Raw genomic sequence first — 57,290 nt, 5'->3', positions numbered from 1 at the left:
GATGCCGACGAGTTCGCCACCGTAGACGGCGGCCATGACGACCTTGCCCTGCTCCAGGTCGTGCGGGATGAACACGCAGGAGCGGAAACCCGCCCGGGCGGCGGCGGCACCGACCGCGCCGGCGAGGTTGCCGGTGGAGGAGCAGGACAGGGTGGTGAAGCCGAAGGCGCGGGCGGCCTCGATGGCCTGGGCGACGACGCGGTCCTTGAAGGAGTGCGTGGGGTTGCCGGAGTCGTCCTTGATGAACAGCTTGCCGGCGTCGACGCCGAGCTCACGCGCGAGGTTGTCGGCCTGGACGAGCTTGGTCCAGCCGGGGTTCAGGTTCGGCTTGCCGGCCACGTCCGCCGGGACGGGCAGCAGGGGCGCGTAGCGCCAGATGTTCGCGGGTCCCGCTTCGATCCGCTTGCGCAGCTCCTCGGCGTCGTAGGCCGAGAAGTCGTAGGCGATCTCCAGCGGGCCGAAACACTCCTCGCAGGCGAAGACCGGGCCGAGGGGCACACGGTGGCCGCATTCGCGGCAGGAGAGCGCGGCGGCGGGGCCCAGATCGACGGCGTTCGCGGCGGCGGATTCGGTGGTGCTTGCAACAGTCTGCACAGCCATGTGAGGCGAGGCCCTTTCTCCTCATCTTCCTCACGGCGCATCTCGCCGTGAGACGGATTTGGCACCTTCACTAGCCGGGAGCCTCGCCACGTCCGCGTGACAGGAACCGACTGGAGGGTTGCCGGGGCTTCATCGGGCCGTATCCCTCTGCCCCTCTGGATGAGCGGTGTTCAGTTGTCGGCGCGGCGACCCCGGCGTGCGAGGGTCATCGGCGTTGTTCAAGACTGTAACCGAGGCCTGGAAGGTCGAGACAGTCCGTCCGAACCGCGAGATGGATCACAGGCCAGTGAGGAGCCGGGGACCGTGCTGGAAGAAGTCGAGCGCTGGCTGACCGACCGCTCCTGGTCCGTGGCCGACCGCCCGCTCCACCGGATCCTGGCGGCGAAACGCGCCACGGGGCAGACGGTGAGCGTGGTGCTGCCCGCGCTGAACGAGGAGGCGACGGTCGGCGAGATCGTGTCGGTCGTCCGCCACGATCTGGTGCACCGTGTCCCGCTGGTCGACGAGGTCGTGGTGGTCGACTCGGGTTCGACCGACCGCACGGCCGAGGCGGCGGCGGCAGCGGGCGCGACGGTGGTGCACCGGGACGCGATCCTGCCCCGCATACCGGCGGTGCCCGGCAAGGGCGAGGTTCTGTGGCGGTCGCTGCTGGTCACCCGGGGCGACATCGTGTGCTTCGTCGACGCGGACCTCAGGGAGTTCTCCTCCGACTTCGTCTCCGGCATCGTCGGCCCGCTGCTCACCGAGCCGGACGTGCAGCTGGTCAAGGCCATGTACGACCGTCCCCTCGGCCCGGCGGCCGGTCAGGGCGGCCGGGTCACGGAGCTGATGGCCCGCCCGCTGCTGAACATGCACTGGCCGCAGCTGGCCGGCTTCGTGCAGCCGCTGGGCGGCGAGTACGCGGCCCGCCGGAGCCTGCTCGAGCGGCTCCCGTTCCCGGTCGGGTACGGCGTCGAGCTCGGCATGCTGGTCGACGCCCTGCACCTGGTGGGTCTGGACGCCCTGGCCCAGGTCGACGTCGGGGTGCGCAAGCACCGGCACCAGGACGGCCAGGCCCTCGGCCGGATGGCCGCCGCGATCTACCGCACCGCCCAGCTGCGGCTGGCCCGCGGCCATCTCATCCGGCCGTCGCTGACCCAGTTCGAGCGCACGGGCGACGCCTTCGAACCCCGCACCTACTCCGTCGACACGGAGGAACGGCAACCGATGACGGACATCGCGGAATACCAGGCACGCAGGGTGGCCTGACCCGGGACGCGTGACCGAATCGGCGCCGAGGTGGCGCGGGGGCACGTTTGAGGTTCCGGGGGCCGGGCTAGGTTGAGGCGTATGGCTTCAAGCTTCGGTGCTGCTCAGGTGCTGGTCGCCTCCAATCGGGGACCGGTCTCGTACGAGGTTGCGGATGACGGGTCGCTGCGGGCCAAACGGGGCGGTGGGGGGCTGGTGTCCGGGCTGTCGGCGATCGGGCCGGAGGCGGGCGCGCTGTGGGTGTGCTCGGCGCTGTCCGACGGCGACCGCGAGGCCGTACGGCGCGGGGCCGGCGAGGACGGCGTGCGGATGCTGGACATCCCGGCGGACGTCCACGCGGACGCGTACAACGGGATCGCCAACTCGGTGCTGTGGTTCGTGCACCACATGCTGTACCAGACCCCCGTGGAGCCGGTCTTCGACGCCGGGTTCCGCCGCCAGTGGGCGTCGTACGAGAGCTACAACCGCACGTTCGCCGGGGCGCTGGCCGAGGAGGCGGCGCGGGGCGCGGCGGTACTGGTCCAGGACTACCACCTGACCCTCGTCCCCGGAATGCTCCGGGAACTCCGCCCCGACCTGCGCATCAGCCACTTCTCGCACACGCCGTGGGCGCCGCCGGAGTACTTCGCGATGCTGCCCGACGACATCGCGCGGCAGGTGCTGCGCGGGATGCTCGGCGCCGACCGGCTCGGCTTCCTCACCCACCGCTGGGCGGACGCGTTCACCGCGTGCTGCGAGCGCTTCACGGACGGCCTCGGGGACACGCGGATCGGCGTGCACGGGCTGGGGGCCGACGCGGACTTCCTGCGCGCCCGCGCCCATGAGGCGGACGTCGGGGAGCGGATGGCCGCGCTGCGGGAGGAGATCGGCGCGGCGCCCGACGGCGGTGCGCGCCGGACGATCGTCCGGGTCGACCGCACCGAGCTGTCGAAGAACATCGTGCGGGGCCTGCTGGCGTACCGGCAGCTCCTGGACGACCGTCCCGAGTGGCGCGAACGCGTGGTGCACGTCGCCTTCGCCTACCCCTCCCGGCAGGATCTCGCCGTCTACCGCGACTACACCGCCGAGGTGCGGCGGGTCGCGGAGGAGATCAACGAGCAGTACGGCACACCCGGCTGGCAGCCGGTCGTCCTCCACGTCAAGGACGACTTCGCACGCTCGCTCGCCGCCTACCGGCTGGCGGACGTGGCCCTGGTCAACCCCATCCGCGACGGCATGAACCTGGTCGCCAAGGAGGTCCCGGTCGTCTCCGACGCGGGCTGCGCGCTGGTGCTGTCGCGGGAGGCGGGCGCCCACGAGGAGCTGGGCGAGGACGCGATCACGGTCAACCCGTACGACGTCGTCGAGACGGCCCACGCCCTGCACGAGGCGCTGACGATGAACCGGGCCGACCGCACCGACCGCACCAAGCGCCTGGCGGCATCGGCCACCGCGCTCCCTCCGGCGCGCTGGTTCCTGAACCAGCTGGACGCGCTGCGGACCGGGCAGGCACCCGACCGACCGGAATGACCGGCCGCACGGGCCCGGCGGCGAACACCACAGAGACGCACCGACCCGGCGGCGAACACCACAGAGACGCACCGACCCGGCGGCGAACACCACGGAGTCCCACCGGCCGGGCAGCGAACACCACGGACAGGCGAGCCCGTGGGTAACCACACGCCCAACCGACCACCCACCCGGCGCAACACCCCCCGCACCCCGCCGACCGGGAGCCGGCCGCACGGCCCCGGCGGCACAGACCCGGCGGCACAGACCCACGGACAGACAGGCTTCGCGGGCGACCACACGCCCAGCCGGTCGCAGGCGCGGCGGGACAGCCGGGCACCCGGCCGACCGGTATGGCCGGTCGGGCAGGCGTGGGCCGGGCCAACCGTGGATAGGTTGGGCGGTATGGCCAGCCATACGGATTCCACGGACCCGAATGCCACGCCGACGCCCGCCACGCAGGCCGGACGGGAAGGGCTGGAGGCGCTTCTCACCCACCCGGACAAGGCGCTGATCGGGCTCGACTTCGACGGGACGCTCGCGCCGATCGTGGCCGACCCCGAGCAGGCCCGCGCGCACCCCGACGCGGTGCCCGCACTCGCCGAGCTCGCCCCGAAGGTGGCCGCGGTCGCGGTCGTCACGGGCCGGCCGGCGGGTGTCGCGGTCCGCAACGGCGGCTTCGCCGGCGTCCCCGGTCTGGAGCACCTGGTCGTTCTCGGCCACTACGGGGCCGAGCGCTGGGACGCCGTCACCGGTACCGTCACCGCGCCCGCGCCGCATCCCGGTGTCGCCGCGGCCCGCGAGGAGCTGCCCGGGCTGCTCGACCGGGCCGGCGCGTGGCAGGGCACGTGGATCGAGGAGAAGGGCGGCCGGGCGGTGGCCGTCCACACCCGCAGGGCCGCCGATCCCGAGGCCGCCTTCGAGGCCCTGCGCGAGCCGCTCAGCGACCTCGCCACCCGGCACGGCCTCGTCGTCGAGCCCGGCCGCATGGTCCTGGAGCTGCGCCCGCCCGGCATGGACAAAGGGGTGGCCCTGATGGAGTACGCCCGTGAGATCGGCGCAGGTTCGGTCCTCTACGCCGGCGACGACCTCGGCGACCTGGCCGCCTACACGGCCGTCGACAAACTCCGCTCCGCCGGCACCCCCGGCCTCCTCGTCTGCAGCGGCAGCAACGAGGTCACGGAGCTGCGGGAGCGCGCCGATGTGGTGACGGACGGCCCGGCCGGCGTCGTACGGCTGCTGCGGGCGCTGGCGGACAGCATGCCCTGACCCCGCCTCCGCTCAGCGTTCCGCGCGGCGCGACTCCCGCACCCGGCGCAGGCGGTTGACCGTCACCGGGTCGTGGGCGAGGGCCCGGGGGTCGTCCAGGAGGGCGTTGAGGAGCTGGTAGTAGCGGACCGGGGCCAGCCCCAGCTCCTCGCGGATCGCGCGCTCCTTCACGCCGGGGCCGGTGAAACCCCGGCGCTCCAGCGCGAGGACGTCCCGCTCGCGCCGGGCCAGCCCGCCGCCGGTCTCGTGTTGCTCGTCCCCCTGGTCCATGCGCCGCAGGCTACTCCGCGCTCTGTGCGCGCGTGGCCGTGGCCTGGAGGACGCCGAGGACGCCGGCGGGGCTGCCGCCCGGGGCGACCGCCTTGCCGATCTCCTTCTTGACCGCCGCGTTGACCGCCGCCCAGGACATGTTCCCGACCGGGTAGAGCTCCGAGGTCGGCAGCTGGTCGAGGAACGGCTTGAGGTCCTTGTCCTGTTCGGAGGCGGCCATCGCGCGGGACGCGGATCCCGTGACCGGCAGCAGGTTGTACTCGCGGGAGAAGTCGAGGACGTTCTTCTCGCTGTAGACGAAGTCGAGGAACTCGCCGACCTGGTCGCGGTGGCCGGGCTCCTTGAAGGCCATCATCCAGTCGGCGACACCGAGCGTGGAGTCGCTCGTCCCGTCGGCACCCGGCGTCGGCACCATGCCGTACGTCACGCCCTCCTTCCCGGCCATCTCCATCAGCGAGGGATGCCCGTTGAGCATGCCGACGTCCCCGGCGGCGAACGCCTCGAACGCCTTGGCACGGTCGAGCTTGCCCGGCGCGACGGGACCGGTGAGCCCCTTGCCGACCAGCTCGTCGCGCAGCCAGCCGAAGGTCGCGACGTTCTCCGTGGAGTCGATTCCGTACGTGCCCGCGAGGTCGGTGTAGCCGCCGTCGCCGCTGAGCAGCCACTGCATGGTCTCGGCCTGCGCCTCCTCCGGGCCCAGCGGCAGCGCGTACGGGTACTTCACGCCCCGTGCCTTGAGCGTCTCGGCGTTCCCGGCGAGTTCGTCCCAGGTCGTCGGCGGGGTGAGGCCGGCCTCGGTGAACAGGTCCTTGTTGTAGAACAGCACGCGCGTGGACGCGGCGAACGGCATGCCGTACTGCACGCTGCCCACCTCCCCCGCGGCGGAGAGCTGCGAGAGGAAGTCCGCCTGGACGGGGATGGACAGCAGGTCGCCGGCCTTGTAGAGCTTGCCCTCGGCCGCGTAGTCGGCGTACGCGCCGATCTGCGCGATGTCCGGCGGGTCGCCGGCGTCGACCATCTCCCTGACCTCACGGTCGACGTCGTTCCAGGAGTACACGCTGACGTCGATCTTCACACCGGGGTGGGCGGACTCGTACCGCTCGACCAGTTCGGACCAGTACTTCTCGGAGCTGTCGGCCGCGCCGGTGCCGTAGTCGGCGGCGACCAGGCGCAGGGTCACGTCGGACGATCCGCCGCCGGCCCCGCATCCGCCGAGGACTCCCGTCAGTCCCAGTGCGGACACCACCGCGATCGTCCGTGTCCTGACCCGCCGCTGCACGTGCCTCGCTCCTGCCCGGCGCCTCACGCGCCATCCGAAATTTTTCGATAGTCGGAATAAGGTCTACACCACGTGAGTGGACTAGACCTCTCATGGGTCCGGGGGCCACACTGTTCCACGTGAAACACGTCATCGCCCTCGATGTGGGCGGCACCGGGATGAAAGCCGCCCTGGTCGGGGCGGACGGCGCGCTGCTGCACCAGGCCCGCCGGCCCACCGGCCGCGAACGCGGACCGGACGCGGTCGTCGCGGACATCCTCGGCTTCGCGGCGGAACTACGCGCCCACGGCGTCGACCGGCACGGCGAGGCCGCGTCCGCCGCCGGTGTCGCCGTCCCCGGCATCGTCGCCGAGGCGAAGGGCGTCGCCGTCTACGCGGCCAATCTCGGCTGGCGCGACGTCCCGCTGCGCGCGCTGCTCACCGAGCGACTCGGCGTCCCCGTCGCTCTCGGCCACGACGTGCGCACCGGCGGCCTCGCCGAGGGCCGCATCGGAGCGGGACAGGGTGCCGACCGCTTCCTGTTCGTGCCGCTGGGCACCGGTATCGCGGGCGCCATCGGCATCGACGGCCGGGTGGAGGCGGGCGCGCACGGCTTCGCGGGCGAGATCGGCCACATCGTCGTACGGCCCGGAGGCGCTCCCTGTCCGTGCGGACAGCGCGGCTGTCTGGAGCGGTACGCGTCCGCCTCCGCGGTGAGCGAGGCGTGGGCGGCCGCCTGCGGCGACCCGGGCGCGGACGCGGCGGACTGCGCGAAGGCCGTCGAGTCCGGGGACGTACGGGCCCGTCAGGTGTGGCAGGAGGCGGTGGACGCGCTCGCCGACGGGCTGGTCACCGCGCTCACCCTGCTGGACCCCCGGGCGCTGATCATCGGTGGCGGGCTCGCCGGGGCGGGGGAAACCTTGTTCGCACCTCTGCGGGAGGCCGTCCGGCGGCGGGTCACCTTCCAGAAGCTCCCGGCCCTCGTCCCCGCAGCCCTCGGGGACACCGCCGGATGCCTGGGCGCGGGACTCCTCGCCTGGGACCTGATCAACGACACCACTGACCCCTCGTACCCTTCGGAGGTAACCACCTGATGGCCCCCACCAAGGTTCTCGCCGGTGCCCGGGTGGTACTGCCCACCGGGACCGTGGACGACGGCCGCGTGATCGTCGAGGGCACGCGGATCGCGGACACCGCGCCCGGCACCGCCGGGACGACCGACCTGAGCGGCCACTGGCTGGTCCCCGGCTTCGTCGACCTCCACAACCACGGCGGCGGCGGGGCGTCCTTCGCCGGCGGCACCGCCGAGGACGTCCTCAAGGGCGTCCACACCCACCGTGTGCACGGCACCACCACGGTGGTCGCCTCCGCCGTCACCGGCGACCTGCACTTCCTCGCCCGGCACGCCGGGATGCTGGCGGAACTGGCCCAGCAGGGCGACATCGCCGGCATCCACTTCGAGGGGCCGTTCATCTCCCCCTGCCGCAAGGGCGCACACGACGAGCAGTTGCTGCGCGACCCCGACCCGGCCGAGGTGCGCAAGCTGATCGACGCCGCGCACGGGCACGCGAGGATGATGACGCTGGCCACCGAGCTGCCGGGCGGCCTGGACTCCGTACGGCTGCTCGCCGAGCACGGCGTGATCGCGGCCGTCGGGCACACGGACGCCACGTACGAGCAGACGCTCCGGGCCATCGACGCGGGAGCGACCGTCGCCACCCACCTCTTCAACGCGATGCCGCCGCTCGGCCACCGCGCACCGGGCCCCATCACCGCCCTCCTCGAGGACGAACGGGTCACCGTCGAGCTGATCAACGACGGTACGCATCTGCATCCGGCCGCGCTCCAGCTCGCCTTCCACCACGCGGGCCGGGAACGGGTCGCCTTCATCACCGACGCGATGGACGCGGCCGGCTTCGGTGACGGCCACTACATGCTGGGCACGTTGGAGGTCGAGGTCGCGGACGGTGTGGCCCGGCTGGTGGAGGGCGGCTCGATCGCCGGATCCACGCTCACCCTGGACCGTGCCTTCAAACGGGCGGTGACGGTGGACGGGCTGCCCGTCGGGGACGTCGTCGCGGCGATCTCCGCCAATCCGGCGCGGCTCCTCGGCCTGGACGACCGGATCGGCTCCCTGGAGCCCGGAAAGGACGCCGACCTGGTGGTTCTGGACGCCGGATTCGATCTGGTGGGCGTGATGCGCCGGGGAGAATGGGTGGTCGATCCCCAACTGGGCTGATCCGTCCCGCGGTCACAGCGGACGGTGGCCGGTCCTGGGGTGGGCCGACCGCCGTCCGTTTGGCATGATCGTGCCCCCGGAACAGACAAACACGCAGGCACACAGGGGGAGGTCGGTCCGGTGATTCTCACGGTCACGCTGAACACCGCTCTCGACATCACCTATCGCATACCGTCCTTGCGGCCAGGCTCCTCCCACCGGGTGTCCGAGGTGACGGAACGCCCCGGAGGCAAGGGCGTCAACGTGGCGCGGGTCCTCGCGGCCCTCGGCCATGAGGTGACGGTCACCGGCTTCTCGGGCGGCACGACGGGACGCGTCCTGCGCGACCGGCTGGCCGAGGTCCCGAAGCTGACAGACGCGCTGGTCCCGGTCTCCGGCACGACCCGGCGCACCATCGCCGTCGTCGACACACGCTCCGGCGACACCACCCAGCTCAACGAGCCCGGCCCGGCCGTCAGCCACGCCGAGTGGTCCGCGTTCCAGGAGGTGTACGAGGATCTGCTGGCCTCCGCCTCGGCGGTGGCCCTGTGCGGCAGCCTCCCTCCGGGCGTCCCGGTGGGCGCGTACGCGAGCCTGATCCGCACCGCCCGCGCGGCCGGGGTGCCGGCCCTCCTCGACACCAACGGCGCGGCGCTGCGCCGCGGGGTGGCGGGCCGCCCCGACATCCTCAAGCCCAACGCCGACGAACTCGCCGAACTCACCGGCTCCCACGAGCCGCTGCGCGCCACCCAGGACGCCCGCCGCCGGGGCGCCACCACGGTGGTCGCTTCCCTGGGCCCGCAGGGCCTGCTCGCGGTCACCCCGGATGCCCGCTGGCGCGCCACCCCACCCACCGGCCTCCACGGCAACCCGACCGGCGCCGGCGACTCGGCGGTCGCGGGACTGCTGTCCGCGTGGGTCGAACACCTGCCCTGGCCGGAAGGCCTGTCCCGAGCGGTCGCGTTGTCAGCGGCAACAGTCCTCTCCCCGGTGGCCGGCGAATTCGACCGTACGGCCTATGAGGAACTACTCACCGGCACCACGGTGACCAGGGAAACGAACGCGGCCTAGGCGTCCGGCTCCTCTTCCAGCCAGAACTGGTCGAGGATGGCGTTGCACTGGTTGCCCTCGTTGCAGGCGAGCTCGATGGTGTTCGTGCCGTCGGTCAGGTTCACGTTGGCCCAGGTGGTCTGCCAGCCCTTTTCCCAGTCGCCCTTGGGTGTTCCGCCGAAGTTCTTCATGTTCAAGGGACGGGTCGCGGGCTTGCCGTTGACCACTACGGTCGCGTTGGCGTCCTCACCCGGGATGCCGTAGCCCACATAGAAGCGGTAGGTGCCTTTCTTGATGCCGTCGACGGTCCAGGTGACCTTCGCGCCCACCTTGTTGAAGCCCGTCACATAGACGCCACCGTCGGCCTTCGCGCCCTTGATGTCGGAGGCCGTGGCCGCTTCCCCGTCCAAGCGGAGCGCCTTCGCGTCGATGGTCGGGAGTTCGGTCTTCTCCTCGTCCGCCCCGTCCTTGCTCGCCGACGCGCTCGGCTCCCCCTGGCCCTGGGTCTGGGTCGGGCCGGCGCCCGCCTGGTCGCCGCCCTTCTCGTCGTCGTCGCCGCCGATCATGGCGATGCCAATGCCGATGACGACCGCGGCGACGACCGCGATCGCGCCGATGAGGAGGCCCTTGGTGTTGGGACCGCGGCCCCGGCCACCGCCTCCGCCGTGCGACGGCTGGTGCGACGAGGTCGTGGTGGCGCCGCCGGGCAGTGTCTCCGGGGCGGCATAGTTGGCGCTCGGCTGGGCGTAGGCGCCCTGCTGCGGCGGTGCCTGGGGAGCGGGGCCCTGCTGGCCGTACTGCCGGCTTCCCACCGGCCGCACCCGGTTGACCGAGTTCGGGTAGCCGTAGCCGCCGGACGGCGGCTGTGCCCCGTTGGCCTGCCCGTCGGCGTAGAGGTAGCCGAACGGGTCGTCGTCCTCGGGCGTGCTCGCGCCGTTGCTGCCGGGCGTCATCCCTTGGTGCTCCTAGCTGCGGATCGGGTGTGGTACGTGTGCGGAGAAGGCGAGCCTACCCGGTCCCCCTGAGCCGAATGGGTGACCCGGATCGCATCAACTCGCTGACCTGCGCATCATCCCGCACGTCGGTGCTGTTTGGGACGAGATCGTTTCTCGACGTACATCCGCTCGTCGGCTGACTTCAGCACTTCGTCCGCGGTCATCCCGCAATGTGCCCAGCCGATACCGAAGCTGGCACCGACCCGTACGGCCCGGCCCTCGGCCCGGATGGGCTGGATGATCTCGTTGCGCAGCCGTACGGCCAGGTCCTGGGCGTCGGCCCGGCCGAGCCCGTCGGCGAGGATCACGAACTCGTCGCCACCGAGCCGGGCGACGGTGTCGCCGTCCCGTACGCCGTTGCCGAGCCGGCGGGCGACCTCGATGAGTACCGCGTCACCCGCGTTGTGCCCGAACCGGTCGTTGATCGACTTGAAACCGTCGAGGTCGCAGAAGAGCACCGCGAGCCCCTTGGCGCCGTCGTCGAACTCCGCGGCCGGCGCGATCGTGTGCACATGACGGTCGAACCCGGCGTACCTCTCGGCGTCCGGCGGGAAGTCGAAGTCGTGCCCCCGGTCGAAGGCCGGCGGGCCGTAGGCGGCGTCGTGGGAGTCGAAGGACTCGAAGGGGTCCATGGACTCGACGTCGGCGGGCAGCGCGCTCTGCGGCTGCTGCCGGCACAGCCGGGAGGAGAGGCGCGCCCGCAGTTCGGCGGAGTTCGGCAGCCCGGTCAGGGAGTCGTGGGAGGCGCGGTGGGCGAGCTGGAGCTCGCGGCGCTTGCGCTCCTCGATGTCCTCGACGTGGGTGAGCAGGAAGCGCGGGCCGTCGGCGGCGTCGGCGACGACGGAGTTGCGCAGCGAGACCCAGACGAAGGTGTTGTCGCGGCGGCCCAGGCGCAGCTCGGCGCGGCCGCCCTCCGCGGAGGTGCGCAGCAGGGTGCCTATGTCCTCGGGGTGGACGAGATCGGAGAAGGAGTAGCGGCGCATCGCGGAGGCGGGCCGGCCGAGCAGCCGGCACAGGGCGTCGTTGGTGCGCAGGATCCGGCCGTGCTGGTCGCCGCCCATCTCGGCGATCGCCATGCCGGAGGGCGCGTACTCGAAGGCCTGCCGGAAGCTCTCCTCGCTGGCGCGCAGTGCCTGCTGCTCGCGTTCCAGGCGGACCAGGGCGCGCTGCATGTTGGCGCGCAGACGCGCGTTGCTGATCGCGATGGCGGCCTGGAAGGCGTACATCTGCAGGGCCTCGCGGCCCCAGGCGCCGGGCCGTCGGCCGTTGCGCGGGCGGTCCACGGAGAGCACGCCGACCAGTTCCCCGGAGGTGCCGCCGCCCTGCGGGCCGGGCGCGTACATCGGGGCGAAGAGCCGGTCGGAGGGGTGCCACTCGTCCTCGAAGCGGGGCGCGGGCCCGTCGGTGTACCACTGCGGGACGTCGTCGTCATCGAGGACCCAGCCCTCGGTGTGCGGTATGAAGACCAGGTCGCCCCAGCGTTCACCCATGGCCAGGCGGCGGTCCCAGGAGTCGCGGGACCCGGCCCGGCCGGTGATGAGGGCCTCGGCGGCGGAGTTCCCGGCCAGTGCGGCGACCACGAGATCGCCGTCGGGGCGTACGAGGTTGACGGCCGCCAGCTCGTACCCGAGGGCGCCCACGACGCCGTCCGCGACCGTCTGCAACGTGTCCGCCAGGCTGCGTGCCGTGTTCATGTCGGCCATGGCCTGGTGGAGTTGCCGCAGCGACGCAAGACGAACGTAGGGTTCCGACTCGGTCTCCATCCTCGCCCTCCCCCCGAGACCTCGGAGCGAATCAAGGGTTCTCTTCGGCGTATCGTCGTACCAGCTTCCCCGCCACTGAATCACAGCGCGCTGCTCACTCGGTACACAGGGTCAACAATTCCCACCCCTTGTGACTCAAGTCACAGCCAAAGGTGAACAACTGCGTGGTCTTTCCGTAGTTGCCCCGCGCTTTTCCCGAACGCGTTCTTTGCGGCGGTTGCGCGGGGCCTGTGCCCGGATCGGACGTTGGTCCTAGGTCCCGGCTCGGGCCACGGCCCGATGCGGCGCGCCCGGAGCGGAGATTAGCGTTCCCGTGTGCTGAACACTCCCGCCGCCCCGGCCACGATCACCGCTCCGTCCGCCGCCCGGCATGCTGAGGGGGTGAGCAACGACGAGTTCCGCGCCGCCCTGTCCCGCCTGGCCGCCGGCGTGGTCCTGGTGACCGCACAGGAGCCGCCGCTGGACCCGGACGACCCCGGGGCGCCGGCCGGCGAGGAGGTCGGCATGACCGCGACCGCGTTCCTGTCGGTCTCCCTGGACCCGCCGCTGGTGCTGGTCAGCCTGCGCAACGGCTCCCGCATGGACGACCTGCTCGACGAACAGCCGCTGTGGGCGGTGTCCGTGCTCTCCGAGAGCCAGCGGCACATCGCGGGCCGCTTCGCGATGAAGGGCCGGGTCAGCGACCGCCTGCTGTTCGCGGACATTCCGTACCGTCGCGGCGAGTACAGCGGCGCCCCGCTCGTGGGCGGTGCGCTGGCGACCCTGGAGTGCCGCACGGAACAGCGGGTGCCGGCGGGGGACCACACCCTGGTGATCGGACACGTCCTGACCGCGCGCGTGCCGAGTGCGGAAGCCGGTCCGCTGACGTATTTCCGGGGCCGTTACCGGCAGTTGGGCTGAACGCCTGGTCCGCGCGGCCGAAATCCCTTTGAACGGGACGGAATGTGCGCCCCTCGAGTGCCCGGGTGACGACGACTACGGCAGTCCGTCCCGACGGGATCACCCCGAAGAACCTCAAGGCCGCCCTCACCCTACGGGTCCGCCCCGATCAGGAGCAGGGCGAGACGCGCCCCGAAGGAGCGCGGGGAACCGCGCGACCGGCCACAACGGACCCGCGGGAACCACACGACGGACACCCCCGGAACTCCCGGTCACCCACCTCCGCAACTGCCGCCAGGGCGGCGCCCCCGGGGGCCGGGATCACCCCCAGGGCGCGAACCACGCCCTGGGGAGACACAACCTCACCCCCAGTCCCGCGCGGAGCGCCCCCGCTTCGTCTCGGACCGCTGCTTCTTCTCCCGCAACCGCCGTTCGTTGATGCCGCGCGGAATGCGGGTCGGCCTGCGCGGCTTGGGCGGAGGCGCGGTCGCCTCCGCGAGCAGCGCGGCCAGCCGTACGGCAGCGGTCTCACGGTTGCGCCACTGCGAGCGGTGCTCCGAAGCGCGAACAGTGATCACCCCACCCGTCAGCCGCCCCTCCAGCCGCTCCAGCGCCCGCTGCTTCCACACCTCGGGCAGCGCCTCGGTACCGGCGAGATCGAAGCGCAGTTCGACCTGGGAGTCACTGGTGTTCACATGCTGCCCACCCGGTCCGGACGACCGCGAGAAACGCCACATGAGCTCCGCCTCGGGCAGGGAGACGGAGCCGCGGATGACATACGGACCGGACATGCCGTACAGGTTCCCGCGTCCGACAGGGTCACGTCACCCGAATATCGGTTCCGGTCCCGGGCGGATGCCGCACGGATCCCGACAGAACCGGGTAAAGAAAGTAAAGCGAGCTGGAACCTCGCGTACCCCTCTCCGCGTTCAAGGTGGTAGCTGTAGCTTCTAGCCGTACGTAAACGAGGGAAGGGACTCCCAACAATGGCTGTAAGCCTGTCCAAGGGTGGCAACGTCTCGCTCACCAAGGAGGCTCCGGGCCTGACCGCCGTCACCGTGGGCCTCGGCTGGGACGTCCGCACCACCACCGGCACGGACTTCGACCTCGACGCCTCGGCGATCGCGGTCAACACGCAGGGCAGGGTCTACTCGGACGGCCACTTCGTGTTCTTCAACAACAAGCAGACCCCGGACAACACCATCGTCCACACCGGTGACAACCGCACGGGCGAGGGCGCGGGCGACGACGAGGCGATCAACGTCAACCTGGCCGCGCTCCCGGCCGACATCGACAAGATCGTCTTCCCGGTGTCGATCTACGACGCCGAGAACCGCTCGCAGAACTTCGGCCAGGTGCGCAACGCCTACATCCGCATCCTCAACCAGGCCGGCGGCGCCGAGATCGCCCGCTACGACCTGTCGGAGGACGCGGCCACCGAGACCGCCATGGTCTTCGGCGAGCTGTACCGCAACGGCGCGGAGTGGAAGTTCCGCGCGGTCGGCCAGGGCTACGCCTCGGGTCTCGTGGGCATCGCCCAGGACTTCGGCGTCAGCGTCTGACGGACGCCGCCTCCATGCCGGAGCCCCGGCCCGGCTCCCAGCCGGGCCGGGGCTCCGGCATGCGGTGGAGCGGTCCGGGCCCTTCCGGCCCTCACCGGATCCTCCCCTCGGCCGGTGCGCCCCTCCCCCACACGGCGGAGACGGACCGGCACCGCGCATGACGACCGGCCGCCGGGCCCGCGAGCAGCATGGACACCATGACCACGGCGACCGTTCCGTTCCCCGCACCACGTCCCGCTCCGGCCTGGGCCCGTCGCACCGCCCACGCCATCGCGCTCTGCGCGCTCCCGTCCGGCCTGTGGCGCATCGCCATGGCATCCGGCGTCCACGTGGGCTACACCGACCAGGTGCTGCGCGACGTCTTCGCCATCCCGGGCTGGGGCATCGCCTACGTCGTCGGCCTGTCCGTCCTCACCGAACTGGCCGCCCTCTTTCCTCTGCTGCTCGTCAGCGACCGGTGGCGGCCCCTGCGGCCCCGGGCCCTCACCGCACTGTCCTGGACCGCCTCGGGCGCGCTGATCGTGGTGGCCCTGTGGCAGCTCGTGGTCGCCTTCACCGTCGAGAGCCGGACCTTCATGGCCGACGGCACCGCACAGACCGTCTGGGCCGCCGCCTTCGCCCCGCTGTTCGCCGTCCCGGCCCTGATGACCGCGGTGACCTGGTCCTACGCGAGGCGGCACCGGGCGGCACGGTCGCAGGCGTGACTCACGGCCGCGCCGGCCGCCCCTCCCCGTACAGCCACTGTTCCCAGATCCCCCCGAAGTCCTTGTCCGGCGCCGTCTCCTCCACGTACGCCGTGAACTCGCCGGTGTCCGCGATGCCATGACGGTGCTCCTCCGCCCAGCCCCGCAGAAGGGCGGCGAAGGCGTCGTCACCGACCGTCTGCCGGACCTTGTGCAGGACCATCGCACCGCGCCAGTACACGGGAGTGGCCGAGATGCGCGCCGCGTCCGGCGGCTCGGCCGGCGGGAAGGCCCAGAGCGCCTGATTGGTCTCCGCGTCCGGGAAGTACCCACCGGCGTACAGCGCGTCGAAGGTCTGCTGCGCGGTGCCACCGCCGTGATCCTCCTGCCAGAGCCACAGCGCGTACGTCGCGAAACCCTCGTTGAGCCACATGTCCCGCCAGGTCCGCGGGGTGACGGAGTTCCCGTACCACTGGTGGGCGATCTCGTGGACCAGCAACCCGATGTCGGGGGCGCCGGGGAACACGGGGCGGTTCTGCGTCTCCAGGGCGTATCCGGCGTCCTCGGGACGGTCGACGATCGCGCCCGTGGAGGAGAACGGGTACGGCCCGAAGGTCCGCTCCGCCCAGGCCACGACCTCCGGAATCCGTGCGAGGATCGCGCGGCTCGCCTCCGCCTGTTCCGGGTCGACGGCCGTGTACACGGGCAGACCGCCGTCGGTCTCGGCGCGGTCGGTCTCGTACCTGCCGATGGCGAGGGTGGCGAGATAGCTCGCCATCGGCTCGGTGGTGCGCCACCGGTACGTCGTACGGCCCTCCTTCGTCTCCTCGCCGTCCGGCTCCCCGTTGGACACCGCCCGCAGCCCTTTCGGCACGGTCACCGCGAGGCTGTACGTCGCCTTGTCGGACGGGTGGTGGTTGCCCGGGAACCACGTCATCGACCCCACCGGCTGCCCCAGCGCCAGCGCCCCGTCGGCGGTACGCAGCCAGCCCTCCTCGGAGCCGTCCGGGTCGGTGACGGTCTCCGGAGTGCCGGAATAGCGGACGGCGACACGGAAGCGCGCCTCCCGGTCGAGCTTCTCGCGCGGCCGGACGGTCAGCTCCTGACCGTCGCGGCTCCACCGGGCGCTCGCACCGCCGACGGTGACGGCCTCGACGTCGAGACCCTCGAGGTCGAGGTTGAGCGCGGTGAGGTCCCGCGTCGCGCGGGCGGTGATCGTCGCGGTCCCGGTGAGGTGGCGGGCGCGGGGGTCGTAGGAGAGGCCGAGGGCGTAGTGGACGACGTCATAGCCGCCGTTGCCGGACTGCGGGAAGTACGGGTCGCCGGCACCGGACCCGCCGGACCCGTCGGAACCGGCCCCCGAACCACTTCCGCACGCCGCCAGCGACACCGTGAGCAGGACGGCGACGACGGCGCGAGAGCCGGAGCGGGGGCGGTAGGAGCGCACTCCGGGATCCTATGAGGACGCCATGAGCGCTCCCCGGGATCCCACGAGGGCCGGTGCGCCGCGCCGTGACACCATCACCCACGTGCTCGACATCGGCTACGCCCTCTCCAACCGCTTCCCCGACCCCCCGCAGACCGACTACCGCCGCGCGGACGTCCACGCCCTGCGCCACGACCTGTTCTGCGGCGACGTCTACCTCGCCGACACCAGGACGGACCGTGAACTGTCCACAGCCTGGGGATGGGTGCCGGTGCTCGACTTCGCCTGGGCACTGTGCGACATCGTGGAGCACGTCGACCGGGACCCGGCCGGCTCCCGCGCCTCCCGGCCCCAGCACGCGGAACTGGACTTCACCGAGTCCACCGACCGCCTGCTCTTCGAGCGCCGCTTCGGCTGGGTGGACATCGAGGCGGAATGGCTGCCCGCCGCCGAGCCCCCCTTGACCTTCTCCCACGCCGAACTCCGCCGCGAGGCCCGCGACTTCCTCCACGATCTCCTCGCCGACCTGACCGACCTCCACGACGACCTCGCCGAAAACCCGGCCGTCTGGACCCTCCAGGCCCGCTTCCCCCGCCTGACGTAGCCCGGCGGCTCAGCCCTCCACCCTGATCCCCAGCTCCCCCGCCAGCACCGGCGCCAGATCCAGCAGCTGGGCCGTGCTGATCACCGCCCCCGACAGCCGGTCCACCCCCCTCGCGATCTCCAGCGAAGCGGCTCCCCTCAGATCCACGTCCTTCAGCGTGGCACCCGAGAGGTCCGCGCCCTTCAGCGCGCAGTCCACGAACTCCACGCGCTCCAGCCGCGCCCCGCCGAAGTCCGGCTCCACCAGGACACAGCCCTCGAAGACCACGTCCTTGAGCCGAGACCCGCGCAGGTTCAGAAAATCGATCTTGCCGCCGCGGATCAGGACCCGCTCCAGCCCCGCCCCGTGGAGCTGCGTCCCCCCGAGCCGCGCCTCGGTCAGCTCGACGTCGCGCAGGGTCGCCTCGGCGAGGTCCGTGCCCACCCCCCGGACACCGGCGAGCACCGAGTCCAGTACCCGCGCACGGGACAGTCGCGTCTCGTCCAGCGCGCACCCCGTCAGCACACAGTCCATGAAGCGCGCCCCGCCACCGTCCTGCCCGGCGAAGTCCGCCTCCCGGAACTCCAGCCCGTCGTAGTCCCCGTCCGGCTCCAGCTCACCCCCCGCGTACCGCTCCAGCGCCGGCAGCCGCAGCTCGGGGCGCCGCGCCGCCTTCACCACCGGACCACCGACCGCTCTCCTCGCCATGACCCCATGCTGCACCCCACCACTGACAATCCCCCCGACCTGCGAAAACCCACGCATGTCACATTCCGGCGCCCTCGCTCCGTCGTCTTCACGACGCCGGAAGGCGACCCCGACCAAGGGAGACCCCCAGCCATGCACCGCATCACCGTCATCGGCGGCGGCTTCGCCGGACTCACCGCAGCGATCGCCGCCGCGGAGGCGGGCGCCAAGGTCACCGTCCACGAGGCCCACCACACCCTCGGTGGCCGCGCCCGCACCGCCGATGGCCCTTACCGGACCAATGAAGGACCCCACGCCCTCTACAGCGGCGGCCCCCACTGGACCTGGCTCCGTCAGCGCGGCCTCATCGGGCCGCTCGCGCCCGTCCCACCCCTGGAAGCGACCCGGCTGCGACTCCGCCACCGGGGCACCCTGCGCCGCACCCCGCCCTTCGCGCTGCTGAAACTGCTGCGCCACACCGGCACGCAGGCCCCCGTCGACACCGACTTCCGCACCTGGGCCACCCGGATCGCCGGCGAGGAGGGCGCCCGTGCCGCCGCCCACTACGCGGCGGTCGCGCTCTTCCACCACGACCCGGGCTCCCTGTCCGCCTCGTTCGTACAAGAACGCCTGCGCCGCGCCACCAGGCTTCCCCCGGAGGCGCACTATCCGCGTGGCGGCTGGGGCGGCCTCATCGACCGGATGGCGGCCCGCGCGTGGGACCTGGGCGTACGGATGGAGACCCTCTCCCGCGTCGGCACCGTGCCCCACGGCGCCCCGGTCGTCGTCGCCACCTCGCTGGACTCCGCCCGCCGTCTCCTCGGCGACGCCGCACTGACCTGGCCGAGCGGCCGCACCGTCCTGGTCGACCTCGCCCTGCGCACCCGCCGCGGTGACGCGTTCGTCGTGTCCGACCTGGACGCGCCGGGCTGGCTGGAGCGCTTCACCGCGCAGGACCGCACCCTCGCCCCGGCCGGCGAACAGCTGATCCAGGGCCAGATCCCCATCGCCCCCCACGAGTCCAGGGCGGACGGCACCGCTCGCGCGGAGGAACTGCTGGACGTGGCCTTCCCGGGCTGGCGGGAGCGGGTCACCTGGCGGCGGCAGGCGGTGGCGAACGGCCGTACCGGCGCCGTCGACCCGCCCGGCACCAGCTGGCGCGACCGGCCCGCCGTCGACCGGGGCGACGGCGTCTACCTCGCGGGTGACCAGGTCGCCGCGCCCGGTGTGCTCTCGGAGGTCTCCTTCAACAGCGCCCTGACGGCCGTCTCCCTCGCCCTCGGCCGGAACGCGCTTGACCTCAAGCGAGCTTGAGGTCACACCGTGGGAGCCGTAACGGCGCACCACCCGGCGCCGCAACCCACTGGGAGACCCCGATGCACGCCATCCGCCTGCACGCCCACGGCCCGGCCGAGAACCTCATGTACGAGGAAGTCGAAGACCCCCGGCCGGGCCCGGGTCAGATCCGTATCGCCGTCCGCGCGGCCGGCGTCCACCTCCTCGACACGGCCCTGCGCGCAGGGATGCAGGGCCCGGCTCCGGCCCCCACCACCCTGCCGACCGTCCCCGGCCGCGAGGTCGCGGGAATCGTCGACGCGCTCGGCACGGGCGCCCCCGAGGACCTGCTCGGCCGCCGCGTGGTCGCCCACCTGGGGTTCGCGCCCGGCGGCTACGCCGAACTGGCGGTCACCGACACCGGCCGACTGCACGAGATCCCGGAGCGGCTGGACTTCGCCGAGGCCGTCGCCATGATCGGCACAGGACGTACGGCCATGGGAATCGTGCAGTTCGCCGAACCGGGCCCCACGGACGTGGTCGTCGTCCCGGCCGCGGCGGGCGGCATCGGCACACTCCTCGTCCAGTACGCCAGGAACGCCGGCGCCACCGTCATCGCCCTGGCCGGCGGCCCCACGAAGACCGCGCGGGCGAGGGCCAACGGCGCCGACCTCGCCGTCGACTACACGGCCCCGGACTGGCCCGAACACCTCGACGCCCACCGCGGCAGGATCACCATCCTGTACGACGGCGTGGGCGGGGACGTCGCCCGCGCGGTGGTCGGTCTCCTCTCCTCCGAGGGCCGGCACATCGTCTTCGGCTGGTCCTCCCAAGGCATCGACAGCGACAGCCCGTACCTCGTCGAAGGCCTCTCCAGCAACGTCCTCGGCCCCGAGATGATGCGCAGGGCCGGCGGCCCCAACCCCGTCCGCACCCTGGAACTCCGCGCCCTCACCGAAGCCGCCGCAGGCCGGCTCACCCCCACCGTGCACCGCTTCCCGCTCGTCGAGGCCGCCGCCGCCCACCGGGCCCTGGAGAGCAGGGGCACCATCGGGAAGGTCGTCCTGGAGCCGTGAGGACGCCCGGCAAAACCACGGGCCCCCGCTCCCGCACGCCACTACCGTGCGAGAAGTGATCGACATTCCCGCGGAACTCGCCGCCGCCCAGGAGAAGTACAACAAGGAAGCCGGCCGGGCCTTCATCGCCGCCCTTCCGGACCGCGCCGCCGCCTTCCTCGACCGCTGGGACCTGAGCGTCACCGGGGCGCCCATGCACGGCGTGAGCGCCCTGGTCCTCCCCGTCGACCGCGCGGACGGCACCCCCGCGGTACTGAAACTCCAGATCCGCGACCACGAGAGCGAGGGCGAACCGACCGCGCTGCGCCTGTGGAACGGCGTCGGGGCGGTCCGCCTGCTCGACCACGACGAACCCACCGGCACCCTGCTCCTGGAACGCCTCGACGCCACCCGGATGCTCGCCCACCACCCCGACGTCCACGAGGGCGTCCTGGTCATCGCCCGCCTCCTCGCCCGCCTCCACACCACCCCGGCCCCCGACGGCATGCGCCGTCTCGGCGACATCACCGCGTCCATGCTGGAGCGGACCCCTCCGGCACTCGGCCGCATCCCGGACCCCGCCGCCCGCCGCATCGTCGCCGACTGCGCCGCCGCGGTACGCGAGGTCGCCGACGAACCCGGTGACCGCCTCCTGCACTGGGACCTGCACGACGAGAACGTCCTCGCCGCCGACCGCGCCCCCTGGCTCGCCATCGACCCCAAGCCACTCGCCGGCGACCCCGGCTTCGACCTCTGGCCCGCCCTCGCCAACAACTTCGACCCCGACGACATCGTCTGGCGCTTCGACGCCATGACCGACGTCCTCGGCCTCGACCGCGCGCGTGCGCGCGCGTGGACGTACGGCCGCCTGCTGCAGAACTGCCTGTGGGAGACCGGGGACGGCCGCCCCCTCGACGAGAACGGCCTGGAGATCGCCCGCCGCCTGCGGGCCAGTGCTGCGTAGAAGCCGCATGACAGGGAAAATCCCGGGCCGGAGACGGACCGGCCCGGGACCGTGTACTGGAGCCCCCTGTCGGATTCGAACCGACGACCTACGCATTACAAGTGCGTTGCTCTGGCCAACTGAGCTAAGGAGGCGCCGCGCGGCGCGCGCGAAGGCTGGTCCACTGTACACAGTGCCGCTTTCGCCGAGCCACGCACTTGTGGGAGTGGGTCCGCCCCATCATCCCAGGCCGTACGCGCGCCGACCGGCCTCTCTCCCTCCTCCTGCTGCCGATGCGGCCCGGGGCGGCGGGAGCGCGGGCACCGCGGACGCGGGTCCGCCGGACGGGGAGCGCTGGGTGGGGGTACGCCCAGCCATCTCCGTGATCGAAAGTTTCCGCGAAATTCACAGCCCTGGAACTACTGACAGACCAGGTGAACGCCAGGTACCGTCCTGTGCCAGTTCACTCATGTGGACCACACCACAACGGAACACCGTCGTGGCATCACCTTCCTACTCGGATCGTCCGGCACGTTCCTGCCGGTAGAAGGGGACCATTCACCATGGCCACTGTCACGTTCGACAAGGCGACCCGGGTCTACCCCGGCTCCACCAAGCCCGCCGTCGACGCCCTGGACATCGAGATCGCGGACGGCGAATTCCTCGTCCTCGTCGGCCCGTCCGGCTGCGGCAAGTCCACCTCGCTCCGCATGCTCGCGGGGCTCGAGGACGTCAACGGCGGCGCCATCCGCATCGGCGACCGCGACGTCACCCACCTGCCGCCGAAGGACCGGGACATCGCCATGGTGTTCCAGAACTACGCGCTCTACCCGCACATGTCGGTCGCCGACAACATGGGCTTCGCGCTCAAGATCGCCGGCGTCAACAAGGCGGAGATCCGGAAGAAGGTCGAAGAGGCCGCGAAGATCCTCGACCTCACCGAGTACCTGGACCGCAAGCCGAAGGCGCTCTCCGGCGGTCAGCGCCAGCGTGTCGCCATGGGCCGCGCCATCGTGCGTGAGCCGCAGGTGTTCCTCATGGACGAGCCGCTGTCCAACCTGGACGCCAAGCTCCGTGTGTCCACCCGTACGCAGATCGCCTCGCTCCAGCGCCGTCTGGGAATCACCACCGTCTACGTCACGCACGACCAGGTCGAGGCCCTGACCATGGGCGACCGTGTCGCGGTCCTCAAGGACGGTCTGCTCCAGCAGATCGACACCCCGCGCAACATGTACGACAAGCCCGCCAACCTGTTCGTCGCCGGTTTCATCGGCTCCCCCGCCATGAACCTGATCGAGGTCCCGATCGCCGACGGCGGTGTGATGTTCGGCAACTCGGTGGTGCCGGTGCAGCGTGACGCGCTGGCCTCGGCCACGGACAGGACCGTCACCGTGGGCGTCCGTCCCGAGCACTTCGACGTGACCGGCGCCGACACCGGCAAGGGTCTCGCGGTCACCGTCAACGTCGTCGAGGAGCTGGGCTCCGACGCGTTCGTGTACGGCACCGCTCAGGTCGACGGCGAGGCCAAGGACGTCGTGGTCCGCGTCGGCGGCCGTGAGGTCCCGGAGAAGGGCAGCCTGCTGCACGTCGTACCGCGTGCGGGTGAGACCCACGTGTTCGCGACGTCGACGGGTGCGCGCCTGTCCGACTGAGGTCGACCGTACTGACGTGAAGGGGCCCCGCGGCGCGCTGCGGGGCCCCTTCACGTTGTCGACAAATACCCCGGCACAACGGTCATTTCGAGCAGTGTGCGTCAACACGCCGCGCGGAATCGGAGATTCCCCGTCCCCCGTAACGGTGACGGAATGTTTTCACGCGGCTACCGGGCGCTACCCTCACACGCGTGAAGCACTCCACTAACCCTCAGACGCGACGCGGCCGGGGCGGCCCTGCCCGTCGGATCGGCCGTTCCCTCGCCCTCGTCCTGCCCGTCGTCCTGGTCCTCTCCGGGACCCTCGCGGTCGCGGGGGTCAACTGGTCGGGCGCCCCCTCGAGCCCGGTGCTCGCCGCCGCGGACACCTCCGCCTCCGGCGCCTCGTCGCGGGCCGGTGCGCGTGCACCGCAGGATGTGCTGCGCGACAAGCTGCTCGTCGAGCTGCAGGAGGAGGACCCGGGTGTGGCGCTCACCCACCTCCAGCAGGCGGTGAACGACCGCCCGGCGCTGGCGAAGCACTGCACCTCGATCGCCCGCTCCCTGGGCAGGGCCGCGGTCCGCGTCTACGGCCCGACCAAGGCACAGTCCTACGCCCGCCCGGTCTGCGACACCTCCTTCGCCTCAGGAGTGGTCAAGGCCAACGGCTGACCCCGCGACCACAGGCAGCCTCCGCCCACCCGCACCACACCCCGCCGCCTCCGCGGGCAGCCGCACCGCGCCCGCCGGGCCCACCGCGGGCAGTCGTGCCGCATGGCGGCACGGGTGGGCGGTGGGGGTACCTCCCGCTCGGGCGACGTCGAGAGTGAGGAGGCACCCCGTGTGCGCCCGGCAACGCGAACACCCGCGCCGCCCCGCCCCGCCCCGCGCCGCGCCGCCCCGCCCCGCGCCGCGCCGCGCCAACGCGAGCACCGAGCACCGAGCACCGAGCACCGAGCACCGAGCACCGACCAGTGAACCGGCACGACTGCCCGCAGCCCCAAGCCGAGCTCCGCGTAAAGTGCGGGCATGACCGACCCGCGTGCCGCCTCCCGCCCCGTACAAGCCGTCATCCTGGCCGGCGGCCAGGGCTCCCGGCTCCGTCCGTACACCGACGACCGGCCCAAGCCGATGGTCGAGATCCCCGGCACGGGAACCCCGATCATCGGCCATCAGCTCACCTGGCTCGCCGAGGAGGGCGTCACCGACGTCGTCGTCTCCTGCGGCCATCTCGCCGAGGTGCTCCAGAAGTGGCTGGAGACCACCGATCTGCCCGTCTCCGTCACCACCGTCGTCGAGACGGAACCTCTCGGCCGCGGCGGCGGCCTGAAGTACGCCGCCGCCCATCTTCCGCACCCCGACCAGCCCTGGTACGCCACCAACGGCGACATCTGGACCCGGTTCTCGCTGCGCGACATGGCCGACTTCCACACCGAGCGGGACGCCGTCGCGACCCTCGCCCTGGCCCGCCCGCGCATCCCGTGGGGTGCGGTACGCACCGACGGTTTCGGTCACATCACCGACTTCATCGAGGCCCCGCCGTCGACCTCCGAGATCAACGCGGGTGTGTACGTCTTCTCCGCCGAATTCGCCGATCTGCTCCCGGAGCGCGGCGACCACGAACGCACCACGTTCCCGCGCCTCGCGCGTGAGCGCCGGCTCGCCGGGTTCCCGATCCCCCAGGGCTCCTACTGGCGGGCGATCGACACCGCGAAGGACCTGACGGAGGCGGCGAAGGAGCTGGCGGCGCAGGGCCGCTGAGACGACGTCACCGGCGTGGGACGACGTCACCCCCATACGACGCGACGTCACCCGCGTACGACAACGGGGTCCCGCACGGACGGAACGTGCGGGACCCCGTTGTCGTGGGCGCAGGGGGCGTCACCCGAGCAGGCCGCCCACCAGCCCCGGCTCCCCGGAGGAGCCGCCGTGGCCCCCACGCGGGGTGCCGTCGCTGCCGCCGGAGGCACCGCCGCCGCCCGAGGTCGGGCCGGAGGTGGTGCTCGGGGCCTGTCCTGCCGGGGAGGTCTGCTGGGGCGAGGCCTGCCCGGTGCTGCCCCGGGTCTGGCTGGGCGCGCCGGTGGCGGAGCCGGCGCCCTGGGTCGCCCCGGGGGCGGTGGTCCCGGCGGACGGGCTCGCCGCGCCCGAAGTGGCGCCCTGGGTGGGCGAGGTGGGGGCGGACGGGGTCCGCTTCTCCTTCTGCCGTTCGCCGGACTTCTCGGGCAGTGGTGACCCCGGAAGCTCGTTGCGCGGGGCCTCACCGGGCCCGGGAACGACCACCCGGTCGGCGTCGCGGACCGCGCTGCCGAGCAGTGAGCCGACGAGCATGGTCAGCCCGCACACCACGAAGGTGATGAGAACGCCGCGCCGCAGGACGTAGCCACGCAGGTCCCAGATGTCCGCGCGGGGACCGAGCCGGCGCCAGGCCGCCCCCGCGAGGCGGCCGTCGACGGAGTAGACGGGGGCGCCCGCGATGATCAGCGGCGACCAGGCGGCGAGGTAGATGATGTCGGGCGTCTCGTAGGCAGGGACGCTCTTCCAGCTGACGGTGACCAGCAGCGCCGCCGAGAGCGTCGCCCCGATGACGGCTGCCGCCCGCTGCCAGCAGCCGAGGATGGTCAGGACACCGACGACGACCTGGGCGAAGGCGATGGCCAGTCCGGAGCCGATGGGGTGTTCGAGGGCGAACTGGCGCAGTGGCTCGGCGGCTTCCCAGGGATGCAGGGTGTGCAGCCACGTGACCATGGAGCCGCGCGTGCCGCCCTCGAAGTAGAGCGGGTCGCAGAGCTTGCTCATCCCGGCGTAGATCGAGATGCCGCCGAGGAAGACGCGCAGCGGGAGCAGGACCATGCCGAGGTTCATCCGGCGGCCGGGGTAGTAGGCGTGCCGGCCCGGGTCGTCGCCGTGCCGCCTGCCGTGTCGGCCGGTGCTCTCGAACTCGTCGTCGTGGGCGGGTTCGTCGTGGTCCGGGGTGCCGTGGGCGTGGTCGTGGGCGGGTTCGTCGTAGGCGCTGCCGACGGTGCGCATCGGGGGCAGCAGGGGCCCGTCGCCGGGGCGGCGCTGGGCGCCGACGAACGGGGTTGCGAGGGGCTGGGTGTCCGGGCCGTCGCCGTAGTCGTACCCGGTGCCCGTGTGGGGCAGGACCTGGGTGGCTCCGGTGTCGGTGAACAGGTCGTCGGCGTGGCGGACGCCTTCGTGCTGCCGCACGGCCTGGAGCAGTCGGTGGGCGCCGGTGTCGTCGGGGGCGGACCGGCCGCTCCAGACAACGGGACGGCGGCGGGCGGCGGCCGGTACCGCCGTGCCCATGCTGGTGACGACGGGAATGCGGGCGGTGTCCTCGGCGGCACTTGCGTGCCGTGCGATCCGCGGCGACGATGCGCGCCGCGCCGAGACGCCCAGCTGAACGCGGAAGCTGGCGTGATTGACGATGACCTGCGCCGGATCGCTCGGCACCTTCACCATGCTCAGCGCGGGAGCGTCGTCGAGTCCCGACGAGCGGTCCCCCGTGGGTGTGCGGGGTGTTCTGGTGTCCACACTCATCTAACCGAGTGCCGGGGCGTTAGGACACTGCCTCGACCCGCCAGAAGTGTCCGGACCGCGTCAAGCCGGTCCGGACCCCCCGGAATCCTCCATGCGGGTGACATGGTCGAACGCCCGTTCAGACCCGCCGGCGCGCCGCCTCACCCGGCAACGACCCCGTCGGCACACCGGGCACACCCCGTCTGCCGCCCCTCGCACACCGCGCGGCGTCACACGGCTGCGGCCCCGGCCGGCGTGCTCCGCCGCCCCCGGCGTCAGCCCCGCCGGCGCGCCGCCTCGTACAGCACGATGCCCGCCGCCACACCGGCGTTCAGCGACTCGGCGCCTCCCGGCATCGGGATCCGCACCCGGTGGTCGCACGTTTCGCCGACGAGCCGGGACAGTCCCTTGCCCTCGCTGCCGACGACGATGACGACCGGGCCGTTCAGCGCGTCCAGCTCACCGATCTCGGCCTCGCCGTCGGCGGCCAGGCCGACGACCGCGATCCCGGCCTTCTTGTACGCCTCCAGCGCGCGCGTGAGGTTGGTGGCCCGGGCGACGGGCGTACGGGCGGCCGCCCCCGCGGACGTCTTCCATGCCCCGGCGGTCATCCCCGCGGCCCGCCGCTCGGGCACGACGACGCCGTGGCCGCCGAAGGCGGAGACGGAGCGGACGACCGCGCCGAGGTTGCGCGGGTCGGTGACCCCGTCGAGGGCGACGATCAACGGGTCCCGGCCCTCGTCGTGGGCGCCCGCGACGAGGTCCTCGGGGTGCGCGTACTCATAGGGCGGCACCTGGAGGACCAGACCCTGGTGGTTCAGTCCGTTGGTCATCCGGTCGAGCTCGGGACGCGGCGCCTCCATGAGGTTGATGCCGCCGCGCTCGGCCGCGAGCTGGAGCGCCTCGCGCACCCGCTCGTCGTTGTCGATGAACTGCTGGACATACAGCGTGGACGCGGGCACACCCTCGCGCAGCGCCTCGACGACCGGGTTGCGGCCGACGACGAGCTCGGAGGCCGAGCGGCCCCCGCCGCGCCGCTGCGGGGTGCGGCCCTGGGCGCGGCGCACCTTCGACTGGGCGGCGCGCTGCTTGGCGTGCCCCTTGCGCATCTCGGCGGGCGGCGTCGGCCCCTTGCCTTCCAGGCCCCGGCGTCGCTGGCCGCCACTGCCGACCTGCGCGCCCTTCTTGCCGGACATGCGGCGGTTGTTCGCGGCCATGAGGTATCCGTCTCCGTGAAGTCGTGGGTGGTACTGCTTACTGCTTCTGCTTCTGCTTCTGTGCGTACGTCTGTGAGGTGTGCCTATGAAGTGTGCCGCCCGGAGGCCCGGACGGCACAGTCGATCTTCAGGTGCCGGGGCCGACGGCGCCCGGCCCTCAGCGCGGGCCGAGGCTCCAGCGCGGCCCCTGCGGGCTGTCCTCGATCACCAGACCGGACTGGCCGAGCTGGTCGCGGATGGCGTCCGCGGTGGGCCAGTCCTTGCGCGCCCGCGCGGCCTCGCGCTGGTCGAGGACCATGCGGACCAGGGTGTCGACCGCGCCGTGCAGGTCCTCCCCGCGGTCGCTCTCGCCGGCCCAGTGCGGGTCCAGCGGGTCGAGGCCGAGCACTCCGAGCATGGCGCGGATCTCGGCGAGCCGGGCGACCGCCGCTTCCTTGTCGTCGGCGGCCAGCGCGCTGTTGCCCTGCCGGACGGTTGTGTGCACGACGGCGAGCGCCTGCGGGACGCCGAGGTCGTCGTCCATCGCCTCGGCGAACGCGAGCGGCACCTCGTCGGCCGGTTCGACGACGCCCCCGGCCTTCTCCACAACGCGCTGCACGAAGCCCTCGATCCGCGCGAAGGCGGACTCCGCCTCGCGCAGGGCCGCCTCGCTGTACTCGATCATCGACCGGTAGTGCGGGGTGCCGAGGTAGTAGCGCAGCACGATGGGCCGCCAGCGCTTGACCATCTCGCTGACCAGTACCGAGTTGCCGAGCGACTTCGACATCTTCTCGCCGCTCATGGTGACCCAGGCGTTGTGCACCCAGTACCGGGCGAACTCGTCGCCGTAGGCCTTGGCCTGGGCGATCTCGTTCTCGTGGTGCGGGAAGATCAGGTCGAGACCGCCGCCGTGGATGTCGAAGGCGCTGCCGAGGTACTTGTGCGCCATCGCCGAGCACTCCAGATGCCAGCCGGGGCGGCCGCGGCCCCACGGCGTCTCCCAGCTCGGCTCGCCGGGTTTGGCCGCCTTCCACATGGCGAAGTCGCGCGGGTCCCGCTTGCCGGTCTCACCCTCGCCCGACGGCTGGAGCAGGTTGTCGAGCTCCTGGTTGGACAGCCTGAGGTACTCGGGGAACGAGGCGACGGCGAAGTACACGTTGCCGTCGGCCTCGTAGGCGTGCCCGCGCTCGATGAGGCCGCGCATCATCTCGACCATCTCGGTGATGTGGCCGGTGGCGCGGGGCTCGTAGGTCGGCGGCAGGCAGCCCAGGGCCCGGTAGCCGTCGGTGAAGGCGCACTCGTTCGCGTAGCCGATGGACCACCAGGGGCGGTTCTGCTCGGCGGACTTGGCGATGATCTTGTCGTCGATGTCGGTGACGTTGCGGATGAACGTCACGTCCAGACCGCGGTACTCGAACCAGCGGCGCATGATGTCGAAGTTCAGGCCCGAGCGGATGTGCCCGATGTGTGGTGCCGCCTGCACGGTGGCACCACACAGGTAGATCGAGACACAACCCGGCTGGAGCGGGGTGAAGTCACGGATCTGCCGGGCGCTGGTGTCGTACAGGCGAATGGTCACGACACCAGGGTAGTAGGCGCGGGAAGGTGCGCGGTGCACGGTGCCGTCCTTGCGGTCGGGCGGATCTCGGGTGCCGGCCCGGTGGGGGCTGGTCGCGCCCGCGCGGCGGAGCCGCATGCCGACACAGGCCCGCGCCGCTTGGGGCCTGGCCGCTCACCCCTCGTGTATGACCAGCGCCGTCGCCACCGCCATGAGGCCCTCTCCCCTGCCCGGGAAACCCAATCCGTCCGTTGTGGCGCCCGAGACCGAGACCGGGGCGCCCGCCGCCTCCGACAGGAGCTTCTGTGCCTCCTGCCTGCGCTTGCCGATCTTCGGGCGGGGGCCGACGACCTGTACGGCGATGTTGCCGACGCGGAAGCCGGCTTCCCGGACGATGCGCGCGGCCTCCGTCAGCAGGGTGACGCCCGACGCGCCGGACCACTCGGGGCGGCCGGTGCCGAAGTGCTGTCCCAGGTCGCCCAGGCCGGCGGCGGAGAAGAGGGCGTTGCAGGCGGCGTGGGCGACGACGTCCGCGTCGGAGTGACCGGCGAGGCCGGGGCCCTCGCCCTCCCATTTCAGGCCGGCGCACCACAGCTCGCGGCCGTCCTCGAAGGCGTGGATGTCGGTGCCGATGCCGACCTGGGGCAGCGGGTACGGCTCAGAAGCCATCGTTCAGCCTCCTGCGTGCCAGGACCGCCTCGGCGAGGACCAGGTCGAGGGGGCGGGTGACCTTGAAGGCCTCCTCGTGCCCGGGGACGGTGACGACGGTGAGGCCGAGCTGTTCGACCATGCTCGCGTCGTCGGTGACGTTGTCGGTCACCGTCGCGTGGGCACGCACCAGGGTGTCCCGGTCGAAGCCCTGTGGGGTCTGCACCGCCCGCAGCAGGGACCGGTCGGGCGTGGCGACCACGGGTTCCGGCTCGCCGGGGGCGGTGGCGGGCTCGACCTGCTTGACGGTGTCGGCGAGCGGCAGCACGGGGACGACGGCGGGTGCTCCGTCGCGTACCGCCTCGACGACGGCGTCGACGGTGTCCACGGGGACGAGCGGGCGGGCCGCGTCGTGCACCAGGACGATGTCGTAGCCGGGCGGCAGCGCGTCCAGTCCGAGTTTCACGGACTCCTGGCGGCTCTCACCACCGGGGACGACGAGGAAGTCGGTGCGGTCGGGCAGCGCGTGCGCGTCGAGCAGCGTCCTGACCTCGGCGGCGCCGTCGGGCGGGGCCACGACGACGACCAGGGAGACGGCACGGGAGTCGGCCATCGCGCGGATCGCGTGGATGAGCATCGGCGTACCGCCCAGCGCGCGGAGCGCCTTCGGGGCGCCCGGACCGAGGCGCACACCGCGGCCGGCGGCCGGAATCACGGCCGCCGTGCGGATGGTCGTACGGCCGGACGCGGGGGTGGGCGAGGGCGGAGGGAGCGGATCGGCAGACATCGGTTCCTGTCAGGTTTGTGTGCTCGGCCTACGTGGGTATGGCCTGGGCGTACCCCCTGCTCCCGGAGCGGGGGAATGCCGGGCGTGCCGCCTTGACCAGCCCCTTCCGTGACTCTGGTCGAGCCGACCGCCCGGGCCCGGCACGCCAGGGGCGGGAATGTGGGTGATGACACATTCCACACCACGGCGCAGGAGCAGCGTACGTACGGTGTCGGGGTACGAACATGCCGCAGCGCCCGGCGACATCCATGACGTCATCGGGCACCGCGGCATTTCGATGTGCTGAGCGCGGCTTCGCATCGCTGCTCCGCTTACTGCTGCGCTCCGCCGAGCGCCGAGTATGTGAGCGAACGAAACTGCGGCTCAGGAGGCCTCAGGAGGCGAGAACCTCGTCGAGCAGGGCCTCGGCCTTGTCCTCGTTGGTGTTCTCAGCGAGGGCGAGTTCGCTGACCAGAATCTGACGCGCCTTGGCGAGCATGCGCTTCTCACCTGCGGAGAGTCCGCGCTCGCGCTCACGACGCCACAGGTCACGCACGACTTCCGCGACCTTGATGACATCGCCCGATGCGAGCTTCTCGAGATTTGCCTTGTAACGACGGGACCAGTTCGTGGGCTCCTCCGCATACGGTGCGCGCAGCACCTCGAAGACCCGGTCCAGCCCTTCCTGACCGACCACATCACGTACGCCGACGAACTCCGCATTGTCCGCTGGCACACGTACCGTCAGGTCACCCTGGGCGACCTTCAGCACCAAGTAGGTCTTGTCCACGCCTTTGATCTGGCGAGTTTCGATAGCCTCGATCAGCGCGGCCCCGTGATGGGGATAGACCACGGTGTCGCCAACCTTGAACGTCATGTGACAGGTACCCCTTCCGTGGCTATCCAGGGTAACACGGATACGGCGTCTTCTGAATGGCGTTTTCGCAGGTCAGGGCCATTCTCGGGGCTTGACAACTGCATCAGGAACGTGCTGCGACCGCCTAGCGGAAGCAGGTATTCGCAGGTCGGAGCGGCTCTCCGGCGCAAGCGAATCGCGCACGTCACACGCTCCCGCGACCCCGCGCAGGCGGACGAACATCCCCATATGTCCGGTTCGGTGCGCCCGAGTTCCGCTACTCCGTTCGATGAGCTCGGCCGGGTTCCGGCCGAATCCTGAATTGATCACACGGTGTGAGGATCGGCGGCCGGTGATCAATTCCCTGGCCGCCCGCTCATTCCTTCACGGGAAATAGGCGATCACTCGAATGCGGCGGTACTCGCGCGTACTGCGAGGCGGAAGTGGCAGGTGTTAACTCACGAATCACTGGGGGGTCACGGGACCGGACGGGACCGCCGGGATACGACCGGTGATCGAGTGACGCCCTCCGCACGCACACCGCTTCCTGGGCTAACCCCGCCCTCTCGGGGAGGGTCGGGTGCGACGCCACCGGAACGGCTCGGTAACCTGAGGCCGCTGACAGACACTTAGGGCGGCTTCACCCGGTCGCCAAACGCTCAAGTCAAGGAGTTGCCGCCGCCGTGAGCAGCAGCCTTCGACGCGGCGCCCTCGCCGCCGCCGTCATCGCGTTCTCGATCGCCTCGCTCTCCGCGTGCGCGGCCGGCCACAACGCCCAGTCGCTCCAGATCCAGCCGGACAACGCGGCCACGACCGTGGGCGACATCAAGATCCAGAACGCCATGGTCATCACCCAGCCCGACCTGGAGTCGACCGGCCCCGCCGTCGTCGCCGCCACGCTGTTCAACGAGGGCAGCACCGACCAGACGCTGGAGTCGGTCGCCATCCCCGGCACCGGCAAGACCGCCGAGCTGTCCCCCGCCGAGGGCGGCAGCCTCACCGTCCCGGCCGGCGGCCGTCTGATCCTCGGCGGCGAGGGCAACGCCTCCGCCGTCCTGCCCAGCAGCCGCGAGGCCGTCCGGGACGGCAACGCGCAGCAGGTCACCTTCACCTTCAGCAAGACCGGCGAGGTGGGCCTGCGCGCGCTCGTCTACCCGGCCGAGGGCAACTACGAGAGCTGGGGCCCGAGCGAGATCCCGGCCGCACCGGGCGCCTCGACGGAGCCGTCGGCCGAATCCTCCGGCGAGCCCGCCGACGGCAGCACGGACGAGGCCACCGGCACCCCGGGCGACACGGAGACCTCCGGCGCCGCCGGCGACGCCTCGGCGACGAGCACCCCGACCGACGCCGCCTCGGCCAGCCAGTCGGCCGGCCACTGAGCACACCCCACATCGCGTAAGGGCGGACCCCCGCGGGGGTCCGCCCTTACGCGATGTGGGCGCCTCGGTAGCTGCGGGCCATCGCCTCTCCCCAGTGCCCCGAGGGTTCGGGAGGCACCCCCGGGACGGCACGGGTGGGGCTGCGAGGTGCCTCCCGTTCGAGCGCAGCCGAGAATGCGGGGAGACACCCGTGCGGCTGGGCCGCGCAACTCCCGCCCAGCCCCCACCACGGCACACACCCCGCCTACGCGGACCACGGTCTGCGCCCTGTTCGGAGCGTCGCCGCCGTGCCCGGCACCAACCAGCGCACGGCCGCACCCGTCCTACCGTCTGCGGTCTGCGGTCTACGGTCTACGGTCTACGGCTCGAACTTGTACCCCAGCCCTCGTACCGTCACCAGATACCGCGGCGCACCCGGATCCGGCTCGATCTTCGCGCGCAACCGCTTGACGTGCACATCCAGCGTCTTGGTGTCACCGACGTAGTCGGCCCCCCACACCCGGTCGATGAGCTGCATCCGGGTCAGCACCCGCCCGGCATTGCGCAGCAGCATCTCCAGCAGGTCGAACTCCTTCAGCGGCAGATCGACCTTGGTGCCGCCCACGGTGACCACGTGCCGGTCCACGTCCATCCGAACCGGCCCGGCCTCCAGCGCCGCGGGCGTCACCTCCTCGGGCTCACCGCGCCGGCGCAGCACCGCGCGGATACGGGCGACCAGCTCGCGCGAGGAGAACGGTTTGGTCACGTAGTCGTCGGCGCCTATTTCCAGCCCGACCACCTTGTCGATCTCGCTGTCCTTGGCGGTCACCATGATGACGGGGACGTTGGAACGGCCGCGCAGCTGGCGGCAGACTTCGGTGCCCGGCAGCCCGGGCAGCATCAGGTCGAGCAGTACGAGGTCGGCGCCGTTGCGCTCGAACTCGTCGAGTCCGTCGGGCCCGGTGGTCGCGACGGCGACCTCGAAGCCCTCCTTGCGGAGCATGTACGACAGGGCGTCGGAGAAGGACTCCTCGTCCTCGACGACGAGCACTCGGGTCACGGAAGGACCTCCGGGGAGGGAAGCGTTTCGTACGCGGATGGATCGGAAGAGTGGGGGGATGAGTGGGACGGCCGTCCGGCCTCGTCCTCGAGGCCTTCGGTGTCGTCCCGGTGGGACATCTGGTGGGCGCGGTCACGGGCCGCACGGGCCTCCGGCAGCCGCAGGGTGAAGGTGGAGCCCTGGCCCTCGGCGCTCCACACGGTGACTTCCCCGCCGTGCGAGGCGGCCACGTGCTTCACGATCGCGAGGCCCAGTCCCGTACCGCCGGTGGCACGGGAGCGAGCGGGGTCGACACGGTAGAAACGTTCAAAGACGCGCTCCTTGTCCTTCTCGGAGATACCGATGCCCTGGTCGGTCACGGCAATCTCGATCAGGTCCCCGCCCGGCTGGACGACCGTACGCGCCGCGATGCCCACGCGGGTGCGGGCGGGTGAGTAGTTGACCGCGTTCTCGACGAGATTGCCGAGCGCGGCGGCGAGCTGGCCGCGGTTGCCCCATATGCGCAAGTCGTCGGCGCCTCCCGCGGCCATGGTGATTTCCTTCATCCCCGCCTGGTGCCGGCAGCGGTCGATGGCCTCGGCGACCAGTTCGTCGACGCGGACGGGCTCGGCGTCCTCCAGCGGATCATCGTTCTGCACCCGGGAGAGGTCAATGAGTTCCTGCACCAGGTTGGTCAGCCGGGTGGCCTCGATCTGCATCCGTCCGGCGAAGCGCTCCACGGCCTCGGGGTCCTCGGAGGCGTCCATCACGGCCTCGGAGAGCAGGGAGAGCGCCCCGACGGGGGTCTTGAGCTCATGGCTGACATTCGCGACGAAGTCGCGTCGTACGGCCTCGATGCGGCGGGCCTCCGTGAGGTCCTCGACCAGCAGCAGGACGAGCCGGGAGCCGAGCGGCGCCACCCGCGCGGAGACCGCGAGGGCCTCGCCGCGCCCGGTGCCCCGGCGGGGCAGGTCCAGCTCGACCTGGCGTATTTCGCCGTCGCGCCGGGTGTCGCGGGCCATCTTCAGCATGGGCTCCACGGCGAGCTTGCCGCCGCGGACCAGACCGAGTGCGTACGCGGCGGAGCTGGCCTTGACGACACCGTCGGCCTCGTCCAGGACGACGGCGGACGAGCGCAGTACGGACAGCACGGTGTCCACTCCCGGCGGAAGCACCGGGTCGGTGTGCAGGGAGGAGCGCGTGGGGCGCCTTTGTTCGCGCTCGCTGACGCGGAACGCCAGCATGGCGATGACGCCGGTGAGCACTCCGGCGATCGCAGCCACTGCGGCGACCGCCGCGTTCACGTCCATGCACCCAGGTTAGGCATGACGCGGCCGGTGCCCACAGCCGTCGGAGGGCGAGCTCGAACACTCGTCGCCCAGAGTTCACCTTGGAGCCAGGGATGGTTCATTTGGGGTGACGGAACCGGACGCGTAGGGGACGGAACGTGGGAGCGTGGGCAGGAGCCCGGGCCCCTGAAGCCCGGACAGACGTACGAGAGGAACCCTGATGCGGGACGCGTACCACGAGGAACTGGATTCGATCGGCGACGGTCTGGTGGAGATGGCCAGGCTGGTCGGGTCGGCGATCGGGCGCGCCACGACCGCCATCCTGGACGCCGATCTGAAGCTGGCGGAGAGCGTGATCGAGGCCGACAAGAAGGTCGACGGGCTCCAGCACGAACTGGAGGCACGGGCCATCGCCCTGCTGGCGCGCCAGCAGCCGGTGGCGACCGACCTGCGCATCGTCGTCACCTCGCTGCGGATGTCGGCCGACCTGGAGCGCTCCGGCGACCTCGCCCAGCACGTGGCGAAGCTCGCACGGCTGCGTTACCCGGAGCGCGGGGTTCCGCACGATCTGCACGCGACGATCCTGGAGATGGGACAGCTCGCGCAGCGCCTGATGGCGAAGGCGGCCGAGGTGATCATCACCAAGGACGTGGACCTGGCGCTCCAGCTGGAGCAGGACGACGACGCGATGGACCTCCTCCACCGGACTCTCTTCCAGCACCTGATGGACGACCGCTGGAAGCACGGCATCGAGACGGCGGTGGACGTCACGCTGCTCGGCCGCTACTACGAGCGCTTCGCCGATCACGCGGTGTCGGTCGCCAAGCGGGTGGTGTACCTGGTCACGGGTGAGCACGCGGACGAGATCCAGGCCGAGCTCCAGTCGGAGATCCAGACGGTGCCGGGGGCGGAGGGGGCCTGATCACGGCTCGCACGGCTCGCACGGCTCACAGGGCCCACAGGGCCCACGGGGCCTCGCACGGCTCGCGGGGCGGGCGTGCACGGGGCCGGCCGGAGCGCGTACGAGCCCCAATGCGCCGTTGACGCGCCCATCGGGGCGGGCATCCCATGGGAGAGGTGTGCGCAGGCCCAGCCCCCGAGGAGGGACCCATGGCCGAATCCCCCGGCACGACGCCCGACCCCACGCAGGACCGCGAGACCGAGCAGCCCGCCGAAGTCAGAAGCCTCACCCTGATCGCCGCCTGCGGCTGCGGCTCGGGCTGCGGGTGCGGGTGCCAGTCGGGCAACCCGTGCCAGTGCGGCTGACGACGTACGTCCCGTGGGGCCCGGCACACCCGCCGGGGCCCACGGGACCGCCCCTCACGGCGTACTGACCTCGGGCACCGCCTCGGCCTTCCCGACGACCGTTTCGGCCGCCTCCGCCGGCAGTCCGCGCATCAGCAGCGCGTACCCGAGGCCGGCCACCGTACCGACGACGGCGCACATCCCCCACAGCCACCGCGCGCCCCAGTGATCGATGACGAAGCCGGACATCAGCGGGGCGACGAGGGACGCGACCGCCCAGGACATGGTGTACATCCCCTGGTAGCGGCCACGCCCGTGCACCGGGGAGAGCTGAACGACCAGCCCCGTCTGGGTCGGAGCGTTGACGATCTCGGCGAGCGTCCACACGCACACGGTGAGGGCGAAGACAGCGACCGACCCGGCGAACGCGGTGAGCCCGAACCCGTACCCCGCCAGCAGCGACGAGGCGACGAGCAGGTGCCGCGGATCCCGGTGCTGGATGAACCGGGTGACGGGAAGCTGCAGTACGACGATCAGCACCCCGTTGACGGCGATGGCCATACCGAAGTCGGCGGGCGTGAACCCGGCCTCCCCCATGGCGATGGGCAGCCCCAGATACCCCTGCTGGAAAACAAGGGCGATGAGGAAGGACAGCCCCACGACACTCATGTACCGCCCGTCACGCAGTACGGTCCCCAGGGAGACGGACGCGCTCTCCCCGGAGGAGGAGTCCGGCGCATCCTTTGCGGGCCGGGACTCGGGCAGCTTCACGAAGACGAGAACGGCGCAGACGAGCGTCATGCCCCCCTCGATCAGGAACCCGGCGAGATAGCTGACCTCGGCGATGAACCCGGCTCCCATGGAGGAGATCGCGAAGCCGAGGTTGATGGCCCAGTAGTTGAGCGAGAAGGCCCGGATGCGGTCCTCCGGCCGCACGATGTCCGCCATCATCGCCTGCACGGCGGGCCGGGAGGCGTTGGAGGCCATGCCGACGAGGAAGGCGACGGCCGCGATGGCGACCGGGTCCCGCATGAAGCCGAGCAGCGCTACGGTCAGCGCGGTGGCGGTCTGGGAGACGAGCAGCGTGGGCCGCCGCCCCAGCCGGTCGGTCATCACCCCCGCGCCCAGTGACGAGATGACCCCGCCCAGCCCGTGCAGTGCGGCGACGAGACCGGCGTAGGAGGCGGAGTACCCGCGGTCCAGCGTCAGGTAGAGCGCCATGAAGGTGGCGACGAAGGCACCGAGCCGGTTGACGAGGGTGCTGGTCCACAGCCACCAGAACTCACGGGGCAGCCCCGAGACGGACTCGCGCACGGCACGTCTCAGTCCGACGCCTGACATGGAACCCCCCGTGGAAACAGATGTAAGCGGCTGAAGCGGCCAGCGCAACTTACGAACACCGTACGGAGAGGGGAGTCCGGGCGACCACTCGATTAACAGATCCCGTCAACCGTCCGCCAAGCGGGCAGGGCGCACGGCCCTCGCGGGGCGTCTATTACGCTCGGGCACATGGCCGACGCACCGTACAAGCTGATCCTCCTCCGCCACGGCGAGAGCGAGTGGAACGAGAAGAACCTGTTCACCGGCTGGGTGGACGTCAACCTCACCCCGAAGGGCGAGAAGGAGGCGACGCGCGGCGGCGAGCTGCTCAAGGACGCCGGTCTGCTCCCCGACGTGCTCCACACGTCCCTCCAGAAGCGCGCGATCCGCACCGCGCAGCTCGCACTGGAGTCCGCCGACCGCCTGTGGATCCCGGTGAACCGCAGCTGGCGCCTGAACGAGCGTCACTACGGCGCCCTCCAGGGCAAGGACAAGGCGCAGACCCTCGCGGAGTTCGGCGAGGAGCAGTTCATGCTCTGGCGCCGCTCCTACGACACCCCGCCGCCGGCGCTCTCCAACGACGCCGAGTACTCCCAGTTCCCCGACCCGCGCTACGCGACCCTCCCGCCGGAGGTGCGCCCGCAGACGGAGTGCCTCAAGGACGTCGTCGTCCGCATGCTCCCGTACTGGTTCGACTCGATCGTCCCCGACCTCCTCACCGGCCGCACGGTCCTCGTCGCCGCCCACGGCAACAGCCTGCGCGCGCTGGTCAAGCACCTCGACGGCATCTCGGACGCCGACATCGCGGGCCTGAACATCCCCACGGGCATCCCGCTGTACTACGAGCTCGACTCCGACTTCAAGCCGGTCACCCCCGGCGGCAAGTACCTCGACCCGGACGCGGCAGCGGCCGCGATCGAGGCGGTCAAGAACCAGGGCAAGAAGAAGTAGCCCGACGCCATGAGCCCCCTACGCGCGACTTCTCGCGAGTAGGGGGCTTTGCCGTCCTGGGGCCGTCTCTGGCCGTCAGGAGTGGCGGTCACGTCGCCACTCGTACGCACCGGGTGACGTCTCGACCACCTCACAGGGGTCGTGAACAGCTCCCGAATAAGTGTCCATGGGTGTCTTTTAGGCGCCGTGAGTGATGTGCAATCTTGCGCATGAACCTGACGGAATGGGCGCGCGCACAGGGCATTGCGCCCCGCACGGCGTACCGCTGGTTCCGTGAGGGCACGTTGCCGGTCCCTGCGGAACGCGTGGGGCCTCGCACGATCCTGGTGAACATCGACGCGAACACCTCACCCACCGTGATTGGTGGCGTGGGCTTGTATGCCCGCGTCTCCTCCCATGATCAAAGGCCGGACCTGGAGCGGCAGACCGCCCGGTTGTCGGCGTGGGCGGCGAAGGCCGGTCACAAGGTCGTCCGTATTGAGTCCGAGATCGCGTCGGGCATGAACGGCTGCCGGTCGAAGGCGACGCGGCTGCTGGCAGACCCCGCCGTGACCACAGTCGTGGTCGAGCATAAAGACCGCCTCGGCCGGATGAACGTCGAACTTGTCGAAGCTGCCCTGTCTGCCTCCGGGCGCCGTCTCGTTGTCCTGGATGACGGCGAGGTCGAAGACGACTTGGTCCGGGACATGGTGGAGGTGCTGACGTCGTTCTGTGCCCGCCTCTACGGGCGCCGCTCGGCGAAGAGTCGCGCCCGCAAGGCTCTTGAGGCGGCTGCCGCCGGTGAGTGAGCCGAAGAAGAAGCAGCTCCGCGGCCCGTCGTGCACGGACACCAAGAGGCCGCCGCTCTCCTGGGGCTTGAACCTCGTGGAAGGATTCCGCCAGGAGTTGAGCCACGTCAGAGCGGGAGATCGTCGGGGAGTACCCGAAACGCCTTGTGGTGCCCCAAGGGACGTACGGCCCGGAAGTCACGCCGGTCGAGGGTGAGGATCGCGTCCGTGTCGTAGTCGGCGGCAAGCACCACGTTGACCGCGTCGGCGAGGTCGAGGTCGAGGTCACGGTAGCGGACACGGACTGACTGGGCGGCGCCCAGGTGGCTCTCCGTGATCTCCGGCATGACGACACGCCCTCGGCTCATCCAGCGCCGGATGTCATCAACCGCACCGAGGGCGGCCGCCCTGCCGAGTTCGCGCGTGGCGACGTGATCCAGTTCGGCCATCAGGAGCGGGGACATGACCAGGAGGCCGGCTGCCATGATCGCCTCGTTCGCCGCCCGGTGTTCCGGGTGGGCCGAGTCCAGGGCCGCCAGGGGGTTGGTCCGACTCCAAGCAGGACGCTAAAGGCCGTCGCGCTCGACCAGTGAGCCGTCAGGGCTCAGTGTGTAGATGCGCGGCGGATCCATGTCCTCCACAACTCTGCACAGCTCCGCTTCCCGCTCGGCGACACCGGGCCCGTATGCGTCTCGCACGTGGAATCCGTACAGCTCGATGGCGTCCGCGTCGATGTCGTCGGGCTCGGGAATTCCCTCTTGTACGAACCCGCAGAGCGCTCGCAGCGCGTCCTCGCCCAGTTCCAGGGGGTGGAAGGGCAGAGCGTACGGCTCTTCCTCCTCGCCGGGCCAGGGGATGATGTCCGCCGGGCGGTCGCCGGCCCAGTAGGGCAGTTCGAAGGAAAGCGGCTCGCCGATGCTCTCGATGATTCCGCTGTCCGGCGACAGGCTCAGGGAACGGACGAGGCGCCCGTCCTCCCACACGGCGAACGCCAGCCAGTCGACGACGCTGTGCATGGCGTGCAGGACGAGCCGTCGGCCGGCGCTTGCCTCCACGAGGTGTTCCGGGAGGTGGGAAGGGGCGTCGATCATCACTTCCTGATCACCGATGACCTCCACGCCCGGCCAGCTCGCTGCGCACACCGTCCCCTCCGGTGGGTACACGCCATCCCCAAGGTTCGAGCCCTCGCACTGCTTGATCTCCCGATCCGGGTAGAGCCGCCGCATCATGGTGACCGTCCGGTCGAGGTCCGCCGCCCCCACACGCCCCAGCAATCCCGGCACGTCGCCGTCCGCGTACACCAGCAATCCCGTCTTGGCTCCCAAAGCCCCTCCCCGTGACGCCTGATGGTGAGCGCACCTTAGCCGCGCGCACTGACAAGGCGGCTCGGCCGGCCCGCCTCTGGGCCGTCCCAGGTCAGCCGGCGTGAGCGTCGTCGGCGTCCGGTCGGCGGAGGCGCACCCTCGCGGGGAACCCCGGGTTGTGCACCTCCACGCACAGCGAGTTTCCGTCTCGGAACCACTCGACCCGTACGACCCACTCGCCGTCGCACGACCCGTAGAGAATCGCGTTGGTCACGGCCCAGGGCCGCCCCGTCGAGGTCAACGGGATGACGCTGGACGCCGCCTCGTACGTCCTGGAGTACGACTTCGACGCGAACCCGAAAGCCACGCCGCCCAACGTGCCGGACCCCGGCTGACGCTTGACGTCCTGGTCTCACCGAGTCGCGGGCCCGCCGGGCGTCGGCGCAGCCTCCACGCCACCGTCGAGCAGGGCTGAGGGCGGTCGCTGCGCACCATGGGCGCAGAAGCCGCTGACGGCGTGCCGGGGTGTGCGGGCGCGGTCAGGGGCGGGGCAGCACGCCCAGGAGGGTTGCCGTGAGGGCCAGCTTCAGGCTGTCCTTCAGTTCCAGGTGGAAGCGGGCCAGGTCGGGCTCGGCCTCGTAGGCCGCCTGCAGGCCGGGCGGGGGTGTGCTGTACGCCGACAGGGCGCCGGCCAGGACCATGGTGTGCAGGCTGAACTGTGTCGCGTTCTCGCCCAGCTCCGGCAGGTACTTTCCGATCAGGGCGGTCATGGTCGTGAGGCGGTCCAGGGCGGCGCGCTTGTAGCGCGAGACGACCTCGACGGAGACGTTGCGCTCCAGGACGCTGCCCTGTGCGCCGAAGAGGTCGCACAGCGCCACCCGGTCGGAGAGTGAGCGGCTGAGGATCTCGGCCACCGCTGCCGACCGCTCCGCCATGGGGAGGTTCTCGTCGACGCCGGCGGCCAACTCGGCCGCCAGTTCCGTCAGCCACTCCCGCAGGTAGCGGTCCAGCAGTTCCAGCAGCACCGCCTCGCGGGACTCGAAGTAGCGCAGCACGTTCGGTTTCGCCAGGCCTACCCGGCGGCTGAGTTCGTTCAGGGTGACCGCGGCCACGGGCATCTCGTCGAGCATGGCCGACGCCGTGTCGAGGATCGCCCGTCGGCGGATCTCCCGCTGCTCTTCGGTTCGCGCCCGCTGGAACGTCACGATCGCCAGCCTAACTTAGGTACCTCCGGTACGTTGACAGCGTACCGGGGGTACTTTAACGTCGGGAGGCAAGATACCTTCGGTACGTTAGACAGTCGGGAGCCTCACATGAGCGAGAAGTGGACGACGGCGGACATTCCGGTACAGCGCGGGCGTGTGGCCGTGGTGACCGGGGCCAACACCGGACTGGGGTACGAGACCGCGAAGGCGCTCGCCGAGCGCGGGGCGTCCGTGGTGCTCGCCGTGCGCGACGTCGGGAAGGGCGAGCAGGCCGCGGCTCGCATGACCGGCGATGTGACCGTGCAGGCGCTGGACCTGGCCTCGCTCGACTCCGTGCGGACCGCAGCGGCGGCGCTGCGGTCCCGGCTCGACCGGATCGACCTGCTGATCAACAACGCCGGCGTGATGTACACCCCGAAGCAGACCACCCGGGACGGCTTCGAGATGCAGTTCGGCACCAACCACCTCGGCCACTTCGCGTTCACCGGGCTGCTGCTGGACCTGATGCTGCCGGTGCCCGGCTCGCGCGTGGTGACCGTCAGCAGCGCCGGCCACCGCATCAGGGCCGCGATCCACTTCGACGACCTGCAGTGGGAACGGTCGTACGGCCGGGCCGCCGCCTATGGTCAGTCCAAGCTGGCCAACCTGATGTTCACCTACGAGCTGCAGCGCCGGCTGGCCACGCACGGCACCACCGTCGCGGTGGCCGCGCACCCCGGCATTTCCAGCACCGAACTCGCCCGCAACTCCCCCGTGGCCCTCCGGCTTCCGCTCGTCCGGCTCGCGCTGAGCACACAGAAAGCGGCGATGGGCGCGCTGCCGACCCTGCGCGCCGCCACCGACCCCGCCGTGCTCGGCGGCCAGTACTACGGTCCCGGCGGACTCAACGAGGTCAGGGGCCACCCCCGGCTGGTCACCTCCAGCCCGGAGTCGTACGAGCTGACCGTCCAGCAGCGGCTGTGGGCCGTCTCCGAAGACCTCACGGGGGTGACGTTCCCCATTGTTCGGTCTTGAGCAGCAAGCCGAGAGATATGGCGCCCCGGTTCTTGACGCGCGTCAAGGATCCCCCCGCACGTGGGTGCGACGTTGAGGTCGGGACGAACGGTCCCATGGATTTCGTCAGTCCTCACCACGGCCGGGAATGAGGTGGGCCAGATGGATGACCGTCCGATGGGCGAGGAGGCCCTCGAGGGAAGCCAGAGCGCGCGGATCTCTCGCCGTCTGAACTGGCTCCGCGCGGGGGTGATGGGCGCCAACGACGGCATCGTCTCCACCGCGGCCATGGTCGTCGGCGTGGCCGGTGCGGCAGTGAGCAACAGCGCGCTGCTGGCCTCCGGTATCGCCGCCGTGGCGGCCGGCGCCCTGTCGATGGCGGTCGGCGAGTACGTCTCGGTGTCCAGTCAACGCGACTCCCAGGAGGCCGAGCTGGCCCTCGAACGGTCCTTGCTGAAGGCCGATCCCGCCGGCGAGCTGGACCAGCTCACGGGGCTGATCCGGGCGAGGGGCATCGACGCGGGCCTCGCCCGGCCCGTGGCCAGGCAGCTCACCGAGAAGGACGCGCTGACCGCCCACGCCCGCCTCCACCTGGGCATCAACCCGCAGGAGCTGGTGAACCCCTGGCACGCGGGCCTGTCGTCGATGCTCACCTTCATCGTCGGCGGGCTGGTACCGCTGCTCGCGATCCTGCTGTCCCCGCGGTCCATCGCCGTCGGGATCACGGTCCTGGCCGTGGTGGCCGCCCTCGTCGCGACCGGGTCGGTCTCGGCCCACCTGGGCGGCGCGAGCAAGCTCCGCGCGGTGGTCCGCGTCGTCGTCGGCGGACTCGCGGCGATGGCCATCACCTACGTCATCGGCCTGATGGTCGGCACTCAGATCTGACCGGCCCACCGGCCGGCAGCCCACGAAGGGAGAAGAACCTGTTCATGGCTCTCGTCATCACGGCGTTCCGAGGGACATGACCACGACGACAACCACAACCACGAGCACGACCACCACCGTGCCCACGCCGGACACGCGCACTGAGGCGGCCGGCGATCATGGATGACCCCGCCCTCGCCACCCTCGCGCGAGCCGGTAGACCTTGACCGGCCCACCGTGCACGCCGAACAGTCCGGTGCGGTCCCCCGGGGCCGTACACCCGCTCGTCGCGCCGGTGGGAACGCGTCATCGCGGCGGACGCGATCCAGTGCTGGGCGTCCTCGGGCAGGCCCGCGAAGAGCCGCATCGTCCGGACGATGTGCAGCCGGTGTCCGAGCCCTTCGTCCATCGCCACTCTCCCGTAGCCTCACCGCCGATCATGGCAAGGCGGACGATCCTGCCCCGGGCAGGCGGACCGCGCGTCCCGCGCCACCCGATGTCGCGTTGTGCCGGGCTCGGGAGACTAGTGAGTGCCCTAGGTGTTCGTCGTTTTACTGACCGCATGACGACCTTGGCCACCGGTGGGGTGCTGGGCATCCTCGGTGGGATGGGCCCATCCGCCTCGGCCGCGTTCCTCCGCACCGTGTACGAGGCGGCCGCCGAGCGGTCGGGGTCGCTGGAGGAGCAGGTGCTGCCGCGCTGCCTGCTCGATTCCGACCCGGGGTTCCCCGACCGCACCGACGCGATACGGGGGCATACCGAGGCGGAGTTCGCCGCCCGGCTGCAGCAGCGGCTGGCCGGTCTGACGCAGCTCGGCGCCACCCGTGTCGTGCTCGCCTGCGTCACCGCGCACCACTTCCTGGACCTGCTGGAACCGGCCTCGCGGGCGCGGGTCCTCTCCCTGGTCGATGTCGTCGTCGACGACCTCCGGTCGCTGGGCGGGGACGGGCGCCTGCTGCTGGTCGCCACCCACGGCACCCGTGAGGCCCGGGTCTTCGAGCGGCACACACGCTGGCCGACAGTGGCGCACCGGGTGGTGCTGCCCGGCCCGGAGGCCCAGGAGGAACTCCACGAACTGCTCTACCGCGTCAAACGGGAGCCCTTCACCGACGAACTCTGCGACCGCTTCCTGGGCATGGCCGACATGCACGGCTGTGCGGGGCTGGTGGCCGGCTGCACAGAAGTGCATCTGCTGACCCGCCGGCTGCGTCACCGGTACGGCGGGCCGCTGATCGTCGACCCCCTGCTGACCGTCGCCACCCATCTGAAGTCCTTGCTCGCCGGCTCCGGCTGAGCGGCGGTGCCACGCCCGGGTCCATGGGCCACCGCAATGACATCGACGCGCTCGCGCCACGAGGCGGGACCGCACCCACGCAACGACAGGAGTACGCCGGTGGACGGGGACCACGCACGGGAGTACTGGCGGGCGCGGCTCGCCGGCTTCGCCCAGCCGACGCGGCTGGGTGTGGAGCGCGCCGCGACGCCCGCGGACGAGGGATGGGCCGAGGCCCGGCTGTCCTGGACGCCGGAGCACGCCGACGCCCTGGTGCGCGCGGCCGGGGCGGCCGGTGTCCGGCCCCGGGACCTGATGTGCGCCGGGTGGGCGATGGTGCTCGCCGCCCATGCCGGTGAGCAGGACGTGGTGTTCGGTGTGGACGACGAGGGCTCCGAGGGCGGCCGGGTGCGGCCGCTGCGGGTGCGGATGGAGCCGACCCAGCGTCTCGGCGCGTATCTCGACGGCGTTCGTGAGGCGGTCGGGACGGGCGCCGCCCATGCCGTTCCGGCGCCGGAGGAACTGGCCCGGTGCGCGGACCTCACCGACCCCGGCGCGCCGTTGTTCGACACGGTGCTGCACCGGGTGCCCGCGGCGCGTCCGCCCGCGTACGGCATCGAGGTCACGGCCGTGTTCGACGGTCCGGAGCCCGGTCTGCGGCTGGTCCATGCCGTCGGACGGATCGACGCCACCGACGCCCGCAGGCTGATCGGCCATCTCGACCGGGTCCTCCGCGCGCTGGCCGCGGGCGCCTCCCGGGACACGGTTGGTTCGCTCGAGACGCTGTCGTCCACCGAACGCGACCGCGTCGTACGGGAGTGGAACGACACCGGGCGCGTACTCGGTGAACCCGCCTGTCTGCACGAACTGTTCGAGGAACGTGCCGTCCGCGCCCCGGGCGCCCTCGCGGTGGTCCAGGGGGCCGACCGCCTGACCTACGCCGAGCTCGACACAGCGGCCGACGCCCTCGCCGCGCGTCTCGCCGCCGAGGGCGTCGGCCGCGGTGACACGGTGGCGCTGAGCCTGCGCCGTACCGTGCACTGCGTCGTCGCCCTTCTCGGTGTGCTCAAGGCCGGTGCCGCGTACGCCCCCGTGGATCCGGAGCTGCCCGCCGAGCGGGTGCGCGCCCTGGTGGAGACGCTGGGCGCGCGGGTGGTGCTGACCGATCCCGGCAACGTGCCCGAGACGCTGCGGCGCTGCCGCGGCCTCGATGCGCTGCGCGCCGTGCTGTGGCTCGGGCCCGCGCGGAACGAAGGGGACGGCGGGAACGCCGATGGTGACGGGAACGGCGGGAACGGCGGGGACGGCGGGGGCAACAGGGAAGGCAGGGGCGACGGCTCCGCTGCCGAGCGGTCCGTGGGCGGTGTCACGGTCGGCTGGGCGCTGGCCCGGCCGGCCGACGGAGCCCCGGAACCCGTGCGCGCGCACCCCGACGACCCGGCGTACACGATCTTCACTTCCGGTTCCACGGGCACCCCCAAGGGCGTCATGGTCCAGCACGCGCCCGCCGTGAATCTCGTCCGCTGGGTCAACGAGACGTACCGGGTCAGCCCGGCCGACCAGGTGCTCTTCGTCGCCTCCCTGAGCTTCGACCTCTCCGTCTACGACGTCTTCGGGATGCTGGCCGCGGGCGGCAGCGTCCGGGTGGCGACAGCGGAGGAGGTCCGGGACCCGCAGCGGCTGCTGACCCTGCTCGACCGGGAGCCGATCACCTTCTGGGACTCGGCGCCGGCCGCCCTGCAGCAGCTCGAACCGTTCCTCGCCCTGCGTGAGCAGCCCGCCGAGCACTCGCTGCGCCTGGTCTTCGTCAGCGGCGACTGGGTGCCGCTGACCCTGCCCGCCTCCGTCCGGCAAGGATTCGCCGAGCCGGAGTTCGTGGCCCTCGGCGGGGCCACCGAGGCGGCGATCTGGTCCAACTGCTTCCCGGTCACCAAGGTCGATCCCGCCTGGTCGAGCGTCCCGTACGGCCGTCCCATCACGAACGCCCGCTACTACGTGCTCGACGCGGCGATGCGGCCCGCACCCGTCGGCGCTCCGGGCGACCTGTACATCGGCGGTTCGTGTCTGGCCACCGGGTACCACGGTGCGCCGGGGCTGACCGCCGCCAAGTTCGTTCCCGACCCCTTCGGCGGGGAGAGCGGCGGCCGGCTCTACCGGACCGGGGACCGGGCCCGGTTCTGGGCCGACGGGACCATCGAGTTCCTCGGCCGCCAGGACCAGCAGGTCAAGATCCGCGGCCACCGGGTCGAGCTCGGTGAGATCGAGGCGTGCCTGGCCGCTTGCGCGGGCGTCGCCTCCGCCGTGGCCGAAGTGCACGGCAGGGGCGCCGACGCCCTGCTCACCGGCTATGTCGTGCCCCGCCCGGGCGTGACGCCGGATCCCGCCGGGCTGCGCGCGGAGCTGGCCGACCGGCTCCCGCCGTACATGGTGCCCGCACAGGTGCTGGTGCTTCAGGCGCTGCCCACCACCGCCAACGGCAAGCTGGACCGGGCGGCGCTGCCGGCGCCCGACTTCACCGCCGCGGTCCGTCCCCCGTACGTGGCGCCCGGGACTCCGGTGGAGGAGGCCGTCGCGGAGATCTGGGCCGATTTCCTCGGGGTGGAGCGGCTCGGCGCCGACGACAACTTCTTCGACCTGGGCGGGCATTCGCTGCTGATCACCCAGGTGGTGGCCCGGCTGCGGACCGATCTGGGCATCGAGGTGATGCCGCTGACGCTGCTGGAACACCAGACCGTGGGCTCCTTCGCGGCCGAGGTGGAGGCCCTGCTGCTGGACGAGGACACACCAGCCGGGACCGGGACGACGGACACGGCCGACACGGCGACCCCACCACCCGGCGAGGCCGCCCCCTTCGGGACCGGGGCCACGGACACGGACGGGGGTGCGGTACGCGATGGCGGCACCATCCGGGGCTGACAGCCGCGCGGACCGGCTGGGCGCCCTGCTCGCCCGGCGCCGGGCCGAGGCGGCCGCGGCCCGCGTCCGCCGCCCCGCGCTGACGCCGGGCAGCGGCCCCGTCCCCGTCGCCCCGGCTCAGCAGAGGATGCTGTTCCTGGCGGAGCTGGACCCCGGCAGCACCGCCTACCACCTGATCTTCACGCTGCGCCTGGAGGGCCCCCTCGACACCGCGGCGCTGGAGCGTGCCCTGCGCGGGGTCGAGGAGCGCCACGAGGTGCTGCGCAGCGTGTACGAGCGGCGCGGGGGGACGGAGACGATCGTCCCCTGCCCGCCGTCGTTCGTCCTGCGCCGCACCACGGTGCCGGACGGGTCCGGGGCGCCGGCCGCCCTCCAGGTACAGGAACTCGGCCGTCCCTTCGACCTGCGCGAGGGCCCGGTGTGGCGCGGCCTGCTGGCCCGTACCCACGACACGCTGCACCACGTGATCCTGACGGTGCATCACATCGCGTTCGACGGGCTGTCCATCGACGTCCTGCGCCGGGAGGTGGCCCAAGGGTATGCCGCCGAGCTCGGTCTCGCCGCACCCCCCGCACCGCCCGCCGTCCGGTACGCCGACTACGCGGACTGGCAGCGCCGCTGTCTGGAGTCCGGGGCGTACGACGGGCAACTCGACTACTGGAAACGGCGACTGGGCGACGTGGAGCCGCCCTCCGGCCGCCGCGCGGCGCAGCACCGCGACGGGTCCGGCGGTATGGTCCGCGCCACCGTCGACGCCGGCACCGCCCAGGGGATCCGGGCGCTCGCCCGGGACACCGGGGCCACGCCCTTCATGGTGCTGCTCGCCTGTTTCCAGACGCTGCTGCACCGCCACTCGGGGCAAACCGACATCCTCGTCGGCACGCCGGTGGCGGGCCGGACCGAGCCGGGCTCGGAGGCGCTGATCGGGCTGTTCGTCAACACGGTCGTACTGCGCGCCGAGTGCCGTCCCGGGCTGTCCTTCCGGGAGTTGCTGGGACGGGCGCGCACGGAGGCCGCCGCCGCATTCGCCCGTCAGGATGTGCCCTTCGACCATGTGGTGAAGGCGCTGCCCCGAGCGCGGGACCTCGCCGACGTCCCGTTGTTCCGGGCGATGCTGGTCTGGAACCCCGCCGACCAGGGCTCCGCGGTGCTCGGCGATCTGAGGGTCGTCGACGTGCCGTGCCCCGACGTGTCCGACACCAAGGTCGACCTGACCCTGGAGGTCGCCGAGGCCGGTGGCGGATACGAGTTCGAGCTGAAGTACGACCGGGGGCTGTGGGACGAGTCCGCCGCGGCGGCGATGGCGGGCCACTTGCTGACGCTGACCCGGGCGGCGGTCGCCGACCCGGAGCTGCCCCTGGGCCGGCTGCCCCTGCTCTCCCCGGGGGAACTGCGGCTGGCCGCCCGGCACGCGAGCGGCCCGGTACGCGACCACGGCGGACCGGCCGATCTGGCGGCCATGGTCGCGGAGCAGGCACGCCGGGACGGCGAAGCCGTCGCCGTGACGGACGGCGGCCGGGAGCTGACCTACGCGGAGTTCGACCGCCGGGCCAACCGGCTCGCCCATCATCTGCGGGCCCTGGGCGCCGGGCCCGAACAGCCGGTCGCGGTGCTGCTGGAGCGCTCGTTCGCGCTCGTGGAGACGATCGTCGCCATCGTCCGCTCCGGCGCCCCGTACCTTCCGCTCGACCCCGAGCACCCGGCCGCCCGCATCGCCGCGGTGCTCGCCGACGCGGGCGCCCGCTTCGTCGTCACCCACTCCGCGTTCGCCGACGCGGTGGCCGCGGCCGGCCGCGTTCCGGTGCTCGTCGACGACCCCGCCGTCGCCGCCCGCCCGGACGGCTGGGGGTTCCCGCCCGCGCTGCCCGACCAGCTGGCCTACGTCTTCTACACCTCGGGCTCCACCGGCCGCCCCAAGGGCGTCATGGTCTCCCACCGCGCGGCGCACAACCAGATCCGCTGGCAGATCGAACGGTTCGGCCTGGGTCCCGGTGACAGCGTCCTGCTGAAGACCAACGTCACCTTCGACGACTCCGTCGTCGAGATCTTCGCCGCGCTGGCCGGCGGCGCCCGGCTGGTCGTCACCGCACCCGGCGGGCATCGCGATCCCGCCCATGTACGGACCCTGATGGCCGAGGAGCGCGTGACCTACGCGCGGTTCGTGCCCACCATGCTGGCCGCGCTGCTGGAGCACGGCGGTGACGTCCCCGTCCCGTCGCTGCGGGTACTCAAGAGCGCCGGGGAGCCACTGGCCCCGGAGCTGGCGGAGCGCTGCCTCGCGGCTTTCGACGCCGAGTTGTACGACGCCTACGGGCCCACCGAGACCGCGGTGAACGTCACGGCGGGGCGCTGCCTGCCGGGCGGGCCGGTGACCATCGGCACGCCCGTCGACAACGTCCGCTGCCACGTCCTCGACGCCGGTCTGTCCCCGCAGCCGGTCGGTGTGCCCGGCATGCTCCACGTCGGCGGGGTGCAGCTCGCCCGCGGCTATCTGGGCCGGCCCGGGCTGACCGCGGAGCAGTTCGTCCCCGACCCGTTCGGACCGCCCGGCGGCCGGCTGTACCGCACCAACGACCTGGTGCGCCGGCTGCCCGACGGCCGGCTCGAGTACCTGGGGCGCGCCGACAAGCAGGTCAAGATCCGCGGTATGCGCGTCGAGCCCGGTGAGATCGAGGGCGTGCTGGCCGAGCACCCGGCCGTCGGCCAGGCGGTGGTCGCCACCCGGGACGACCGGCCCGGCGGCACCCGCCTCGCCGCCTATCTGCTGCCCACCGCCACCGCGTCCCCCGATGTCACGGAACTGCGGACGTGGCTGTCCGCGCGGCTCCCCGCGCACATGGTCCCCTCCACCTTCACGGTGCTCGCCGCCTTCCCGCTGCTTGCCAGCGGCAAGGTGGACCGCCGGCGGCTGCCCGAGCCACAGCCCGGCTCCGAGCCCGGCGAGGCCCATGAGCCGCCCGCCGGGGAGACGGAGGAGGCCATCGCGGCGATCTGGTCCCGGGTTCTCGGCACGGACCGGATCGGCCGCGCCGACAGCTTCTTCGACCGCGGCGGGCACTCGCTGCTCGCGATGGAGGTGGTGGCCGCCGTACGGCGGGAGCTGGGCAGGCCGGTGCCCCTGCGGCTGCTGTTCGAGGCGCCCACGCTCGCCGGGTTCGCCGCCGGGGCCGCCGGACCGCGGGTCGCCGCGGCGGGGAATCCGCCCCCGGTCGGGCGCCGCGCGGCGGGGTCCGACGAGGTCTCCGCGGCCGAGGCCCGGATCTGGCTCGCCGACCGGCTGAACCCCGGCGACCCCGCCTACAACCTGCCGGTCGTCGGCCGGCTGCGGGGATCCTTCGACCTCGACGCGCTCACCGAGGCGGTGCGGGCCCTTCCCGCCGCGCACGAAGCGCTGCGCACCACGTTCCCCGCCGTGGACGGCCTGCCGGTACGCCGGGTCCGTGACCTGGAACTGCCGCTGCGCCCGGTCGACCTGAGCGGCCTGGGCGAGGAGGAGCGTCACGCGCGGCTGGAGCGGATCCTGGCTGGGGAGGCCGCGACCCGCTTCGACCTGGCGCAGGGGCCGCCGGCCCGGGTCGCGCTGATCCGGCTCGGCCCGGAAGAACTCGTACTGGCCCTGACGCTGCATCACATCGTCGCCGACGCACGGTCGGTGGAGGTGCTCGTCGAGGACCTGCGCACCGCCTACCTCGCCGCCCGGGCCGGACGGCCCGCCGCCCTGCCGAAGCGGCTCGGCGCCGGGGACTACGCGGCCTGGCGCGGCCGGCCCGTCCCCGACGAGGACCGCGCCGCCGAACTGGCCCACTGGCGCCGCGCCCTGGCGGGGGCGCCCTCCGCTCCCGGCCTGCCGGCCGACGGCCCCGCCGACGACGCGGCCGGCTCGCAGGGCGCCGCGCACCGGTTCACAGTGCCCGGTGAACTCGCCGGGCGGATCCGGCGGCTGGCCGCGCAGGAGGGGTGCACCGCGTTCATGGTGCTGCTCGCCGGATACGCGGCGGTACTCGCCCGGCACAGCGGCGAGGACGACATCGTGCTCACGATGCCCGTCGCCGACCGGGCGGCTCCCGGCCTGGACGGCATCGTGGGCCTGCTTCTGGACACCACCGTCGTGCGGCTGCCGGCCGGGGCCGGTCCGGACTTCCGTACGCTGTTGCACGCGACCCGCACCGCGGTCCTCGACGCGCAGGAACACCGTCTGCTGCCCTTCGACCGGCTCGTGGACGCGCTCGGACTGGACGGGCGGGCGCTGTCCCGGCTCTCCGTCACCATGGATCCGGCGTGGGCCGGCGCCGTCCCGTTCGGCGACGACGCCGTGCTGGAGCCGGGCGGCTTCGAGCTCGCGCACTCCAAGGCGGACCTCAATCTGCTGCTGGACGACGGCGAGCAGGGCCTGGGCGGCTGGTTCGTGCACCGTACGCCGCTGTTCGCGCGGGACCGTGTCGCCCGGATGGCCGACCACCTGCTGCTCCTGCTGGACGGCGCCACCCGCGCTCCGGGGTCGCCGCTCACCGGGCTCCCCCTGCTGACGGACGCCGAGCTCGGGGCGCTCTCCCCGGGCACCGCCGCACCCGGCGGGGCACGGGCGGACACCTGTGTGCACACGCTGGTCCTCGACCGGATCGGCCGCGCACCCGATGCTCCCGCCCTGGTCACGGACACCGAGGAGTGGAGCAGCGGCCGCCTGGCCGCCGAGGCCTGCCGGCTCGCCCGGCACCTGACCGCGCGCGGGGTACGCCCCGGGACGCTGGTGGGCCTCGCGCTCGGCCGGGGCGTGCGACAGCCGGTCGCGGTGCTCGCCGTATGGCTGGCCGGCGCCGCCTACGTCGCGCTCGACCCCGGCCACCCGCCCGCGCACCTCCACCGCGTCCTCGCCGACAGCGGGGCCGCGTTCCTGGTCACCGACCGGCCCTGGGCCGCCGCCTGCGCGGGCAGCGGACTGCCCACGGTCGTGCTCGGCGACGACGAGGCGGTCATCGCGGGGTACGACGACCGGGTCCCGGAAACCGCCGCGGCGGTCGATCCGGCCGCGGTCGCCTACCTCGTCTACACCTCCGGCTCCACCGGAAGGCCCAAGGGGGTGCGCACCTCGCACCGCGCCGCGGCCGCCTATCTGCGGGACTACCTGGGCGGGTTCGGGCTCGATGGGCGGGACACCGCGCTGCAGCTCGCCGGACTGCCCTTCGACGCGTCCGTCCGCGACCTGATGGGACCGCTGGCCGCCGGGGCGCGCGTGGTCCTGCTCGACGACGAACGGGCCGCCGATCCGCGCGCCGTGGTGGCGGCGCTCGACCGGCACCGGGTCACCTGTGTCCTGAGCGTGGTGCCGACCCTGCTGCGGGCCCTGCTTACCGCGGCGGAGGAGAGCCGCGCGGTGCCCGGCGCCCGGCTGCGGCTGCTGCTGACCGCCGGTGAGCCGCTGGACCTGGCCGACTGCGCGCGGGCGGGCACCGCGTTCGCCGGCCGGCCCGTGGTCGTCAACCAGTACGGGCCCACCGAGGCCACCATGACGACGACCGGCGCCCGGGTGGCGGCGTCGCCCGGCGACCGCGGCCCGGCCCCGATCGGCGATCCGGTGGCGGGGGCGAGGATCTGGGTCGTCGACCGGCACGGCCGGCTCGCCCCGGTGGGTGTTCCGGGCGAGCTGTGGATCGGCGGCGACCGGCTCGCCGACGGCTACCACGCCCGGCCCGCGCTGACCGCCGCGAGTTTCGTGCCCGAGCCGTTCTCGCGCGTCCCGGGCGCCCGCGCCTACCGCACCGGTGACCTGGCCCGCCGGGAGGCGGACGGCACGCTGACGTTCCTGGGGCGCGGCGACGACCAGGTGAAGATCCGCGGCCAGCGGGTGGAACCGGCCGGGATCGAGAGTGTGCTGCGCGGTCTGCCCGGCGTGGCGGAGGCTGCGGTCGTCGCGGTGCCGGCCGCCGTGTCCGGGGGCTCCGTCCGGCTGATCGCCGCGGTGGCGCCCGCCGGGGTCGACGCCGACGCCGTCCGCGCGGCGCTGCGCGGCCTGCTGCCCGCGCATCAGGTCCCGGGGGTCATCCGGGTTCTGCCGTCCCTGCCGCGCACCGCGAACAACAAGCTCGACCGCCGGCTGCTCGCCGCGCCGGTGGCGCCGACCGCGGCGGCGGACGCGACGGCGGACGCGGCTCCTGTCGCGGCGGCGGACGCACCGCGCACGCCCACCGAATCGACCGTGGCGGCCGTGTTCGCCGACGTGCTCGGTGACGAGCTCACCGGCGGGCCCGTGGGCCGCAACGACGACTTCTTCGACCGCGGCGGCCACTCGCTGCTGGCGGCCCGGCTGGCCTCCCGGCTGCTCCGGGCCACCGGCCGGGACGTACCGCTGCGCCGGATCCTCGAACTGCGGACCGTGGCGGAGCTCGCCACATGGCTCGACACCGCCGCCCCCACACACGACCCGACCAGCAGCCGCGCGCCCGATACGACCAGCAGCCGCGCGCACGACACCACACCCGACCCCGCGCACGGCACCACACCCGACGCGACCACCCACACCACGCCGCGCGCCACACCCGACCCCGCGCGCAACGCGACCACCGACCCCGCGCACGGCACCCCGCCCAACACCACATACGACACGACTACCGCCCCCGCGCCGCGCGACGTGGTCGGCGGCGTCGTCGGCGACATGGTCGGCTCGGGCGTCGTCGGCGTGCGGTACGGCGAACCCACTCCCGGTCAGCAGTACATCTGGCGGCACTGGCGTCGGGAGCCGCACACCGCCGCGTACCACATCGGCTTCCACCACCTGGTCCGGGGCCCGGTAGACGTGGTCGCATTCGCACGCGCCCTGGACGCCCTCGCCGAGCGGCATCCCGTGCTGCGCACCCGCTTCCCGGCCGCGGGCGACGGGGAGGACGGCGGCGGGCGGGCCCGCGTGGTCGTCGAGCCCCGCGTGCTGTTCCCGCTGTCCCGGGAGGACGTCGCACGGGCCACCGACCCACGGGCGGAGGCCGTCCGGCTGGCGACCGCCGACCTGCGGGCCCCGTTCGATCCGGAGCGCGGGCCGCTCGCCCGCGCGATCCTGGTCCGCTGCGGCCCTCAGGAGCACGTCATCGGACTGACGGTGCACCACATCGTCGCCGACGGCTGGACGCTGTCCGTCCTCGCCCGTGACCTGACCGCGCTCTACGCGGAGTTCGCCGCCGGCCGACTGCCCGCGCTGCCTCCCGTACCCGGTTTCGCCGGCTACGCCGCGGCCCAGCTCGCCCGGCTGGAGGACCCCCGGTCGGCGGCCGACGCGGCCTTCTGGGCGGACCGGCTGCACGGCGTACCGTCCCTGCTGCCGCTGCCCACCGACCGGCCCCGGCCCGACACCTGGTCGCTCGACGGGGCACTGGAACTCTTCGACATCGATCCGGCGGTCGCCGCCGGGGTCCGCCGGCTCGCGGACGAGTCGGGGGCGACCGTCTTCATGGTGCTGCTGGCGGCCTTCCAGCGCTGGCTCGGCCGGCTGTCGGGCGCGGAACGCTTCCTGGTGGCGGTGCCCGTGGCCAACCGGCCCGACCCGGCGTCGGAGGCGGTCGCCGGACCCTTCGCCAACATCGTCCCGGTGCCCGCCGATCTGACCGGGGCGCCGTCGTTCCGCGACCTGGTGACCCGGGTCCGCGAAACCTTCCTGGAGGTGTGGGAGCACCGCTACCTGCCGTTCGAGACCCTGGTGGCCGGGCACGCCGCCGCGGACCCGGGCCGGCCACCGCTGTGCCAGGCGATGTTCGCCGTGCAGAACCTGCCGTCGGCGGGAAACACGCCGGACGGCCCATCGATGACCACGCTGCACCTCGACCGCGGCACATGCCGTTACGAACTGCACATCCGCTGCTTCGAGACGACCGAGGGCCTGTCCGGCCGGCTCGAGTACAGCACGGCGCTGTTCGGCGGGCGGGGGGCGCGGGAGCGGCTGGACGCCTTCCTCGCCGTACTGGGCGACGCGGTCGCCACTCCGGACCGTGCCACGGGAGAACATTGAGATGCGCGTGTTCAATCTGATCTGGGCCGGTCAGGCGGTCTCGATCATCGGAACGGCCTTCACCGTCTTCGGAATCGGCGTCTGGGTCTTCGAACGGACCGACTCACCCACCGCGTTCGCGACCCTGGTCATGGCGGGTTCGCTGCCGGGCGTGCTGGTCCTGCCGTTCGCCGGCGTGCTGACGGACCGCTGGGACCGCCGCCGGGTCATGCTGCTCAGCGACCTGGGCACGGCCGTCGGCCCCCTGGTGGCACTGGCGCTCCACTCCGCGGGAGCGCTGCGGGTGTGGCAGGTGTACGTGCTGGTCGCGTGCAGTGCGGTGTTCCAGGCGTTCCAGTGGCCTGCCTTCTCCAGTCTGGTGCCGCAACTGGTCGGCAAGGAACTGCTCAGCAAGGCCAACAGCCGGGTGAGCCTGGCCGAAGGCGGCGGGCTGCTGTTCGGCCCGCTGCTCGGCGGCGCGCTGTACGCGGTGTCCGGACTCGACGCGCTGCTTCTGGTGGACTTCGCGTCCTTCTGCCTGGCGGTCGCCGCCACGCTGTGGTCGTACCGGCTCCTGCCGGCCCTCCCGCCCAGCGAGGCGGGTGCCGCGCGTCTGCCGCTGCGGGTCGAGATGACGGAGGGGTGGCGGTTCATCAGGCCGCGCCCCGCTCTGCTCGCGCTGCTGGTCTTCTTCGCCTGCTACAACCTGCTGATGGAGCTGGCGCTCGTCCTGGTCGCCCCGCTGGTGCTCAGTGCCCACTCGTCGTCGACGCTCGGCCTGGTCAACGCCGCCGCAGCGCTGGGACTGATCATCGTCAGCGGCGTCATGAGCGTCGTACGGCAGCCACGGCGTCTGGTGCGCACGCTCCTTCTCGTGGCGGCCCTGCACAGTGTGCTGCTCCTGGTCATCGGCGCGGGGCGCGGCGATCTCTGGCTGCTGGCCGCCGGGACGTTCGCCGTCTCGGGCGCGTACGCCGTGACCAACGCGACCACCACGACCCTTTGGCAGCGCAAGACACCGGCAGCCGTGCAGGGCCGGGTCGCCGCCGTACGCCGGATGGTCGCCTGGTCCGCCTACCCGGTGGCGCACGCGCTCGCCGGGCCCGTCGCCGTGCAGGTGGGCGAGCCGCTGGCGGACGCCGCGGGCTGGGGCGGTACGGAGGGCGGCCGGGGGCCGGGCATCGCGATGGTGTTCCTGCTGTCGGGGCTGCTGCTCGCGGCGGTGGTGACGGCCACCAGTGTGCCGCGGACCGTGCGGCGGCTGGAGCGGGAACTGCCCGACGCCGACGAGGCGGAGCCGGAGGCACGGCCCCGGCCGGCCGCCACCGCGTCCTGAACGTCCCGCGTTCTCATCGGGTTCCCGGTACCGCTC

47 protein-coding genes, 1 tRNA gene, 2 pseudogenes and 1 riboswitch (1 of these 51 cut by a window edge) are annotated in these 57,290 nt (G+C 72.3%); of the genes and pseudogenes, 28 read left to right on the top strand and 22 right to left on the bottom strand.

Features of this window, described 5'->3' with window-relative positions:
- A protein-coding gene (gene thrC / locus ACZ5C2_RS00880) for a threonine synthase (protein WP_468785110.1) crosses the window boundary here: on the bottom strand, positions 1-600 show its 5' end (the start). The gene continues 699 nt to the left of window position 1, outside the view; only the first 600 of its 1,299 coding nucleotides appear in the window; it begins with the start codon at positions 598-600; its stop codon lies off the left edge, out of view.
- Positions 601-618: 18 nt separating this feature from the next.
- Positions 619-766, bottom strand: a riboswitch (SAM riboswitch).
- 137 nt (positions 767-903) lie between these two features.
- On the opposite strand from thrC, the gene ACZ5C2_RS00875 reads away from it, so the two are divergent.
- The 3 genes from ACZ5C2_RS00875 to otsB all read left to right on the top strand — a co-directional run bounded on the left by ACZ5C2_RS00875 (position 904) and on the right by otsB (position 4,605).
- Positions 904-1,848 (top strand): glucosyl-3-phosphoglycerate synthase, encoded by a 945-nt coding sequence (locus tag ACZ5C2_RS00875; protein WP_468785108.1) that lies wholly within the window; start codon positions 904-906, stop codon positions 1,846-1,848.
- 81 nt (positions 1,849-1,929) lie between these two features.
- Entirely contained in the window at positions 1,930-3,357 is a 1,428-nt protein-coding gene (locus ACZ5C2_RS00870) for an alpha,alpha-trehalose-phosphate synthase (UDP-forming) (RefSeq protein WP_468785106.1), read from the top strand.
- A 384-nt stretch (positions 3,358-3,741) separates the two neighbouring features.
- Positions 3,742-4,605 (top strand): trehalose-phosphatase, encoded by an 864-nt coding sequence (gene otsB, locus ACZ5C2_RS00865; protein ID WP_468785104.1) that lies wholly within the window; start codon positions 3,742-3,744, stop codon positions 4,603-4,605.
- Positions 4,606-4,617: 12 nt separating this feature from the next.
- Here otsB and ACZ5C2_RS00860 read toward each other — a convergent pair whose 3' ends face one another.
- Together ACZ5C2_RS00860 and ACZ5C2_RS00855 are read right to left on the bottom strand one after the other, a co-directional pair.
- Positions 4,618-4,875: a DUF3263 domain-containing protein gene (locus tag ACZ5C2_RS00860; RefSeq protein WP_468785102.1), complete on the bottom strand. Its 258-nt coding sequence runs from the start codon at positions 4,873-4,875 to the stop codon at positions 4,618-4,620.
- A 10-nt stretch (positions 4,876-4,885) separates the two neighbouring features.
- Positions 4,886-6,154, bottom strand: coding sequence for an extracellular solute-binding protein (locus ACZ5C2_RS00855; RefSeq protein ID WP_468785100.1), 1,269 nt, complete (start codon positions 6,152-6,154; stop codon positions 4,886-4,888).
- Positions 6,155-6,246: 92 nt separating this feature from the next.
- Here ACZ5C2_RS00855 and ACZ5C2_RS00850 point away from each other — a divergent pair, with 92 nt between their 5' ends.
- The 3 genes from ACZ5C2_RS00850 (at position 6,247) to ACZ5C2_RS00840 (ending at position 9,422) form a co-directional block, all read left to right on the top strand.
- A complete protein-coding gene (locus ACZ5C2_RS00850) occupies positions 6,247-7,227 on the top strand; it encodes an ROK family protein (protein ID WP_468785098.1) in 981 nt (326 codons plus the stop codon).
- Entirely contained in the window at positions 7,227-8,372 is a 1,146-nt protein-coding gene (gene nagA, locus ACZ5C2_RS00845; protein ID WP_468785096.1) for an N-acetylglucosamine-6-phosphate deacetylase, read from the top strand. The genes ACZ5C2_RS00850 and nagA overlap by 1 nt, the downstream gene beginning before the upstream one ends.
- A gap of 120 nt (positions 8,373-8,492) precedes the next feature.
- On the top strand, positions 8,493-9,422 hold the full coding sequence (locus ACZ5C2_RS00840; RefSeq protein WP_468785094.1) for a 1-phosphofructokinase family hexose kinase: 930 nt from the start codon (positions 8,493-8,495) through the stop codon (positions 9,420-9,422).
- On the opposite strand, the gene ACZ5C2_RS00835 is transcribed toward ACZ5C2_RS00840, so the two are convergent.
- Together ACZ5C2_RS00835 and cdgB are read right to left on the bottom strand one after the other, a co-directional pair.
- Positions 9,419-10,354 carry a carbohydrate-binding protein gene (locus tag ACZ5C2_RS00835; RefSeq protein ID WP_468785092.1) on the bottom strand — a complete coding sequence of 312 codons (936 nt, stop codon included), beginning with the start codon at positions 10,352-10,354 and terminating at the stop codon, positions 9,419-9,421. The two genes, ACZ5C2_RS00840 and ACZ5C2_RS00835, sit on opposite strands and share 4 nt — an antisense overlap.
- A 116-nt stretch (positions 10,355-10,470) precedes the next feature.
- Positions 10,471-12,159 carry a diguanylate cyclase CdgB gene (cdgB, locus tag ACZ5C2_RS00830; protein WP_468785090.1) on the bottom strand — a complete coding sequence of 563 codons (1,689 nt, stop codon included), beginning with the start codon at positions 12,157-12,159 and terminating at the stop codon, positions 10,471-10,473.
- A gap of 315 nt (positions 12,160-12,474) precedes the next feature.
- Between cdgB and ACZ5C2_RS00825 the strand changes: the two genes are divergently transcribed.
- Positions 12,475-13,059 (top strand): flavin reductase family protein, encoded by a 585-nt coding sequence (locus ACZ5C2_RS00825; protein ID WP_468785088.1) that lies wholly within the window; start codon positions 12,475-12,477, stop codon positions 13,057-13,059.
- 341 nt (positions 13,060-13,400) lie between these two features.
- Here ACZ5C2_RS00825 and arfB read toward each other — a convergent pair whose 3' ends face one another.
- Entirely contained in the window at positions 13,401-13,838 is a 438-nt protein-coding gene (arfB, locus tag ACZ5C2_RS00820) for an alternative ribosome rescue aminoacyl-tRNA hydrolase ArfB (protein WP_468785750.1), read from the bottom strand.
- Positions 13,839-14,024: 186 nt separating this feature from the next.
- Between arfB and ACZ5C2_RS00815 the strand changes: the two genes are divergently transcribed.
- Together ACZ5C2_RS00815 and ACZ5C2_RS00810 are read left to right on the top strand one after the other, a co-directional pair.
- Positions 14,025-14,600 carry a TerD family protein gene (locus ACZ5C2_RS00815; protein ID WP_468785086.1) on the top strand — a complete coding sequence of 192 codons (576 nt, stop codon included), beginning with the start codon at positions 14,025-14,027 and terminating at the stop codon, positions 14,598-14,600.
- A 188-nt stretch (positions 14,601-14,788) separates the two neighbouring features.
- Entirely contained in the window at positions 14,789-15,304 is a 516-nt protein-coding gene (locus ACZ5C2_RS00810; RefSeq protein ID WP_468785084.1) for a hypothetical protein, read from the top strand.
- Between the two features lies 1 nt (position 15,305).
- Here the strand turns inward: ACZ5C2_RS00810 and ACZ5C2_RS00805 are convergent, their stop codons facing one another.
- Positions 15,306-16,730: a M1 family metallopeptidase gene (locus ACZ5C2_RS00805; RefSeq protein WP_468785082.1), complete on the bottom strand. Its 1,425-nt coding sequence runs from the start codon at positions 16,728-16,730 to the stop codon at positions 15,306-15,308.
- A gap of 82 nt (positions 16,731-16,812) precedes the next feature.
- Here ACZ5C2_RS00805 and ACZ5C2_RS00800 point away from each other — a divergent pair, with 82 nt between their 5' ends.
- Positions 16,813-17,313: a hypothetical protein gene (locus ACZ5C2_RS00800; protein WP_468785748.1), complete on the top strand. Its 501-nt coding sequence runs from the start codon at positions 16,813-16,815 to the stop codon at positions 17,311-17,313.
- Between the two features lie 9 nt (positions 17,314-17,322).
- Here ACZ5C2_RS00800 and ACZ5C2_RS00795 read toward each other — a convergent pair whose 3' ends face one another.
- Positions 17,323-18,000, bottom strand: a complete 678-nt coding sequence (locus ACZ5C2_RS00795; protein ID WP_468785080.1) for a pentapeptide repeat-containing protein — start codon at positions 17,998-18,000, stop codon at positions 17,323-17,325.
- Positions 18,001-18,132: 132 nt separating this feature from the next.
- Here ACZ5C2_RS00795 and ACZ5C2_RS00790 point away from each other — a divergent pair, with 132 nt between their 5' ends.
- From ACZ5C2_RS00790 to ACZ5C2_RS00780, 3 genes are all read left to right on the top strand, one after another.
- A complete protein-coding gene (locus ACZ5C2_RS00790; RefSeq protein ID WP_468785078.1) occupies positions 18,133-19,293 on the top strand; it encodes an FAD-dependent oxidoreductase in 1,161 nt (386 codons plus the stop codon).
- 62 nt (positions 19,294-19,355) lie between these two features.
- Positions 19,356-20,330 carry a zinc-binding dehydrogenase gene (locus ACZ5C2_RS00785; protein WP_468785076.1) on the top strand — a complete coding sequence of 325 codons (975 nt, stop codon included), beginning with the start codon at positions 19,356-19,358 and terminating at the stop codon, positions 20,328-20,330.
- A 46-nt stretch (positions 20,331-20,376) separates the two neighbouring features.
- The gene (locus ACZ5C2_RS00780) at positions 20,377-21,273 is read left to right on the top strand and encodes an aminoglycoside phosphotransferase family protein (RefSeq protein WP_468785074.1); all 897 of its coding nucleotides are present in this window, start codon (positions 20,377-20,379) and stop codon (positions 21,271-21,273) included.
- Positions 21,274-21,330: 57 nt separating this feature from the next.
- On the opposite strand, the gene ACZ5C2_RS00775 is transcribed toward ACZ5C2_RS00780, so the two are convergent.
- Positions 21,331-21,407 (bottom strand) — tRNA-Thr (locus tag ACZ5C2_RS00775).
- A 408-nt stretch (positions 21,408-21,815) separates the two neighbouring features.
- On the opposite strand from ACZ5C2_RS00775, the gene ACZ5C2_RS00770 reads away from it, so the two are divergent.
- From ACZ5C2_RS00770 to ACZ5C2_RS00760, 3 genes are all read left to right on the top strand, one after another.
- The gene (locus ACZ5C2_RS00770) at positions 21,816-22,904 is read left to right on the top strand and encodes an ABC transporter ATP-binding protein (RefSeq protein WP_468785072.1); all 1,089 of its coding nucleotides are present in this window, start codon (positions 21,816-21,818) and stop codon (positions 22,902-22,904) included.
- A 191-nt stretch (positions 22,905-23,095) separates the two neighbouring features.
- Positions 23,096-23,554, top strand: coding sequence for a hypothetical protein (locus tag ACZ5C2_RS00765; RefSeq protein WP_468785070.1), 459 nt, complete (start codon positions 23,096-23,098; stop codon positions 23,552-23,554).
- 357 nt (positions 23,555-23,911) lie between these two features.
- On the top strand, positions 23,912-24,643 hold the full coding sequence (locus ACZ5C2_RS00760) for a nucleotidyltransferase family protein (protein WP_468785068.1): 732 nt from the start codon (positions 23,912-23,914) through the stop codon (positions 24,641-24,643).
- Positions 24,644-24,763: 120 nt separating this feature from the next.
- On the opposite strand, the gene ACZ5C2_RS00755 is transcribed toward ACZ5C2_RS00760, so the two are convergent.
- From ACZ5C2_RS00755 to ACZ5C2_RS00730, 6 genes are all read right to left on the bottom strand, one after another.
- Positions 24,764-26,422, bottom strand: a complete 1,659-nt coding sequence (locus ACZ5C2_RS00755; RefSeq protein ID WP_468785066.1) for a DoxX family protein — start codon at positions 26,420-26,422, stop codon at positions 24,764-24,766.
- A gap of 254 nt (positions 26,423-26,676) precedes the next feature.
- Entirely contained in the window at positions 26,677-27,618 is a 942-nt protein-coding gene (gene rlmB / locus ACZ5C2_RS00750) for a 23S rRNA (guanosine(2251)-2'-O)-methyltransferase RlmB (protein ID WP_468785064.1), read from the bottom strand.
- Positions 27,619-27,775: 157 nt separating this feature from the next.
- Complete coding sequence (gene cysS / locus ACZ5C2_RS00745; RefSeq protein WP_468785062.1) at positions 27,776-29,176, bottom strand: cysteine--tRNA ligase; 1,401 nt, start codon at positions 29,174-29,176, stop codon at positions 27,776-27,778.
- 153 nt (positions 29,177-29,329) lie between these two features.
- A complete protein-coding gene (ispF, locus tag ACZ5C2_RS00740; RefSeq protein ID WP_468785060.1) occupies positions 29,330-29,824 on the bottom strand; it encodes a 2-C-methyl-D-erythritol 2,4-cyclodiphosphate synthase in 495 nt (164 codons plus the stop codon).
- A complete protein-coding gene (gene ispD / locus ACZ5C2_RS00735) occupies positions 29,814-30,590 on the bottom strand; it encodes a 2-C-methyl-D-erythritol 4-phosphate cytidylyltransferase (RefSeq protein WP_468785058.1) in 777 nt (258 codons plus the stop codon). The genes ispF and ispD overlap by 11 nt, the downstream gene beginning before the upstream one ends.
- Positions 30,591-30,963: 373 nt before the next feature.
- Positions 30,964-31,446, bottom strand: coding sequence for a CarD family transcriptional regulator (locus ACZ5C2_RS00730; protein ID WP_006380568.1), 483 nt, complete (start codon positions 31,444-31,446; stop codon positions 30,964-30,966).
- Between the two features lie 662 nt (positions 31,447-32,108).
- Between ACZ5C2_RS00730 and ACZ5C2_RS00725 the strand changes: the two genes are divergently transcribed.
- The gene (locus tag ACZ5C2_RS00725; RefSeq protein ID WP_468785053.1) at positions 32,109-32,804 is read left to right on the top strand and encodes a copper chaperone PCu(A)C domain-containing protein; all 696 of its coding nucleotides are present in this window, start codon (positions 32,109-32,111) and stop codon (positions 32,802-32,804) included.
- 358 nt (positions 32,805-33,162) lie between these two features.
- Here the strand turns inward: ACZ5C2_RS00725 and phoP are convergent, their stop codons facing one another.
- Positions 33,163-33,843: a two-component system response regulator PhoP gene (gene phoP, locus ACZ5C2_RS00720; RefSeq protein WP_004929857.1), complete on the bottom strand. Its 681-nt coding sequence runs from the start codon at positions 33,841-33,843 to the stop codon at positions 33,163-33,165.
- Complete coding sequence (phoR, locus tag ACZ5C2_RS00715; protein WP_468785050.1) at positions 33,840-35,132, bottom strand: two-component system sensor histidine kinase PhoR; 1,293 nt, start codon at positions 35,130-35,132, stop codon at positions 33,840-33,842. Before phoR ends, phoP begins: the two co-directional genes overlap by 4 nt.
- A 199-nt stretch (positions 35,133-35,331) precedes the next feature.
- On the opposite strand from phoR, the gene phoU reads away from it, so the two are divergent.
- Complete coding sequence (gene phoU, locus ACZ5C2_RS00710; RefSeq protein WP_468785048.1) at positions 35,332-36,033, top strand: phosphate signaling complex protein PhoU; 702 nt, start codon at positions 35,332-35,334, stop codon at positions 36,031-36,033.
- Between the two features lie 188 nt (positions 36,034-36,221).
- The gene (locus ACZ5C2_RS00705; protein WP_468785046.1) at positions 36,222-36,377 is read left to right on the top strand and encodes a hypothetical protein; all 156 of its coding nucleotides are present in this window, start codon (positions 36,222-36,224) and stop codon (positions 36,375-36,377) included.
- A gap of 54 nt (positions 36,378-36,431) precedes the next feature.
- Here the strand turns inward: ACZ5C2_RS00705 and ACZ5C2_RS00700 are convergent, their stop codons facing one another.
- Positions 36,432-37,697, bottom strand: coding sequence for an MDR family MFS transporter (locus tag ACZ5C2_RS00700; protein WP_468785044.1), 1,266 nt, complete (start codon positions 37,695-37,697; stop codon positions 36,432-36,434).
- 168 nt (positions 37,698-37,865) lie between these two features.
- On the opposite strand from ACZ5C2_RS00700, the gene ACZ5C2_RS00695 reads away from it, so the two are divergent.
- Positions 37,866-38,627, top strand: a complete 762-nt coding sequence (locus ACZ5C2_RS00695) for a phosphoglyceromutase (protein WP_468785042.1) — start codon at positions 37,866-37,868, stop codon at positions 38,625-38,627.
- Between the two features lie 209 nt (positions 38,628-38,836).
- The gene (locus tag ACZ5C2_RS00690; RefSeq protein ID WP_468785040.1) at positions 38,837-39,415 is read left to right on the top strand and encodes an IS607 family transposase; all 579 of its coding nucleotides are present in this window, start codon (positions 38,837-38,839) and stop codon (positions 39,413-39,415) included.
- A 107-nt stretch (positions 39,416-39,522) separates the two neighbouring features.
- Here the strand turns inward: ACZ5C2_RS00690 and ACZ5C2_RS00685 are convergent, their stop codons facing one another.
- From ACZ5C2_RS00685 to ACZ5C2_RS00675, 3 genes and pseudogenes are all read right to left on the bottom strand, one after another.
- Positions 39,523-39,933, bottom strand: a complete 411-nt coding sequence (locus ACZ5C2_RS00685; RefSeq protein ID WP_468785746.1) for a PIN domain-containing protein — start codon at positions 39,931-39,933, stop codon at positions 39,523-39,525.
- A gap of 27 nt (positions 39,934-39,960) precedes the next feature.
- Positions 39,961-40,719, bottom strand: a complete 759-nt coding sequence (locus tag ACZ5C2_RS00680; protein WP_468785038.1) for a DUF6928 family protein — start codon at positions 40,717-40,719, stop codon at positions 39,961-39,963.
- Positions 40,720-40,819: 100 nt separating this feature from the next.
- A pseudogene (locus ACZ5C2_RS00675) lies at positions 40,820-40,972 on the bottom strand (ATP-binding protein); the annotation flags it as partial.
- Between the two features lie 4 nt (positions 40,973-40,976).
- Here ACZ5C2_RS00675 and ACZ5C2_RS00670 point away from each other — a divergent pair.
- Positions 40,977-41,093, top strand: a pseudogene (locus ACZ5C2_RS00670) (GntR family transcriptional regulator); the annotation flags it as partial.
- A 144-nt stretch (positions 41,094-41,237) separates the two neighbouring features.
- Here ACZ5C2_RS00670 and ACZ5C2_RS00665 read toward each other — a convergent pair.
- Entirely contained in the window at positions 41,238-41,903 is a 666-nt protein-coding gene (locus ACZ5C2_RS00665) for a TetR/AcrR family transcriptional regulator (protein WP_468785036.1), read from the bottom strand.
- 108 nt (positions 41,904-42,011) lie between these two features.
- Between ACZ5C2_RS00665 and ACZ5C2_RS00660 the strand changes: the two genes are divergently transcribed.
- The 6 genes from ACZ5C2_RS00660 (at position 42,012) to ACZ5C2_RS00635 (ending at position 57,254) form a co-directional block, all read left to right on the top strand.
- On the top strand, positions 42,012-42,917 hold the full coding sequence (locus tag ACZ5C2_RS00660) for an SDR family NAD(P)-dependent oxidoreductase (RefSeq protein WP_468785034.1): 906 nt from the start codon (positions 42,012-42,014) through the stop codon (positions 42,915-42,917).
- 141 nt (positions 42,918-43,058) lie between these two features.
- The gene (locus ACZ5C2_RS00655; protein ID WP_468785032.1) at positions 43,059-43,781 is read left to right on the top strand and encodes a VIT1/CCC1 transporter family protein; all 723 of its coding nucleotides are present in this window, start codon (positions 43,059-43,061) and stop codon (positions 43,779-43,781) included.
- A gap of 541 nt (positions 43,782-44,322) precedes the next feature.
- Positions 44,323-45,054: an aspartate/glutamate racemase family protein gene (locus ACZ5C2_RS00650; RefSeq protein ID WP_468785030.1), complete on the top strand. Its 732-nt coding sequence runs from the start codon at positions 44,323-44,325 to the stop codon at positions 45,052-45,054.
- A 99-nt stretch (positions 45,055-45,153) separates the two neighbouring features.
- Positions 45,154-47,949 carry a non-ribosomal peptide synthetase gene (locus ACZ5C2_RS00645; RefSeq protein ID WP_468785029.1) on the top strand — a complete coding sequence of 932 codons (2,796 nt, stop codon included), beginning with the start codon at positions 45,154-45,156 and terminating at the stop codon, positions 47,947-47,949.
- A complete protein-coding gene (locus ACZ5C2_RS00640; RefSeq protein ID WP_468785027.1) occupies positions 47,927-55,939 on the top strand; it encodes an amino acid adenylation domain-containing protein in 8,013 nt (2,670 codons plus the stop codon). The genes ACZ5C2_RS00645 and ACZ5C2_RS00640 overlap by 23 nt, the downstream gene beginning before the upstream one ends.
- Before the next feature lies 1 nt (position 55,940).
- Positions 55,941-57,254 carry an MFS transporter gene (locus ACZ5C2_RS00635; RefSeq protein ID WP_468785025.1) on the top strand — a complete coding sequence of 438 codons (1,314 nt, stop codon included), beginning with the start codon at positions 55,941-55,943 and terminating at the stop codon, positions 57,252-57,254.
- The last annotated feature ends 36 nt before the right edge of the window (positions 57,255-57,290 follow it).

The sequence above is a fragment of the Streptomyces sp. NPDC031365 genome, assembly GCF_055569765.1.
Note: the sequence above shows the minus strand (reverse complement) of the source record. Positions and strands in the feature narration are given on the sequence as shown.

Bases quoted from the DNA above. Each gene is read 5' to 3' on its own strand.
- ACZ5C2_RS00870 (WP_468785106.1), top strand. From the start codon at position 1,930: ATGGCTTCAAGCTTCGGTGCTGCTCAGGTGCTGGTCGCCTCCAATCGG.
- otsB (WP_468785104.1), top strand. From the start codon at position 3,742: ATGGCCAGCCATACGGATTCCACGGACCCGAATGCCACGCCGACGCCC.
- ACZ5C2_RS00860 (WP_468785102.1), bottom strand. From the start codon at position 4,875: ATGGACCAGGGGGACGAGCAACACGAGACCGGCGGCGGGCTGGCCCGG.
- ACZ5C2_RS00850 (WP_468785098.1), top strand. From the start codon at position 6,247: ATGGGTCCGGGGGCCACACTGTTCCACGTGAAACACGTCATCGCCCTC.
- nagA (WP_468785096.1), top strand. From the start codon at position 7,227: ATGGCCCCCACCAAGGTTCTCGCCGGTGCCCGGGTGGTACTGCCCACC.
- ACZ5C2_RS00835 (WP_468785092.1), bottom strand. From the start codon at position 10,354: ATGACGCCCGGCAGCAACGGCGCGAGCACGCCCGAGGACGACGACCCG.
- cdgB (WP_468785090.1), bottom strand. From the start codon at position 12,159: ATGGAGACCGAGTCGGAACCCTACGTTCGTCTTGCGTCGCTGCGGCAA.
- ACZ5C2_RS00815 (WP_468785086.1), top strand. From the start codon at position 14,025: ATGGCTGTAAGCCTGTCCAAGGGTGGCAACGTCTCGCTCACCAAGGAG.
- ACZ5C2_RS00810 (WP_468785084.1), top strand. From the start codon at position 14,789: ATGGACACCATGACCACGGCGACCGTTCCGTTCCCCGCACCACGTCCC.
- ACZ5C2_RS00795 (WP_468785080.1), bottom strand. From the start codon at position 18,000: ATGGCGAGGAGAGCGGTCGGTGGTCCGGTGGTGAAGGCGGCGCGGCGC.
- ACZ5C2_RS00790 (WP_468785078.1), top strand. From the start codon at position 18,133: ATGCACCGCATCACCGTCATCGGCGGCGGCTTCGCCGGACTCACCGCA.
- ACZ5C2_RS00785 (WP_468785076.1), top strand. From the start codon at position 19,356: ATGCACGCCATCCGCCTGCACGCCCACGGCCCGGCCGAGAACCTCATG.
- ACZ5C2_RS00770 (WP_468785072.1), top strand. From the start codon at position 21,816: ATGGCCACTGTCACGTTCGACAAGGCGACCCGGGTCTACCCCGGCTCC.
- ACZ5C2_RS00760 (WP_468785068.1), top strand. From the start codon at position 23,912: ATGACCGACCCGCGTGCCGCCTCCCGCCCCGTACAAGCCGTCATCCTG.
- ACZ5C2_RS00755 (WP_468785066.1), bottom strand. From the start codon at position 26,422: ATGAGTGTGGACACCAGAACACCCCGCACACCCACGGGGGACCGCTCG.
- rlmB (WP_468785064.1), bottom strand. From the start codon at position 27,618: ATGGCCGCGAACAACCGCCGCATGTCCGGCAAGAAGGGCGCGCAGGTC.
- ispF (WP_468785060.1), bottom strand. From the start codon at position 29,824: ATGGCTTCTGAGCCGTACCCGCTGCCCCAGGTCGGCATCGGCACCGAC.
- ispD (WP_468785058.1), bottom strand. From the start codon at position 30,590: ATGTCTGCCGATCCGCTCCCTCCGCCCTCGCCCACCCCCGCGTCCGGC.
- ACZ5C2_RS00730 (WP_006380568.1), bottom strand. From the start codon at position 31,446: ATGACGTTCAAGGTTGGCGACACCGTGGTCTATCCCCATCACGGGGCC.
- phoR (WP_468785050.1), bottom strand. From the start codon at position 35,132: ATGGACGTGAACGCGGCGGTCGCCGCAGTGGCTGCGATCGCCGGAGTG.
- phoU (WP_468785048.1), top strand. From the start codon at position 35,332: ATGCGGGACGCGTACCACGAGGAACTGGATTCGATCGGCGACGGTCTG.
- ACZ5C2_RS00705 (WP_468785046.1), top strand. From the start codon at position 36,222: ATGGCCGAATCCCCCGGCACGACGCCCGACCCCACGCAGGACCGCGAG.
- ACZ5C2_RS00700 (WP_468785044.1), bottom strand. From the start codon at position 37,697: ATGTCAGGCGTCGGACTGAGACGTGCCGTGCGCGAGTCCGTCTCGGGG.
- ACZ5C2_RS00695 (WP_468785042.1), top strand. From the start codon at position 37,866: ATGGCCGACGCACCGTACAAGCTGATCCTCCTCCGCCACGGCGAGAGC.
- ACZ5C2_RS00690 (WP_468785040.1), top strand. From the start codon at position 38,837: ATGAACCTGACGGAATGGGCGCGCGCACAGGGCATTGCGCCCCGCACG.
- ACZ5C2_RS00660 (WP_468785034.1), top strand. From the start codon at position 42,012: ATGAGCGAGAAGTGGACGACGGCGGACATTCCGGTACAGCGCGGGCGT.
- ACZ5C2_RS00655 (WP_468785032.1), top strand. From the start codon at position 43,059: ATGGATGACCGTCCGATGGGCGAGGAGGCCCTCGAGGGAAGCCAGAGC.
- ACZ5C2_RS00650 (WP_468785030.1), top strand. From the start codon at position 44,323: ATGACGACCTTGGCCACCGGTGGGGTGCTGGGCATCCTCGGTGGGATG.
- ACZ5C2_RS00640 (WP_468785027.1), top strand. From the start codon at position 47,927: ATGGCGGCACCATCCGGGGCTGACAGCCGCGCGGACCGGCTGGGCGCC.
- ACZ5C2_RS00635 (WP_468785025.1), top strand. From the start codon at position 55,941: ATGCGCGTGTTCAATCTGATCTGGGCCGGTCAGGCGGTCTCGATCATC.